This window comes from Herminiimonas sp. CN (assembly GCF_000622895.1).
In the GTDB taxonomy this organism is placed as follows: domain Bacteria; phylum Pseudomonadota; class Gammaproteobacteria; order Burkholderiales; family Burkholderiaceae_D; genus AVCC01.
Map to the genome: position 1 here is coordinate 1 of NZ_AVCC01000017.1, position 48,719 is coordinate 48,719.

The 48,719-nt window shown below is 58.6% G+C and carries 42 protein-coding genes; 29 read left to right on the plus strand and 13 right to left on the minus strand.

Annotated features, from left to right (window positions below; translation table 11 throughout):
* Positions 1 to 156 precede the first annotated feature (156 nt).
* From HMCN_RS0105740 to HMCN_RS0105765, 6 genes are all read left to right on the plus strand, one after another.
* Positions 157 to 1,785 (plus strand): GMC family oxidoreductase, encoded by a 1,629-nt coding sequence (locus HMCN_RS0105740; RefSeq protein ID WP_025916478.1) that lies wholly within the window; start codon positions 157 to 159, stop codon positions 1,783 to 1,785.
* Between the two features lie 110 nt (positions 1,786 to 1,895).
* Positions 1,896 to 2,666, plus strand: a complete 771-nt coding sequence (locus tag HMCN_RS0105745; protein ID WP_025916479.1) for an ABC transporter ATP-binding protein — start codon at positions 1,896 to 1,898, stop codon at positions 2,664 to 2,666.
* Positions 2,666 to 3,376, plus strand: coding sequence for an ABC transporter ATP-binding protein (locus HMCN_RS0105750; RefSeq protein WP_025916480.1), 711 nt, complete (start codon positions 2,666 to 2,668; stop codon positions 3,374 to 3,376). The genes HMCN_RS0105745 and HMCN_RS0105750 overlap by 1 nt, the downstream gene beginning before the upstream one ends.
* A 54-nt stretch (positions 3,377 to 3,430) precedes the next feature.
* On the plus strand, positions 3,431 to 4,639 hold the full coding sequence (locus HMCN_RS0105755) for an ABC transporter substrate-binding protein (protein WP_025916481.1): 1,209 nt from the start codon (positions 3,431 to 3,433) through the stop codon (positions 4,637 to 4,639).
* A gap of 120 nt (positions 4,640 to 4,759) precedes the next feature.
* The gene (locus HMCN_RS0105760; protein WP_025916482.1) at positions 4,760 to 5,644 is read left to right on the plus strand and encodes a branched-chain amino acid ABC transporter permease; all 885 of its coding nucleotides are present in this window, start codon (positions 4,760 to 4,762) and stop codon (positions 5,642 to 5,644) included.
* Position 5,645: 1 nt separating this feature from the next.
* Positions 5,646 to 6,620: a branched-chain amino acid ABC transporter permease gene (locus HMCN_RS0105765; RefSeq protein ID WP_025916483.1), complete on the plus strand. Its 975-nt coding sequence runs from the start codon at positions 5,646 to 5,648 to the stop codon at positions 6,618 to 6,620.
* A 207-nt stretch (positions 6,621 to 6,827) separates the two neighbouring features.
* Here the strand turns inward: HMCN_RS0105765 and HMCN_RS19980 are convergent, their stop codons facing one another.
* Positions 6,828 to 6,956, minus strand: a complete 129-nt coding sequence (locus HMCN_RS19980) for a hypothetical protein (protein ID WP_255342423.1) — start codon at positions 6,954 to 6,956, stop codon at positions 6,828 to 6,830.
* A 174-nt stretch (positions 6,957 to 7,130) separates the two neighbouring features.
* Between HMCN_RS19980 and mnmG the strand changes: the two genes are divergently transcribed.
* The 16 genes from mnmG to HMCN_RS0105845 all read left to right on the plus strand — a co-directional run bounded on the left by mnmG (position 7,131) and on the right by HMCN_RS0105845 (position 20,914).
* Entirely contained in the window at positions 7,131 to 9,077 is a 1,947-nt protein-coding gene (gene mnmG, locus HMCN_RS0105770; RefSeq protein WP_025916484.1) for a tRNA uridine-5-carboxymethylaminomethyl(34) synthesis enzyme MnmG, read from the plus strand.
* Positions 9,078 to 9,084: 7 nt separating this feature from the next.
* Complete coding sequence (gene rsmG, locus HMCN_RS0105775) at positions 9,085 to 9,735, plus strand: 16S rRNA (guanine(527)-N(7))-methyltransferase RsmG (protein ID WP_025916485.1); 651 nt, start codon at positions 9,085 to 9,087, stop codon at positions 9,733 to 9,735.
* A gap of 49 nt (positions 9,736 to 9,784) precedes the next feature.
* A complete protein-coding gene (locus HMCN_RS0105780; RefSeq protein ID WP_025916486.1) occupies positions 9,785 to 10,405 on the plus strand; it encodes a LysE family transporter in 621 nt (206 codons plus the stop codon).
* A gap of 9 nt (positions 10,406 to 10,414) precedes the next feature.
* A complete protein-coding gene (locus tag HMCN_RS0105785) occupies positions 10,415 to 11,185 on the plus strand; it encodes a ParA family protein (RefSeq protein ID WP_025916487.1) in 771 nt (256 codons plus the stop codon).
* Between the two features lie 9 nt (positions 11,186 to 11,194).
* The gene (locus tag HMCN_RS0105790; protein WP_025916488.1) at positions 11,195 to 12,085 is read left to right on the plus strand and encodes a ParB/RepB/Spo0J family partition protein; all 891 of its coding nucleotides are present in this window, start codon (positions 11,195 to 11,197) and stop codon (positions 12,083 to 12,085) included.
* A 446-nt stretch (positions 12,086 to 12,531) separates the two neighbouring features.
* Positions 12,532 to 12,876, plus strand: a complete 345-nt coding sequence (locus HMCN_RS0105795) for an ATP synthase subunit I (RefSeq protein WP_025916489.1) — start codon at positions 12,532 to 12,534, stop codon at positions 12,874 to 12,876.
* Entirely contained in the window at positions 12,873 to 13,703 is an 831-nt protein-coding gene (gene atpB / locus HMCN_RS0105800; RefSeq protein ID WP_025916490.1) for a F0F1 ATP synthase subunit A, read from the plus strand. The genes HMCN_RS0105795 and atpB overlap by 4 nt, the downstream gene beginning before the upstream one ends.
* Before the next feature lie 72 nt (positions 13,704 to 13,775).
* Entirely contained in the window at positions 13,776 to 14,018 is a 243-nt protein-coding gene (gene atpE / locus HMCN_RS0105805) for a F0F1 ATP synthase subunit C (RefSeq protein WP_025916491.1), read from the plus strand.
* 66 nt (positions 14,019 to 14,084) lie between these two features.
* The gene (locus HMCN_RS0105810; RefSeq protein WP_025916492.1) at positions 14,085 to 14,555 is read left to right on the plus strand and encodes a F0F1 ATP synthase subunit B; all 471 of its coding nucleotides are present in this window, start codon (positions 14,085 to 14,087) and stop codon (positions 14,553 to 14,555) included.
* A gap of 2 nt (positions 14,556 to 14,557) precedes the next feature.
* The gene (locus HMCN_RS0105815) at positions 14,558 to 15,091 is read left to right on the plus strand and encodes a F0F1 ATP synthase subunit delta (RefSeq protein ID WP_025916493.1); all 534 of its coding nucleotides are present in this window, start codon (positions 14,558 to 14,560) and stop codon (positions 15,089 to 15,091) included.
* Between the two features lie 50 nt (positions 15,092 to 15,141).
* On the plus strand, positions 15,142 to 16,683 hold the full coding sequence (gene atpA / locus HMCN_RS0105820; RefSeq protein WP_025916494.1) for a F0F1 ATP synthase subunit alpha: 1,542 nt from the start codon (positions 15,142 to 15,144) through the stop codon (positions 16,681 to 16,683).
* Between the two features lie 22 nt (positions 16,684 to 16,705).
* The gene (atpG, locus tag HMCN_RS0105825; RefSeq protein WP_025916495.1) at positions 16,706 to 17,575 is read left to right on the plus strand and encodes a F0F1 ATP synthase subunit gamma; all 870 of its coding nucleotides are present in this window, start codon (positions 16,706 to 16,708) and stop codon (positions 17,573 to 17,575) included.
* Positions 17,576 to 17,620: 45 nt separating this feature from the next.
* The gene (gene atpD, locus HMCN_RS0105830) at positions 17,621 to 19,021 is read left to right on the plus strand and encodes a F0F1 ATP synthase subunit beta (RefSeq protein ID WP_025916496.1); all 1,401 of its coding nucleotides are present in this window, start codon (positions 17,621 to 17,623) and stop codon (positions 19,019 to 19,021) included.
* A gap of 87 nt (positions 19,022 to 19,108) precedes the next feature.
* On the plus strand, positions 19,109 to 19,531 hold the full coding sequence (locus HMCN_RS0105835) for a F0F1 ATP synthase subunit epsilon (protein ID WP_025916497.1): 423 nt from the start codon (positions 19,109 to 19,111) through the stop codon (positions 19,529 to 19,531).
* A 106-nt stretch (positions 19,532 to 19,637) separates the two neighbouring features.
* Entirely contained in the window at positions 19,638 to 20,099 is a 462-nt protein-coding gene (locus tag HMCN_RS0105840; protein ID WP_025916498.1) for a CoA-binding protein, read from the plus strand.
* Positions 20,096 to 20,914, plus strand: a complete 819-nt coding sequence (locus HMCN_RS0105845) for a PPK2 family polyphosphate kinase (RefSeq protein WP_025916499.1) — start codon at positions 20,096 to 20,098, stop codon at positions 20,912 to 20,914. The genes HMCN_RS0105840 and HMCN_RS0105845 overlap by 4 nt, the downstream gene beginning before the upstream one ends.
* A 62-nt stretch (positions 20,915 to 20,976) precedes the next feature.
* Here HMCN_RS0105845 and HMCN_RS0105850 read toward each other — a convergent pair whose 3' ends face one another.
* Positions 20,977 to 23,586, minus strand: coding sequence for a bifunctional diguanylate cyclase/phosphodiesterase (locus HMCN_RS0105850; protein WP_202962649.1), 2,610 nt, complete (start codon positions 23,584 to 23,586; stop codon positions 20,977 to 20,979).
* A 578-nt stretch (positions 23,587 to 24,164) separates the two neighbouring features.
* Here HMCN_RS0105850 and HMCN_RS0105855 point away from each other — a divergent pair.
* The 3 genes from HMCN_RS0105855 (at position 24,165) to HMCN_RS0105870 (ending at position 28,488) form a co-directional block, all read left to right on the plus strand.
* Positions 24,165 to 24,452: a hypothetical protein gene (locus tag HMCN_RS0105855; protein WP_025916501.1), complete on the plus strand. Its 288-nt coding sequence runs from the start codon at positions 24,165 to 24,167 to the stop codon at positions 24,450 to 24,452.
* A gap of 572 nt (positions 24,453 to 25,024) precedes the next feature.
* Positions 25,025 to 26,104: a uroporphyrinogen decarboxylase gene (gene hemE / locus HMCN_RS0105860; protein WP_025916502.1), complete on the plus strand. Its 1,080-nt coding sequence runs from the start codon at positions 25,025 to 25,027 to the stop codon at positions 26,102 to 26,104.
* 362 nt (positions 26,105 to 26,466) lie between these two features.
* A complete protein-coding gene (locus tag HMCN_RS0105870) occupies positions 26,467 to 28,488 on the plus strand; it encodes a primosomal protein N' (RefSeq protein WP_025916503.1) in 2,022 nt (673 codons plus the stop codon).
* A 208-nt stretch (positions 28,489 to 28,696) separates the two neighbouring features.
* Here HMCN_RS0105870 and HMCN_RS0105875 read toward each other — a convergent pair whose 3' ends face one another.
* Positions 28,697 to 30,166, minus strand: coding sequence for a porin (locus HMCN_RS0105875; protein WP_025916504.1), 1,470 nt, complete (start codon positions 30,164 to 30,166; stop codon positions 28,697 to 28,699).
* 334 nt (positions 30,167 to 30,500) lie between these two features.
* Here HMCN_RS0105875 and HMCN_RS0105880 point away from each other — a divergent pair, with 334 nt between their 5' ends.
* Entirely contained in the window at positions 30,501 to 31,367 is an 867-nt protein-coding gene (locus HMCN_RS0105880) for a GGDEF domain-containing protein (RefSeq protein WP_025916505.1), read from the plus strand.
* Positions 31,368 to 31,654: 287 nt separating this feature from the next.
* On the plus strand, positions 31,655 to 32,494 hold the full coding sequence (locus HMCN_RS0105885; protein WP_025916506.1) for a mechanosensitive ion channel family protein: 840 nt from the start codon (positions 31,655 to 31,657) through the stop codon (positions 32,492 to 32,494).
* 126 nt (positions 32,495 to 32,620) lie between these two features.
* Here HMCN_RS0105885 and HMCN_RS0105890 read toward each other — a convergent pair whose 3' ends face one another.
* From HMCN_RS0105890 to HMCN_RS20030, 8 genes are all read right to left on the minus strand, one after another.
* Positions 32,621 to 33,103 carry an AtaL-like protein gene (locus tag HMCN_RS0105890; protein WP_025916507.1) on the minus strand — a complete coding sequence of 161 codons (483 nt, stop codon included), beginning with the start codon at positions 33,101 to 33,103 and terminating at the stop codon, positions 32,621 to 32,623.
* 165 nt (positions 33,104 to 33,268) lie between these two features.
* Positions 33,269 to 34,972: a methyl-accepting chemotaxis protein gene (locus tag HMCN_RS0105895; protein ID WP_025916508.1), complete on the minus strand. Its 1,704-nt coding sequence runs from the start codon at positions 34,970 to 34,972 to the stop codon at positions 33,269 to 33,271.
* Positions 34,973 to 35,096: 124 nt separating this feature from the next.
* The gene (locus HMCN_RS0105900) at positions 35,097 to 36,275 is read right to left on the minus strand and encodes an acetate/propionate family kinase (RefSeq protein ID WP_025916509.1); all 1,179 of its coding nucleotides are present in this window, start codon (positions 36,273 to 36,275) and stop codon (positions 35,097 to 35,099) included.
* Positions 36,276 to 36,285: 10 nt separating this feature from the next.
* The gene (locus HMCN_RS0105905; RefSeq protein ID WP_025916510.1) at positions 36,286 to 37,707 is read right to left on the minus strand and encodes a bifunctional enoyl-CoA hydratase/phosphate acetyltransferase; all 1,422 of its coding nucleotides are present in this window, start codon (positions 37,705 to 37,707) and stop codon (positions 36,286 to 36,288) included.
* Positions 37,708 to 37,748: 41 nt separating this feature from the next.
* The gene (fabI, locus tag HMCN_RS0105910; protein ID WP_025916511.1) at positions 37,749 to 38,528 is read right to left on the minus strand and encodes an enoyl-ACP reductase FabI; all 780 of its coding nucleotides are present in this window, start codon (positions 38,526 to 38,528) and stop codon (positions 37,749 to 37,751) included.
* Positions 38,529 to 38,588: 60 nt separating this feature from the next.
* Complete coding sequence (locus HMCN_RS0105915) at positions 38,589 to 38,990, minus strand: hypothetical protein (protein WP_025916512.1); 402 nt, start codon at positions 38,988 to 38,990, stop codon at positions 38,589 to 38,591.
* Entirely contained in the window at positions 38,980 to 40,791 is a 1,812-nt protein-coding gene (locus HMCN_RS0105920) for an alpha/beta hydrolase (protein WP_155837425.1), read from the minus strand. The genes HMCN_RS0105915 and HMCN_RS0105920 overlap by 11 nt, the downstream gene beginning before the upstream one ends.
* A gap of 561 nt (positions 40,792 to 41,352) precedes the next feature.
* The gene (locus HMCN_RS20030; protein ID WP_025916514.1) at positions 41,353 to 43,449 is read right to left on the minus strand and encodes a methyl-accepting chemotaxis protein; all 2,097 of its coding nucleotides are present in this window, start codon (positions 43,447 to 43,449) and stop codon (positions 41,353 to 41,355) included.
* 207 nt (positions 43,450 to 43,656) lie between these two features.
* Between HMCN_RS20030 and HMCN_RS0105930 the strand changes: the two genes are divergently transcribed.
* Positions 43,657 to 45,690: a UvrD-helicase domain-containing protein gene (locus tag HMCN_RS0105930; protein ID WP_025916515.1), complete on the plus strand. Its 2,034-nt coding sequence runs from the start codon at positions 43,657 to 43,659 to the stop codon at positions 45,688 to 45,690.
* Between the two features lie 226 nt (positions 45,691 to 45,916).
* Here HMCN_RS0105930 and HMCN_RS17365 read toward each other — a convergent pair whose 3' ends face one another.
* Both HMCN_RS17365 and HMCN_RS19165 read right to left on the minus strand, forming a co-directional pair.
* The gene (locus tag HMCN_RS17365; RefSeq protein WP_155837427.1) at positions 45,917 to 46,102 is read right to left on the minus strand and encodes a hypothetical protein; all 186 of its coding nucleotides are present in this window, start codon (positions 46,100 to 46,102) and stop codon (positions 45,917 to 45,919) included.
* 228 nt (positions 46,103 to 46,330) lie between these two features.
* Positions 46,331 to 46,720, minus strand: coding sequence for a hypothetical protein (locus tag HMCN_RS19165; RefSeq protein WP_155837429.1), 390 nt, complete (start codon positions 46,718 to 46,720; stop codon positions 46,331 to 46,333).
* A gap of 219 nt (positions 46,721 to 46,939) precedes the next feature.
* Between HMCN_RS19165 and argS the strand changes: the two genes are divergently transcribed.
* The gene (gene argS / locus HMCN_RS0105945; RefSeq protein WP_025916517.1) at positions 46,940 to 48,661 is read left to right on the plus strand and encodes an arginine--tRNA ligase; all 1,722 of its coding nucleotides are present in this window, start codon (positions 46,940 to 46,942) and stop codon (positions 48,659 to 48,661) included.
* The last annotated feature ends 58 nt before the right edge of the window (positions 48,662 to 48,719 follow it).

Below are 48,719 nucleotides of genomic sequence, written 5' to 3' on the forward strand. Positions count from 1 at the left end.
ATTTTTAAATTATTTCTATATGCATGACGTAAAGTAATGTATTTTTTAACATACTGCCTGTATTTAATGTTTTTACAGATCCTGTAGCGGGACAAAGACGGAAGCGGCGATGGCTTCCCTTGAAGTCGCATGTGGCACAGTGGGCGGGAGCATGATATGGAGTTTGCGGGCAAATACGATTACATCATCATCGGCGCCGGCTCGGCCGGCTGCGTGCTGGCTAACCGGCTGAGCGCCGACAGCCGGACTTCGGTATTGCTGATCGAGGCCGGCGGCAAGGACGATTATTTGTGGATACATATCCCGGTCGGCTATCTGTACTGCATCAACAATCCGCGCACCGACTGGATGTATCGCACCGAGCCGGATGCCGGCCTGAACGGACGCAGCCTGATTTATCCGCGCGGCAAGGTGTTGGGTGGCTGTTCCTCGATCAACGGCATGATTTACATGCGCGGGCAGGCGCGCGATTATGACCAGTGGGCCGATTTGACCAGCGACGACAGCTGGTGCTGGGACAATGTCTTGCCGTTCTTCAAGAAGAGCGAAGACCATTACAAGGGCGCCGATGCGATGCATGGCGCCGGCGGCGAATGGCGGGTCGAGCGCCAGCGTCTGTCGTGGGAAATCCTGGATGCATTCCGCGCTGCGGCCTTGCAGTGCGGGATTCCGAACACCGACGATTTCAACCGCGGCGACAATGAAGGTTGCGGTTATTTCGACGTCAACCAAAAGCGCGGCGTGCGCTGGAACACCTCGAAAGCCTTTCTGCGGCCGGCCGCCGGCCGCCCCAATCTGGAAATCATGACCGGCTGCCAGGTGCGCCGCTTGCGCACTGCGAGCGGGCCGCAAGGCGTGGTCTGCAACGGCGTGGAATTCGTCGGCGGCGGCAGCGAATGGTTTGCCGAATCGGCTTGCGAAACAATCTTGGCTGCCGGCGCCATCGGCAGTCCGCAGATCCTGCAACTGTCCGGCATCGGCCCGGCCGCCTTGCTGCGGCAGCACGATGTGCCGCTGGTGCTGGATGCGCCGGGCGTCGGAGAAAACCTGCAAGACCATCTGCAGATCCGCACCGCGTTCAAAATACAGGGCGCGAAAACGCTCAACATGATGGCCGGCAACTGGTTCGGCAAGATGAAGATCGGACTTGAATACGCGCTGTCGCAGAGCGGCCCGATGTCGATGGCGCCGTCGCAGCTGGGCGCGTTTACCAGGTCCGACCCGAGCCAGCCCAGCGCCAACCTGGAATACCATGTGCAGCCGCTGTCGCTGGAGAAATTCGGCGAACCGCTGCATCCGTTCCCGGCCTTTACCGCCAGCGTGTGCAATTTGCGCCCGACTTCGCGCGGCCACGTGCGGATCAAGTCCAGTTTGGCAATGGTTGCGCCGAAAATCACTCCGAATTACTTGAACACGCAGGAAGACCGCAGGATAGCCGCAAGTTCGCTGATGTTGACGCGCAATATCGTCGCCGCGCCGGCGCTGCAGAAGTACGCGCCGCAGGAATTGAAGCCCGGCGCGCAGTTTCGCAGCGAGGCAGAACTGGCGCGCGCGGCCGGCGACATCGGCACCACCATTTTCCATCCGGTCGGCACCTGCAAGATGGGGCGCGACGACGATCCGCTGGCGGTGCTCGACAGCAGGCTGCAGGTGCGGGGCGTGGCCGGCCTGCGGGTGGTGGATGCTTCAGCGATGCCGGCCATTACTTCCGGCAATACCAATGCGCCGACCATCATGATTGCGGAAAAAGCGGCCGTCTGGATACGCGAGAGCCGGAATTTCTGATTTATTCCGGTACGTGTTTCTACTGTATTACCGGGTATCAATTAATGTTGTATATTTAAAAAAAATAATATGCAAACGCCGTTGTAAGTTACCTGCAGCAAGGAGACAAGATGGGCGATGTTATTTTGGAGACGAAGAACCTGACCAAGGAGTTCAAGGGCTTTACCGCCGTTGATAATGTAAATCTGCAGGTGCAGCGCGGCCATATCCACGCGCTGATCGGGCCGAATGGCGCCGGCAAGACCACTTGTTTCAATCTGCTGACCAAATTTCTGACCCCGAGCGCCGGACAGATCCTGTTTAACGGGCACGATATCACCGCCGCCAAGCCGGCCCAGATCGCGCGCCAGGGCATTATCCGCTCGTTCCAGATTTCGGCAGTTTTCCCGCACCTGAGCGTACTGGAAAACGTCCGCATCGGCCTACAGCGCGCACTCGGCACTTCCTATTATTTCTGGAAAAGCGAAGCCAGTCTGGCGCAACTCAACGACCGGGCGATGGCCTTGCTGGCGCAGGTCGATCTGACCGAATTCGCTGCCAGTGTGACGGTCGACTTGCCTTACGGCCGCAAACGGGCGCTTGAAATCGCCACCACGCTGGCGATGGAACCGGAACTGATGCTGCTCGACGAGCCGACCCAAGGCATGGGACACGAGGATGTCAGCCGCGTTACCGACCTTATCAAGAAAGTTTCCAGCGGCCGCACCATTCTGATGGTCGAGCACAACATGAATGTGGTGTCCGGCATTTGCGACCGGATTTCGGTGCTGCAGCGCGGCGCGATTCTGGCCGAAGGAACGTATGCGCAAGTCTCCACGAATCCCAAAGTCATGGAGGCGTATATGGGTTCAGCCAGTGCCGAGTTGGCGGGAGCGCACTGATGGAGCAGAACGCACTGGAAATCACCGGCTTGCATGCCTGGTATGGCGAATCGCACATCCTGCACGACATTAACTTATCGGTCCGGCAGGGCGAAGTGGTCACGCTGCTGGGACGCAACGGCGCCGGCCGCAGCACCACCTTGCGCGCAATCATGGGTCTGACCGGAACCCGCAAGGGTTCGATCAAGGTCGGCGGGGTCGAAACCATAGGCATGCCGACCCACCGCATCGCCCATTGCGGCATCGGCTATTGCCCGGAGGAGCGCGGGATATTTTCCTCGCTGTCGGCGGAGGAAAACCTGCTGCTGCCGCCGTCGCTGTCGAAAACTGAGCAGGGCATGTCGGTGGCGGAAATCTACGCGATGTTCCCGAATCTGGAAGAGCGCAAGTCCAGCCAGGGAACCCGGCTCTCGGGCGGCGAGCAGCAGATGCTGGCGGTGGCGCGGATTTTGCGCACCGGCGCCCGCTTGCTGCTGCTCGACGAGATTTCCGAAGGTTTGGCACCGGTGATCGTGCAGGCTTTGGCGCGCATGATCACGACCCTGAAATCGAAGGGTTATACGATCGTGATGGTGGAGCAGAATTTTCGTTTTGCCGCGCCGCTGGCGGACCGGTTTTATGTGGTCGAGCATGGTCAGATTGTCGAGGCTTTTGCCGCCAGCGAATTAAGCGCAAAGATGCCGGTGCTGAATGCGCTGCTGGGAGTGTAGTTTGGCACGTTGCTGGTCGGGTAGTTGTTTTCAATCACGGGAGAAGACATGAAAATTAAAATCAAAACATTGGCGCTGGCAGTTTCAAGCATCATGAGCGTCGGCTTTGCTGCCAGCGCCAATGCGCAGGTGTCGGGCGATACGGTGAAGATCGGTTTCATTACCGATATTTCGGGTCTGTATTCCGACATCGACGGCAATGGCGGGGCGGAGGCGATCAAGATGGCGATTGCCGACTTCGGAGGCACCGTGCTCGGCAAGAAAATCGAACTGGTGACTGCCGATCATCAAAACAAGGCCGACATTGCGGCCAGCAAGGCGCGCGAATGGTTCGACCAGCAAGGCGTCGATGCGCTGATCGGTGGCACCAACTCCGGCACCAGCCTGGCGATGGCGAAGATCGCGCAGGAAAAGAAAAAGCCGTTCATGGCAATTGGCGCCGGCAGCGCCCGTTTGACCAATGAAGAGTGCTCGCCGTACACCATCCATTACGCTTACGACACCGTGGCGCTGGCCAAGGGCACCGGTTCGGCGGTGGTCAAGCAGGGCGGCAAGTCGTGGTTCTTCCTGACCGCCGATTACGCGTTCGGCCATTCGCTGGAAAGCGACACCGCGAATGTCGTCAAGGCCTCCGGTGGTACGGTATCGGGCGCGGTCCGGCATCCGCTGTCGGCTTCCGACTTCTCCTCGTTCTTGCTGCAGGCGCAAACCTCGAAAGCGCAGATTCTCGGTCTGGCCAACGCCGGCGGCGACACCATCAATGCGATCAAGGCCGCCAACGAGTTCGGCATCAACAAGACGATGAAGCTGGCCGGCTTGCTGATGTTCATCAACGATGTACATTCGCTGGGGCTGAACCTGACGCACGGCATGTATTTGACTGACAGCTGGTACTGGGATCAGAGCCCGGAGTCGCGTGCATGGGCTAAGCGCTACTTTGCAAAAATGAAGAAAATGCCGTCCAGCCTGCAAGCCGGCGACTATTCGGTAGCGATGCACTACCTGAATGCGGTCAAAGCCGCCGGCACCGACGATGCCGACAAGGTGATCGCCAAGATGAAGGCAACCAAGGTCAATGACATGTATGCCAAGAACGGCACCATCCGCCCGGATGGACGGATGGTGCACGACATGTTCCTGATGCAGGTCAAAACCTCGGCCGAATCGAAATACCCGTGGGATTATTACAAGGTGGCGCAAACCATTCCCGGCGACCAGGCTTTCACCACCAAGGCCGAATCGAAGTGCGTGCTCTGGAAATGACGCATGCGCCGTATGATGCAGCAGATGCGATGTAATCCAGCATGATCCGGCCGGCGCATTGGGGTCTGGTGCGCCGTTTTTCTTCTCTATCCCTCGGGATGATTTTTACTCTCTGTTGACATGGATATTTTCGGCATTCCCATGCAGGCGATGTTGAGCCAGCTGCTGTTAGGCCTGGTCAACGGTTCGTTTTACGCGATGCTGTCGCTCGGTCTGGCAGTCATTTTCGGTTTACTCAATGTAATCAATTTTGCCCACGGCGCGCTGTACATGATGGGTGCGTTTTTCGCCTGGATGGGGATGAATTACTTCGGCCTGAATTACTGGGTCATGCTATTGCTGTCGCCGTTGCTGGTGGGCGTGATCGGCATCGTGATCGAGCGCACCATGCTGCGCTGGCTGTACCAGCTCGACCATCTGTATGGACTGCTGCTGACGTTTGGCATCACGCTGCTGGCAGAAGGCATATTCCGTTCGTTTTACGGCGTCTCCGGCCAGTCCTACCCGGTGCCGGACGCGCTGGCCGGCGCCACCAACCTTGGCTTCATGTATTTGCCGAATTACCGGGCCTGGGTGGTGCTGGCTTCGCTGCTCGTATGCTTCGCGACCTGGTTCGTGATCGAGAAAACCAAACTCGGCTCTTATTTGCGCGCCGGCACTGAGAACCCCAAGCTGGTGGAGGCATTCGGCATCAACGTGCCGCTGATGGTCACGCTGACTTACGGCTTTGGCGTTGCGCTGGCGGCCTTTGCCGGGGTGCTGGCGGCACCGGTGATACAGGTATCGCCGCTGATGGGTTCGAACTTGATCATCGTCGTGTTTGCAGTGGTGGTGATCGGCGGCATGGGTTCGATCCTGGGCTCGATCCTGACCGGCCTGGGACTGGGGGTGATTGAAGGATTGACGCGGGTGTTTTACCCGGAGGCTTCCGCCACTGTGGTGTTTGTCATCATGGCGATCGTGCTCATGATTCGTCCTGCTGGCCTGTTCGGTAAAGAGAAATGATATGAACAAGCAGAAAATTGGCTATGGAATTGCGCTGATCCTGGCATGCATCGCACCGCTGGTGCTGTATCCGATCTTCCTGATGAAGGTGTTGTGCTTCGCGCTGTTTGCCTGCGCCTTTAATCTGCTGATCGGCTATACCGGATTGTTGTCGTTTGGCCATGCGGCATTTTTCGGCGGCGCCGGCTATGCTGCCGGCTATGCATTAAAGGTCTGGGGCTTGCCGACGGAACTCGGCGTGCTGTTCGGGGTGCTGGTGGCGGCGGCCATTGGCCTGCTGATGGGCGCGCTGGCGATTCGCCGCCAGGGCATTTACTTCACGATGATCACGCTGGCGCTGGCGCAGATGTTTTATTTTTTCTACCTGCAAGCACCGTTTACAGGCGGCGAAGATGGTTTGCAGGGCGTGCCGCGCGGTTCTTTGCTGGGCTTGCTGGACCTCGGTAACGACAGGATTCTGTATTACGTGGTTCTGGCGATTTCGGTCGCTGGTTTCGCGTTGATCGTCAGGATAGTGCATTCACCTTTCGGCCAGGTGTTGCGGGCCATCAAGGAGAATGAGCCGCGTGCGATCTCGCTCGGCTACGATGTCGATCGCTACAAGTTGCTGGCGTTCGTGCTGTCGGCCGCGCTGGCCGGTCTGGCCGGCGCCACCAAGACCATGGTGCTGGGCTTTGAAACCCTGACCAATGTCCACTGGACCATGTCCGGGCTGGTGGTCCTGATGACGCTGGTGGGCGGCCTGGGCACCGTTGTCGGGCCGATCATCGGCGCCATCATCATCATCGCGCTGGAAAACAAGCTCGGCAGCCTCGGTTACTTCCTGTCGTCAGTAACCGGGATCGAATGGTTTCAGTCGCTCGGTGACTCGGTGACGATTGTTACCGGACTGATTTTCATCATTTGCGTACTGGCATTCCGGCGCGGCATCGTGGGTGAAATATTGGCCCATTTCAAGCGTTCGCCGGCATCCTGATGCTTTTCATCGCCGGCAGCATTTCACAGCGCAGGTGAGTTCGCAGCATAGCCTCATCTGCCAGCCGATCGAGGTCATTGCTAGTTGATACCGGACCGCCGCCAACAGGTGCCGGTGCCGGCAGTAATCTGCTGCGTTGCAACAAACAAGCCTTGCGCGCGTTTCCCGTTCGCCAATAGGATCGGTCAGCCCATGTCCCGCGGCTACCTACGAATCGGCGAACGACTCTCTGGCCAGCATTGCGTCGGGCAGCATGTGTAGATGTGCTGCCAAGTCGTGCCGTTGGCGCAGGCGGTAATCCTGTTGTGTTGCAGTATTGCCGGCGCGTGTCAGCATATTTAGAAGATTTTTTCGAGTATCTGCGTGGCGTTAATCAGCGATTGGATGCAGAGAATCATTGTTTCACGTGAAACACATGCACCAATCTTCTTCGGGAATTCGAATGCGGCAAGGATGCTGGCTGAAAAAACCTTATAATTCTGCTTCGTTCACGTCGCCCTGAGGCGCACTATGTATTTTCCCAAAGAGTTTGATGTCCTTGTTATTGGTGGCGGTCATGCAGGCACCGAGGCTGCGCTTGCCTCGGCTCGCATGGGGCAAAAGACGTTATTGCTTACCCATAATATTGAAACCCTGGGCCAGATGTCTTGTAATCCATCGATTGGTGGCATTGGCAAAGGGCACCTGGTACGCGAGGTCGATGCAATGGGCGGTGCGATGGCGATCGCGACCGACGAGGCAGGTATTCAGTTCCGTATCCTGAACTCATCCAAAGGTCCGGCGGTTCGCGCTACCCGGGCCCAGGCCGACCGGATTCTGTACAAGCAGGCGATCCGTTCTCGGCTGGAGAATCAGCCCAACCTGTGGCTGTTCCAGCAGGCGGTCGACGACTTGCTGGTGGAAGGCGATCGGGTGGTTGGCGCGGTAACTCAGGTCGGTATCCGCTTTCGCAGCCGGGCGGTGGTGCTGACTGCCGGTACCTTCCTGGATGGAAAAATCCACGTTGGGCTGAATAATTATGCGGCCGGCCGCGCCGGCGACCCGCCGGCAATTTCGCTGTCGGCCCGCTTGAAGGAATTGAAGCTGCCGCAAGGGCGGCTGAAAACCGGCACACCGCCGCGCATCGATGGTCGCACCATTGATTTTTCCGTGATGCAGGAGCAGGGGGGCGATCTGGATCCGATTCCGGTTTTTTCCGTGATGGGCACAGCCGCCATGCATCCGGTCCAATTGTCGTGCTGGATTACGCACACCAACGCACGCACGCATGACATTATTCGCGCCGGACTGGATCGCAGCCCGATGTATACCGGCGTGATCGAAGGCGTCGGGCCGCGCTATTGTCCATCGATCGAAGACAAGATCCACCGTTTTGCCGACAAGGCGTCGCACCAAATCTTCCTGGAGCCGGAAGGCTTGACCACCAACGAGTTTTATCCGAACGGCATTTCGACCAGCCTGCCATTCGATGTGCAACTGTCGCTGGTGCAATCGATGCGCGGACTGGAAAATGCCCACATCCTGCGTCCCGGCTATGCGATCGAATATGACTATTTCGATCCGCGCGGGCTGAAAGCGTCGCTGGAAACCAAACTGATTCGGGGGCTATTCTTTGCCGGGCAGATCAATGGCACCACCGGCTACGAAGAGGCGGCAGCGCAGGGCATGCTGGCCGGCCTGAACGCCGCATTGCAGGTGCAGGAGCGGGCGGCCTGGACTCCGGGGCGCGATCAGGCCTATCTGGGGGTGCTGGTCGATGACCTGATCACCAAGGGCGTGCAGGAGCCGTACCGGATGTTTACCAGCCGTGCCGAATACCGGCTAAGTTTGCGCGAGGATAACGCCGACATGCGCCTGACAGAAATCGGTCGCACGCTGGGTTGCGTCAGCGATGCGCAGTGGATCCGCTTCGAGCAAAAGCGCGAAGCAATCGCGCTCGAACTGCAGCGTCTCAGGTCAACCTGGGTTAGCCCGCGCATGCTGGCCGACGCAGAAGCGGTGCGGGTCCTCGGCAAGGCGATCGAGCGCGAATATTCGCTGGCCGATCTGCTGCGCCGGCCGGACGTCAGTTACGACCGGCTGATGACTCTGGCCGGGCTGGAAGGGCAGGGCCTGGCTGCATTCGGGGCACTGCAGGAAGACCAAGCCGAGTTGAAGGAGCAAGTTGAGATCCAGCTCAAGTATGCCGGCTATATCGAACGCCAGGCCAAGGAAGTGACGCGCCATGCGCATTTCGAGCAATTGATCCTGCCGACCGAGTTCGATTATCTGGAAGTCAACGGGCTGTCGATGGAAGTCAGGCAGAAACTCAACTTGCAGCGCCCGGAAACACTGGGCCAAGCTTCGCGTATTTCCGGTATCACCCCGGCTGCGATATCGCTGCTGCTGGTGCATCTGAAAAAGCGCGGATACAACCAGTTCGTCGCGCCGGCGACAGACAACCAGCCAGAGGCTTGAGGATTTCATGCAAGGATTCGATCGTATTGCGCTGACAGGCACGCTGGTCCAAGGTGCGATTGCTCTGCAACTTGACTTGAGCGAGCGGAAAATCGCGTTGCTGATGGATTATCTGGCCCTATTAATCAAGTGGAATGCGGTCTACAACCTGACTGCGGTGCGCGACCCGGGCCAGATGGTGACCCAGCATGTGCTGGATTCGTTGGCTGTGGTGAGCGCCTTCGACGGCGTGAAAAATGTGCTGGATGTCGGTGCCGGCGGCGGCCTGCCTGGCATGGTGCTGGCAATTGCGCGGCCTGAGATGCAAGTTGCCATGATCGATACCGTGCACAAGAAAACCGCTTTCTTGACTCAGGTCAAGGTGGAGCTCGGCTTGTCGAATGTAACCGTGCATACCGCGCGGGTCGAGCAACTGCAGGTGGCGCACCCGTTCGAGGCCATCACTTCGCGCGCGTTTGCCGAGTTGGCTGACTTCGTCAACTGGTCGGGCCATTTGCTGGCCGCGGGCGGCCGTTTCATCGCCATGAAGGGCGTCTATCCGCAGCAGGAGTTGGCGCGCCTGCCTGCCGGCTGGCTAGTGCGGGAAGTACGGACGTTGACGGTGCCGGGGCTGCAGGCCGAGCGGCATCTGATTTTTATCGGGCGCAGTGCAAATTGAGCCGGGATTGCCGGCTCTGGGCCACGAAAATACTGGATGAAGGAAGTCTATGTTCGGCATAACGAATTACCCCGGTTTTATCCTGGCGGTGTTGGTGTTTCTGGCGATTCCCGGTCCCGGCTTGCTGGCCATTCTTGCCGCGACCGGGAAGAATGGAATGCGGGCCGGATTTGCCAGCACGCTGGGAACCATGGTGGGCGATTGGCTGCATATGCTGCTGGCCGGGATTGGCGTGGCGGCCTTGTTGCAAGCCAATCCGGCTATCTTCAAGGCAATACAATATGCCGGTGCTGCCTATCTGATGTTTATCGGAACCGGCTTGCTGGGAGCCAGACAGGTTGGATCGAGCTCGGTCAGTGAGAGCGTGAATCCTGGCGAACACTATTTCAGGCGCAGCTTTCTGATAACGCTGCTGAACCCGAAAGCGATCGTTTTTTACATGGCGTTTTTTCCGCTTTTTATCGATCCGGCCCGACATCATGGCGCATTGACCTTGCTGGTGATGGCTGCAACGGTCAGCCTGATCACTATCCTGTTCTGTTTTTCCTGCGTTGCAGCGGTCCATGCAATGGCAGGAAAGCTGAAGCGAAATCCGCGCATCTCCAAAATGGCGCATCGTGCTGCCGGTCTGTTTTTGATCGGTTTCGGTATCAAGTTGACGATTAACTAAAGCGATTCCATGGCAAAAATCTTCTGCATCGCCAATCAAAAGGGCGGGGTCGGTAAAACCACCACTACCGTGAATCTATCTGCCGGCCTGGCAAAAATCGGTCAGCGCGTACTGCTGGTCGACCTCGACCCGCAGGGTAATGCAACCATGGGCGCCGGCATCAACAAAGCCAAGCTGCGCGCGTCGGTCTATGAAGTGCTGCTGGGCATGTCGGATGTGGCGGCGGCGCGGCTGGCTTCCGAAGCCGGCAAGTTCGACGTGCTGCCGGCCAATCGGGAGCTGGCCGGGGCCGAAGTTGAAATGGTCGAGTTGGAAAACCGGGAAAAGCGTCTGAAGGATGCATTGGCGCTAGTGGCGGCAGAATACGATTTCATCCTGATCGATTGCCCGCCGGCGCTGTCGATGCTGACCCTGAATGGCTTGTGCGCCGCGCACGGCGTGATCATCCCGATGCAGTGCGAATATTATGCGCTGGAGGGGTTGTCGGACTTGGTCAATACCATTAAGAAAGTCCATGCCAACCTCAACCCTGAACTCAGCATCATTGGCCTGCTGCGGGTGATGTTCGATCCGCGCATGACCTTGTCGCAGCAGGTCTCGACCCAACTAGAACAGCATTTCGGCGACAAGGTTTTCAAGAGTATCATTCCGCGCAATGTGCGCCTGGCGGAGGCACCTTCCTACGGTATGCCCGGGGTCAACTTCGATGTTGCTTCAAAAGGGGCGCAAGCCTACATCGCCTTTGGCACTGAGCTGGTTGAACGCATCAAATCAATGTAAAGAGCAATTATGGCGACGAAAAAACAAAAAGGACTGGGACGCGGTCTTGATGCCTTGCTGGGCGGCTTGAATGACCCGGATGCGCAATCCTCTGCGGCCGGAGTTCCTTCCTCGCTATCGGTTTCGCAATTACAGGCTGGAAAATATCAGCCGCGCACCCGCATGGACGAGGGTGCGCTGGACGAATTGGCCGCCTCGATCCGGGAGCAGGGCTTGTTGCAGCCAATTCTGGTGCGGCCGATCGGGCGTGAAAACGGTGCCGAAAAATTCGAAATCATTGCCGGTGAGCGGCGTTTCCGGGCGGTGCAGCTGGCCGGACTCGACACCATTCCGGTACTGATCAAGGAAGTTGACGATCAGGCTGCAGCCGCCATGGCCCTGATCGAGAACATGCAGCGCGAAGATCTGAACCCTCTGGAAGAAGCGCAAGGGATTCATCGCCTGATTACAGAATTCGATTTCACCCACGAACAGGCGGCCGTTGCGGTCGGACGTTCACGCAGTGCGGTTTCAAACCTGCTGCGTCTGATCAATCTCGCGCAACCAACGCAAACCATGCTGATGGCCGGCGATATCGACATGGGCCATGCGCGCGCCTTGCTGGCAGTCGACGCCGCAACCCAGATCACGTTGGCCAATGCCATCGTGGCCAAGCGCATGTCGGTGCGGGAGGCGGAAAAGCTGGTGCAGCGCACGCTATCGGAGCAATCCGAAACGCCGCACGGAAATGGAAAAAGCCGGGAAAAATCGCGCGACATTATCCGGCTGGAGGAGGAATTATCCGATTTGCTGGCGATGGCGGTGAGCATCAAGAGTAGCGTCAAAAACCGCGGCCAGCTGATTATCGATTTTGCCAGCCTTGATGCGCTTGATGGTTTGCTGGCCCGTTTGCGCAACTGAGTTCGCAGGCCTGAATTGTTCGCGGATTATCCATGCATATTTTTAACATTGTGCAGTGTATTTTAAATATGCAATGAATATCAGCGGAATTCCAGTTATTTCTCAATATACCCATCGCATAATAGTTAACATAAGAAATCGCACAGACCCGCAGTGGCTGCGCTCCGGATTGCCATTTGAATATAAATGGTAATCCGAGGCCAAGAATTGAAACCATTGCAAATTGGAAATTCATTGAATATTACTTCTGCGAATAATGGTTTATTCACAGAAGTAATATTTCATTTAATCGCCATAACATTGCCATCAAAGTTTGACGCGATACGTAGTTGCACTTATAATTCCGTGGCTTTGGAAGGTCCGACCTTGCAAGCGATTGCGCCCAACCGTTTTACTGCCTCGGCATTGCGGCAAATGCAAAGTGTGAAGGCGGGATTGAGGTAAGTATGGCGCGCATCGTGATGTTGCAAATGGCAGCAACAGCCTTGGTCGCATTGGTTGCGGGTTTGCTGGCGGGTGCTGCAGCAGCTTTTTCCGCATTGTTGGGTGGCGTTTGTTGTGTGGTTCCCAATGCCTTGTTCGCGGTGCGCTTGTTCATGGCGGCACGCAGACCTGGCGGAACAGATCCGATGGCATTCTTTTTCGGTGAATTTATCAAGATTGCTTCAACGATGGCGCTGTTTGGCGTTGTCGTCTGGTTGTACCGTGATGTCAATTGGCCCGCTTTTGTAGGCGGCTTCATCGTGGTGCTTAAAAGTTACTTTATCCTACTATTTAGACATCGACCATGAGCGTAGCAGAACAAGCAGGGCATGCGCCTACCGCATCAGAATACATCGTTCACCATCTGGGTCACTTCTCCACACACCATCAGGACAAGATCGTTGACTTCTCGATCCTCAACATGGATACCATTTTCTGGTCCGTGTTTGCTGGCGTAGTTGGCAGTTTGTTCATGTATCTGGCAGCGCGTAAGGCGCATTCCGGCGTGCCGGGACGATTTCAGGCTTTTGTCGAAATGGTGGTCGAAATGGTCGACGATCAAGCCAAGGGCATCGTCCATGGTGACCGCACCTTCATTGCGCCGCTGGCCTTGACGGTATTCGTCTGGGTCGCGCTGATGAACTCGCTCGATTTCCTGCCGGTTGATCTGTTTGCCAGTTTGTTCAAATTGATTGGCCTCGATAGCGTCATTTCCCATCACCGGGTGGTTCCTACGGCCGATCTGAACGGCACTTTGGGCATTGCTCTGGGTGTGCTGGCATTGATGATTTTTTACAATGTGAAAATCAAGGGTCTGGGCGGTTTCATTCATGAGCTGTTTTCTGCGCCGTTCGGCATCTGGCTGGCACCGTTCAATCTATTGCTGAATCTAATCGAATTCGCAGCCAAAACCGTATCGCTGGGCATGCGGTTGTTCGGCAACATGTATGCGGGCGAATTGCTGTTCCTGTTGATTGCGCTGCTGGGTTCTATGGCGACCGTATTTGGTTTCGTCGGACATGTGATCGCCGGATCGATGTGGGCGATCTTCCATATCCTGATCGTTCTGCTGCAGGCTTTCATTTTCATGATGCTGACGTTGGTGTATATCGGTCAGGCGCATGAGGGGCACTAAGATTTTTGTAATGGGTAGTTTCGTTTTTTCGCTTTAAAATTTTGAATTAACTTTAACTTTGAAGGAATTGTCATGACTGACGTCGCTTTCGTTGCACTGGCTTGCGGTTTGATCATTGGTTTGGGTGCTATCGGCGCCTGTATCGGTATTGCCATCATGGGTGGTAAATATCTGGAAGCATCTGCTCGCCAACCTGAGCTGATGAATACCTTGCAAACTAAAATGTTCCTGCTGGCCGGTCTGATCGATGCTGCGTTCCTGATCGGTGTTGGTATCGCCATGTTGTTCGCTTTCGCAAATCCATTCGTTAAATAATCGACGTCCTTTTCCTGCCGACAGCGCCATGCTGTCGGAGAGAATCATTTAGATAAGGGATTAACCGTGAACATTAATGCAACATTGTTTGCTCAGTTCGTGGTTTTCTTCATCCTGTCGTTCTTCACGATGAAATTCGTGTGGCCGCCACTGATGAAAGCGCTCGATGAGCGCGCAAAGAAAATCGCGGACGGCTTGGCAGCCGCCGAGCGCGGCAAAGCTGAGATGCAAGCGGCAGAAAAGCATGCGCAAGTGGAGCTTTCCGCCGCGCGTGACGAAGGCCAAAAACGCATTTCCGAAGCTGAAAAACGCGCCCAACTGATCATCGAAGAAGCCAAGAAGATCGCCTCTGACGAAGCTGCACGGATTATCGCAGCGGCTAAGGCAGATGCCGATCAGCAAGCTACAAAAGCACGCGAAGAATTGCGCGGCCAGGTTGCGACCCTTGCGGTCCATGGCGCCGAGCAGATCCTCAAGCGCGAGGTAAATGCGTCAGCGCACGCTGATCTGTTGAATCAATTGAAAACCGAGCTGTAATCATGGCCGAACTCGCAACCATCGCTCGTCCTTATGCAGTGGCGCTGTTTCGCGTCGCGAAAGACGGCAACCTGTCGACCTGGTCGGAACTCGTTTCCGAGATGGCGCAAGTTGCTGCTCTCGCGGATGTGCAGGCTCTTGCGCACAACCCGAATGTGTCGGCAAAACAAATCGCCGCAACATTTTTGTCCGTGCTGAAATCTCCCGTCAACCAGGAAGCGACCAATTTTATCGGTGCATTGACCGATAACGGCCGCCTGACCCTGTTGCCGGAAATCGCAGCCCAGTTCCACGATCTCAAGAATGCCAATGATGGCACGGCTGATGTCGAAATCACCAGTGCATTTGAGATGACCGATGCCCAGGTGCAGGAATTGACCGCGACCCTGGAGAAGAAATTCGGCCGCAAGCTGCATCCGACTGTCACGGTGGATTCATCGTTGATCGGCGGCGTGCGGGTGATGGTCGGAGATGAAGTGCTGGACACCTCGGTACGCGCAAAGCTGCAGAAGATGCAAGTCGCCTTGACCGCCTGATCGCGGCTTGAGCCAGAGTGTAAGCAGCAAGAACATAATTAGGAGTTAGTATGCAACTCAACCCGTCTGAAATCAGCGAACTGATCAAGAGCCGCATTCAAGGGCTTGGCGACAGCGCTGAGATTCGCAATCAAGGTACGGTCATTTCCGTTAGCGACGGTATTTGCCGCATCCACGGTCTGTCCGATGCAATGCAAGGCGAGATGCTGGAATTCCCGGGCAATACCTTCGGCCTGGCGCTCAATCTCGAGCGCGACTCGGTAGGCTCAGTGATCCTGGGCGACTTCGAGCACATCTCCGAAGGTGATACGGTCAAGTGTACCGGCCGCATCCTGGAAGTGCCGATCGGTCCTGAACTCAAAGGCCGTGTGGTCAACGCACTCGGTCAACCGATCGACGGCAAGGGCCCGGTCAATGCCAAGCTTACTGCGCCGATCGAAAAGATCGCGCCTGGCGTTATCGCACGCCAATCGGTTTCCGAGCCGATGCAAACCGGCCTGAAGTCGATTGATTCGATGGTGCCGATCGGCCGCGGCCAGCGCGAACTGATCATCGGCGATCGCCAAACCGGTAAAACGGCAGTGGCAATTGATGCCATCATCAATCAAAAAGGCCAGGGCGTTACCTGCATCTACGTGGCGATTGGCCAAAAAGCCTCTTCGATCAAGAATATCGTGCGCTCGCTGGAAGAGCACGGCGCGATGGAATACACGATCGTGGTTGCTGCTTCCGCCTCCGAATCGGCTGCAATGCAATACGTGTCGGCTTACTCCGGTTGCGCGATGGGCGAATATTTCCGTGATCGCGGCGAAGATGCGCTGATCGTCTATGATGATTTGTCCAAACAGGCAGTGGCATACCGTCAGGTATCCTTGCTGTTGCGCCGTCCGCCAGGCCGTGAAGCGTATCCCGGCGACGTGTTCTACCTGCATTCCCGTTTGCTCGAGCGGGCAGCGCGCGTCAATACCGATTACGTCGAGAAGTTCACCAACGGCGCAGTCACCGGCAAAACCGGTTCGCTGACAGCCTTGCCGATCATCGAAACTCAGGCTGGCGACGTTTCCGCCTTCGTGCCGACCAACGTGATTTCGATTACCGACGGTCAGATCTTCCTGGAAACTTCGCTGTTCAACGCCGGTATCCGTCCTGCGATCAACGCCGGTATTTCGGTGTCCCGCGTTGGCGGTGCAGCGCAGACCAAGGTCATCAAGAATCTGTCCGGCGGTATCCGTACCGATCTGGCGCAGTATCGTGAGCTGGCTGCGTTTGCGCAGTTCGCATCCGACCTCGATGAAACCACGCGCAAGCAACTCGATCGCGGTGCACGCGTGACCGAGCTGTTGAAGCAAGCGCAGTATTCGCCGCAGCCGATTTCGCTGATGGCGGTGACTCTGTTTGCAGTCAACAAGGGCTACCTCGACGATATCGATGTCAAGAAGGTATTGTCATTCGAATCCGGCCTGCATAACTTCATGAAGACCAGCCATGCAGCGCTGCTCGCCAAGATTGAAGAAACCAAGCAACTCGACAAAGACGGCGAAGCTGCGCTGTCAGCCGCAGTTGCTGATTTCAAAAAATCCGGCGCGTACTGATCCTAACTGGAGCTGAATACTCATGGCCTCAGGTAAAGAGATACGTGGCAAGATCAAAAGCGTAGAGAATACGAAGAAGATCACCAAGGCGATGGAAATGGTCGCCGCTTCCAAAATGCGCAAAGCGCAGGATCGGATGCGGTCGGCCCGTCCCTACAGTGACAAGATTCGGAATATCGCAGCTAATTTGTCGCAAGCCAATCCGGAATACACGCACCCGTTCCTGGTCAAGACCAATGCCGCCCGCAAGGTCGGCTTTATCGTGGTCAGCACCGACAAGGGTTTGTGTGGCGGCCTGAACACCAACGTGCTGCGCGCGGTTACCACCAAGCTCAAGGAGTTTGAGGCGCAGGGTGTCGGTATCGAGGCCACGGCGATCGGCAACAAGGGTTTTGGCTTTCTCAACCGCATCGGCACCAAGGTGGTGTCGCACGCGGTGCAGCTCGGCGATACGCCGCATCTGGAAAAGCTGATCGGTCCGGTCAAGGTGCTGCTGGATGCATATCAGGACGGCAAGCTGGATGCGGTCTACCTGTGCTACACCAAGTTCATCAATACGATGAAGCAGGAGCCGACGATCGAACAATTGCTGCCGTTGGCGGCCGAAAAGCTCGAAGGCGACAAGGATACCCATTCGTGGGATTACATCTACGAGCCGGAAGCCAAGACGGTGATCGATGAATTGCTGGTGCGTTATGTCGAAGCGCTGATTTATCAGGCAGTGGCTGAAAACATCGCTTCCGAGCAATCGGCCCGGATGGTGGCGATGAAGTCGGCCAGCGACAACGCAGGTAATGTGATTGGCGAGCTGAAGTTGGTCTACAACAAGACCCGTCAGGCTGCAATTACCAAAGAACTCTCCGAGATCGTCGCCGGTGCGGCTGCGGTTTAATGGCGCGCAAGCGTGAAATGAATTTAACTATTTGAAGGAACGAAAATGGCTGATGGCAAAATCGTTCAGTGTATCGGCGCGGTGGTAGACGTAGAGTTTGCACGCAACGCGATGCCCAAGATTTATGACGCCCTGACTATGGAAGGCTCTGCGCTGACTCTGGAAGTGCAGCAGCAGCTTGGCGACGGCATCGTCCGTACCATTGCGCTGGGAACTTCCGACGGTCTGCGTCGCGGCATGATGGTGCAAAACACCGGCAAACCGATTACGGTACCGGTTGGCACTGCGACTCTGGGCCGCATTATGGACGTGCTGGGCAACCCGATCGACGAATGCGGTCCGGTGAGTCGTGAAAAGACGGCATCGATCCATCGCAAGGCACCTGCTTACGACGAATTGTCGCCGTCGCAGGACTTACTCGAAACCGGCATCAAGGTGATCGATCTGGTCTGTCCGTTTGCAAAAGGCGGTAAAGTCGGCCTGTTCGGCGGCGCCGGCGTGGGCAAGACCGTCAACATGATGGAACTGATCAACAACATCGCAAAAGCGCATAGCGGCCTGTCGGTGTTCGCCGGCGTCGGTGAGCGTACTCGCGAGGGTAACGACTTCTACCACGAGATGGCTGATGCCAAGGTGGTTGATCTGGAGCATCCAGAACAATCCAAAGTGGCAATGGTGTATGGTCAGATGAACGAACCGCCGGGCAACCGTCTGCGCGTGGCGTTGACGGGTTTGACGATTGCCGAAGGCTTCCGCGACGAAGGCAAGGACGTATTGTTTTTCGTCGATAACATCTATCGCTACACGCTGGCCGGTACTGAGGTATCCGCGCTGCTGGGTCGTATGCCTTCCGCCGTGGGTTATCAGCCGACACTGGCTGAAGAAATGGGCCGTCTGCAGGAGCGTATTACATCAACGAAAATTGGCTCGATCACCTCGATCCAGGCCGTGTATGTACCAGCCGATGACTTGACCGATCCGTCTCCGGCAACCACTTTTGCCCACTTGGATTCGACCGTGGTGCTGTCGCGCGACATCGCATCGCTGGGGATTTATCCGGCGGTCGATCCGCTCGATTCGACCTCGCGTCAGCTGTCGCCGCTGGTTGTTGGCCAAGAGCACTATGATACCGCCCGCGCAGTACAAGGCACCTTGCAGCGCTACAAGGAATTGCGCGACATTATCGCGATTCTGGGCATGGACGAACTGGCGCCGGAGGATAAGCAACTGGTGGCGCGTGCACGTAAGATGCAGCGTTTCCTGTCGCAGCCGTTCCACGTTGCCGAAGTGTTTACCGGCTCTCCAGGCAAGTATGTTTCGCTGAAAGACACGATCAAGGGCTTCAAGATGATTGCATCGGGCGAACTGGATCACCTGCCGGAACAAGCGTTCTACATGGTTGGCACAATCGAAGAAGCGATCGAAAAAGCGAAAAAGATGAACTAATCGCCTGGCAGTGCAGCCTCTGTGACGGAAGTAGCGTTGCAGGCCGCCTGCCATCTATCGGTCTTTGATGAATGAGAAGGTTCAAACATGGCACACACAATTCACGTTGACGTTGTTTCCGCCGAAGAGTTAATTTTCTCCGGCGAAGCAGAGTTCGTCGCGTTGCCGGGTGAGGCGGGTGAGTTGGGCATTTATCCCAAGCATACTCCGCTAATTACCCGCATCAAACCAGGTGCGGTGCGCATCAAGGTGGCTGACCGGGCAGAAGAGGAATTCGTCTTCGTGGCGGGCGGCATTCTGGAAGTGCAGCCCAACACGGTCACGGTACTGGCTGACACCGCGATTCGCGGCGCCGACCTGGATGAAGCCAAGGCAGCGGAAGCGAAGAAGCTGGCAGAAGAAGCATTGGTCAATCGGGAATCCAAGATTGACTATGCCAGAGCCCAGTCGGAACTCGCGACGGCGATTGCGCAGTTGGCCGCAATCCAGAAATTGCGTCAAAAACGCTAATCGTCACTGGTAGCGCTAGCAGTACAATGAAAGGCAGCCAAGGCTGCCTTTTGTTTTGTCCGCAAGGTTTTTTACATCAGGTTTGTACTGAACAGGAGCCGTCACCATGCATGCTTCCAAAAAGCCGGCAACAGAGGTCGATTTTCAACGTCTGTTTGCCCAGAATCGCACCATCGCGGTGGTCGGGCTGTCTGCCAAAACCTACCGCCCCAGCCATGAAGTGGCTCGCGCGATGCAGGCTTATGGCTACCGGATAATTCCGGTCAATCCGATGCTTGCGGGTACTTACCTACTGGATGAGTATTGTTATGCGACGCTGACAGAAGCTGCGGCCGCCCTGCAAGCAGAAGGAATCGGCATCGATATCGTCGACTGTTTCCGCAAATCGGCCGATATTGCCCCGATTGCGGACCAAGCCATCGCCATCGGCGCCCGCGTGCTGTGGCTGCAGATCGGCATCGTCGACGAGGCGGCAGCAGTCAAGGCGCGTGCCGCCGGCCTGCAAGTGGTGATGGATCGCTGCATCAAGGTCGATGCCGCAATTTACCCGCATCGGAGCTCGAAATGAACGTTTCCGAGTTGTTTCGTGCCAAGAAAAAACTGGACTTGCATGATGACGATGCCGCCAGCAAGCCGTTGATGCCGGCGGGGAAAAAGGATGACAAGGCCGAGGACAAGCTGCAAGTAGGCAAGCTGGCTGAACGTATCGCCGGCTATCAAGACGTGTTTTATGCGGCCCGGCAGCACAAATTGCTGGTGGTGCTGCAAGGAATGGATACCGCCGGCAAGGATGGCACGATACGCGGGGTGTTCGGGCAAATCGATCCGCTCGGAATCCGCAGCGTCGCATTCAAGGCGCCGACCCAGAACGAGCGCGAACACGATTACCTATGGCGAGTCCACCCGCAGGTGCCGGGGCAGGGCGAAATCGTGATTTTCAATCGCAGCCATTATGAGGATGTGCTGATTACCCGTGTGCACGGCTGGATTGACGAAAAGGAATGCCAACGCCGCTTTGCCCAGATCAGGGATTTTGAACGGATGCTGGTCGAGAATGGAACGGTGCTGCTGAAATTCTTTTTGCACATTTCGAAAGATGAGCAGAAGCAGCGGCTGCAGGCACGCATCGATGATCCTGAGAAACACTGGAAGTTCGATCCGCAGGACTTGGCGGAACGGAAATATTGGACCGAATACCAGCAAGCCTACCAGCAGGCGATCCAGGAAACCGACACCGATCATGCGCCCTGGTATGTGATCCCTGCCGACAGCAAAACGCATCGCAATCTGGCAATCGCCAGCATATTGGTGGAAGTGCTGGAAAAAATGCGGCTGGCCTATCCGCCGGGCAATCCGGACTATGCGAAGCTGCAGGTGGAGTGAAGCGGCTGCGCACTTTCTGGCGCCGCGCCAATCACCATTCCGAAGGCCCGCTGCCGAAAAAATTATATTTCCAGCAGCATTTCCCGCTCAGGCGCCGCAGTGCCGCCAACCACGTGTATTGCAGCTGAAGGGCGGCTGATATGGTAGCCTTGCGCGTAATCGATGCCCAGGGCGCTGACGGCCGCCAGAATTTCTGCGTCCTCGACAAACTCGGCGATGGTCTTGATTTTCAGTTCCTTGGCCAGGGTCACGATACTCTTGACGAAAGCCAGATAGACCTCGTCTTGCAACATGTTGCGGATGAATTCGCCTTCGATCTTGATGTAATCGACCGGGAAGCGCTTGATGTACTGGAACGATGAATAGCCGGAGCCGAAATCGTCGATTGCGAAGCTGAATCCCTGCAGCTTGACGTCGAGTACGAATTTTTCCAGCAGACTCAGGTTGCTGACGGTTTCGCGCTCGGTAATTTCAAATACGATGCGGTTCGGTGCGATGCCGAATTCCTTGGCAAGATGACTCACCCGCGCTACGAATTCGCCGACGATCAGCGCCTTCGGAGATAGGTTGACGAACAGCATGCCGGCATAGCCTTGTTCCCGGATCTGAATGAAAGCCTTCTCGATCAGTTGATAATCCATCTTATGGGCGATGCCCATGCTCTCGGCTTGCTCGATGAAGTCGTTGGCGGCCACGATCTGGTCGCCGAGCTGGATCCGCATCAGCAGCTCATGGATCACGATCTGGCCGCTGGCGGCGCTGCAAATGGGCTGGAAGTAAGGCACGATGTTGCCCTGGTCCAGCGCATTCTGGATCATGATGCTTTTCTCGCCGGCCTGCCGGAACACTTCCGCCATTTCATCCGCGCTCGGAATGGCGATTGCGTTCTTGCCGGCTTTCTTGGCTTTGTACATCATATTGTCGGCGACCAGGAACAGATCCTTCGGGTTGTCGCCGTGATTCGGACTGATCGCGATGCCGATCGAGGTGGTGGCCTTGATCTTGTAGCCATCCGGCGCTTCCATCGAGAAGCTCTCCAGCAGTTCGGTGATCCGTTGCGCGACCATGTGCGCTTGCGTGTCGGCCGCCTCCGGCAGGATGATGCAGAATTCATCGCCGCCGTAGCGCGCCAGCAAATCGCCATCCCTGACCGCGCTATGCAGTACCTTGGCGAAGGCCTGCAAGAATGCATCGCCGACATGATGGCCGAAACGGTCATTGATGGTCTTGAAGTTGTCCAGATCCAGCATCAGCACCGCAAACTGCTGCTTGTGCCGTTTTGCGCGGCCCACCTCGTAACCCAGCAATTCCCAGAACATGCGTTGGTTATACAGATCGGTCAACGGGTCGCGGGTCGCGTAGTGCTCCAGGTCCTTGGTGTATTTGTAGATCGCCTTGACCGATCCCACCAGATTGAGCAGCGTAGTCAGGATGCTGCCGATGACCATGTGGCGCACGTTATCCTGCGCCATCATCGATTGCACGCCGATGCCGACGATGCCGCCGATTCGCGGGGTTTCCAGCAGCAAGGTTTTGGTCTGCAGCTCGATGTCCTCGATGCTCAGCTCGGGCAGCGCGCCGCCCTCGTCGGCGATGTTGTGGACAATCTGCACCAGCGTCGCGCCATGAAAAAACGGGTGATCATGCAATTGCCTGCGCAGGATTTTCTCGAATAACTGGGTGGTTTTCCCAGACGGTGAATTACGCCAGAAAATCTCGCATTCATACGCTTCTTCTTCGACGCGGAAAATCGTTACCAGCGCGTAGGCATCGATGATCTGGTTGATATCGAGCAGCAGCGTTTTGATGAACTGGCGCCAGTCCCGCACCACGTTCGAAGTGATGATGAATTTCTCCAGCAGCCTGATCTCGAATTCGAGCACGCCCTTGTCGACTGCAACGCCCTTTATTTTCTCTACCAGCCGCGCGACATTGTCGAAGGTCTGGTTGAATTCCTCGAAACCGAAATCGACCTTGCTGATATCGAGCTGGTCGAAATCCTTGATGCTATTGAATGAATCGACCTTGCTGCGGAACAGGCCGAGCGAGCGATTGAGTTTTTTGGTCACGAAGGTGGTCAGTGCTGCAGCCACCAGCAGTACCAGCAGGCCCAGGATCAGGAACAGCGCGACATAATAGATGCGTACGGTGGCAGCGACTGTTTGCAACTTGTGCTGGATTGCGATGACGCCCAGTACGTCTCCGGTTTTTGCCTCGGCATGGCACCGCAGGCAGGCCGGTTGTGCGGCAACCGGGTACAGGTAGCGCAGATGGCTGCCGGTCTTCTGCACGGCCGGCTTGCCATCAGCCATCGCCTGCTGTGCGTCGGCGGGCAGCCGCGCTTGCTGCCACTGGCCGTAGCGGCCTGTCTCTGTCTTGCCGGGATAGACGTCGATCCGATCCAGCGTGCTGGAAAAGGCGCGGATGCTGTCGGCCGCCAGTTCGTCGATCTGCTGGCGCGAGCCGCCTTGGCGCAAGGCCTGGTAAATGGTATTGAAGTTTTGCTGCGCGATTTCGCTCGAAGTCTCCAGACTGCGCTGTTCCAGCAGTTTTTCATACAGCAAGGAAGAGGTCAGGGTCGCACCGAGAAAGACTAGCGCAGCGACACCGACAGTGGCAATAAATACAAATCCCCTGAGCGTCTTGAGTAAACCGAAAGTGTATTTGTACATACTGCGCATGTCCAGAGAGTCGGGCTAATAGTTGCAAAAATAAGCACGAACCACGGTTATCTCGTTTCTGCATCAAGCGCAGCTGCATGGCGCATGCTTGAGCCAGAAATGGAATCGCATGGATTGCGTGACCGGTACCGGGTTCATAAACCGGAATGCTGAGAATTTCTCAAGATAACTGTATAGAAAATTTCTTACAAAAAACTTATTTTACCGAAAGTTTGCGCTGCGCAGTAACTCAATGAACGGGAGCGTGGCGACAAAGGCGGTTCAAGGGCGCCGGCGCGCGCGGATCCCGGCAGGCGGTGCCGCAAGCGGTGTTGCATCAATTTATACTGGATAGTGTATTTATATCATGGCAGGCAATATGCGAATAAGAAGCATATTTATTGCAATACCCCGATAATCTCTGCTTTCGACGGAGTGTTTCGAAGGTGTTTGCGCGATTTCAAAGATGACTGATGCTTATCAATACACTGTTTGCCGCAGCAGGCAAAATCCGCGTAACCGTACCTCTGCGGGTTTGCCATGCGGAGTGGCGAAAAATCCTCCGTTTAACGGTGCTGAAGGAGAAAATGATGAATAACCGCCAAGAATTTATCCAAAAAATGAAAGCGCAACTGGATCAATGGAGCATTGAAATCGATAAGCTCTCGGTTCGGGCCGAGGCGGCACAGGAGGAAGCAAAACTCAAATATCAGGCGCAAATCGATGCGCTCAAGCAGCAGCGCGAAGCGGCCAAACTGAAGTTGCACGAGCTGCAGTCCTCCAGCGAGGATGCCTGGGATTCGGTGCGCGAAGGCATGGAGTCCGCTTGGGAGTCGATGACCAAGGCCATCAAGGATGCGATTTCGCATTTTAAGTAATGTCATTGCAAAGCCAGTTGCACGCTTTGCCGGAACATTCCTTGAGACAGGGGCGGTAAAGTGCGCACATTTCGCCACGGCAAGCACCCCGGCGCTTTAGCGGCGAAACTGGCTGGGCGGTGCCTGAATGCATCGATTTTACGGTTTCAGAGCAGGCACTTATGCACAATTCGCAGCACCAACGCCGGTGTTGCGCTACGGAATGCACAATTGGCTAAGTCCTTGATTGCAATTGATTAAAAGTATGCGCAAGCATCGCAACGCCGCACCGACTGGCGCCGGAGGCATCGGCAAGCAATTTTCCCGGCAGCATATCCACAAAGTTATCCACAGTCTTTGTGGATAAGCAAAAAAAACTTTATGAAACTGGCGTTTAGCTGCGCTTTTGAGAAATTGCTTGAAGTTGTTGCTTCATTGAAAAAATCATGGTTTTCTCCTGTGAGCATGTCATGCCGCTTCTTTGAGCGGGTTCCTGTCTTTGCTTCTTGCCTGGATCGATAGATGCCGGATTGTTCGACAGCGCGTCGTTATCGGCGATAATGTCGGATTGTTTTTGCTACCAGACGCATGCCATGACTCAATTCGCCCCGCTCCAGAATGACACCTTCCTGCGCGCACTGTTGCGTCAACCGACCGAATACACGCCGCTCTGGCTGATGCGCCAGGCCGGCCGTTATTTGCCGGAGTATCGTGCCACCCGCGCCCGCGCCGGCTCCTTCCTGGGCTTGGCGAAGAATCCGGATTACGCTACCGAAGTCACGTTGCAGCCGCTCGACCGTTATGCGCTGGATGCGGCGATCCTGTTTTCCGATATTCTGACGGTGCCGGATGCGATGGGGCTGGGCCTGTATTTCGTCGAAGGCGAGGGACCGAAGTTCGAGCGCCCGCTGCGCGATGAGAAAGAGGTGATGGCGCTGCAGGTGCCGGACCTGGGTTCGCTGCAATACGTGTTCGATGCGGTGACCCAAATCCGCACCGAACTGGGCGGCCGGGTGCCGCTGATCGGCTTCTCCGGCAGCCCGTGGACGCTGGCCTGCTACATGGTCGAAGGCGGCGGCTCGGACGATTTCCGGCGCGTCAAGGCGATGCTGTACGACCGCCCGGACCTGATGCACCACATCCTGAAGATCAACGCTGCCACCGTGGCCGGGTACCTGAACGCGCAGATCGATGCCGGCGCGCAGGCGGTGATGATGTTCGACACCTGGGGCGGCGCGCTGGCCGATGGCGTCTACCAGCAATTCTCGCTGTCGTACATGCGCGAAGTGATGCGCTTGCTGAAGCGCGACAAGGATGGCGTGCGCATTCCGGCCATCGTGTTTACCAAGGGCGGCGGCTTGTGGCTGGATCAGATCGCCGACATCGGCGCCGACGCGGTCGGGCTGGACTGGACCGTCAACCTGACCAAGGCGCGCGCGCTGGTCGGCGACAAGGTGGCGCTGCAAGGCAATCTCGATCCGAATGTGCTGTTCGCCAAGCCGGAACAGATCCGCGCCGAAGTGATCAAGGTGCTCGACGCGTTCGGCACGCCCTGCGCCGGCAACGGCCATGTGTTCAACCTCGGCCATGGCATTTCGCAATTCACGCCGCCGGAAGCGGTGACGGTGATGGTCGAAACCGTGCATGATTACAGCCGGCAACAAAGAGCCTGATTGCGCTTGCTGCGCCGGCCTGTTGCCGGCTGCGGCTTGCAGCTGCATATTGCCCGCAAGAGCGCATCCAGCCAGCGCTTCATGCCGGAAAACGGCTTCAGAACTGCTCACTTATGCACAAAAATAATAACGGTAGGCGGATTTCGCCTGATGCAATGAACGTCTGGAAGATGACTTTTCAAGTTATTGATTTTAAAGCGATTATTGCATATGCCCGGAGTCGGTTGCATGCTTTCACAAGGTTTCGCCGTGCTATTGCAGCAACTTGACAAATATCTGTCCACAAAGTTATCCACAGGCTGTGCGGGCAAGCAGAAAAACCGCTCGGCGGCAGCGGATCCCACCCGGATAGGCCTTATTTCGTGACAATCATCCGGGTTGCGCTCGACACCCCGCTCGACTTTTGCTTCGATTACCGCTGGGCGGCGACGGCTGGTGATGCTGCGCCGCCCCGGATCGGCCAACTGGCGCTGGTGCCGTTCGGCCGGCGCGAAGTGGTCGGGCTGATTGTCGCGGTGGATGTCGCGACCGAGGTGCCGGCCGACAAGCTCAAGGATGCGCTGGCGATCCGCAGCCAACTGGCACCTTTGTCCGAACAATGGCGCGCATTGTGTGCTTTTGCCGCCGATTACTACCAGCGCCCGCTGGGCGAGGTCGCGCTGCCCGGCCTGCCAAAAAACCTGCGCGCGCTGAAAACTACCGCGCTCGACCGCGCGCTGAAGAAGCTGGCGAAAACCGCTGCCGCGCATGACGCGACGCCGGCTGCGGCGCCGCTGCTCAATCCGGCGCAGCAAGCAGCGGCCGATGCGATTGCCGGGGCGCAGGGTTTCGCGCCGCATCTGCTGTATGGCGTCACCGGCAGCGGCAAAACCGAGGTCTATCTGCAGGCGGCGGCGCAGATCCTGACGCGCCATGACGATGCGCAAATCCTGATCCTGGTGCCGGAAATTAACCTCACGCCTCAGCTCGAAGGCAATATCCGCGTCCGTTTTCCCGCGGTTATGGTGGCCACCCTGCACAGCAGTCTGGCCGAAGGCGAGCGCATGACGCACTGGCTGGCCGCGCATCTGGGCCGCGCCCGCATCGTGCTCGGCACCCGGCTGGCAATCCTGGCCTCGCTGCCGCAGCTGAAACTGATCGTCATCGACGAAGAGCACGACCCGTCCTACAAACAGCAGGAAGGATTGCGTTATTCGGCGCGCGACCTGGCAGTGTGGCGTGCCCATCAGCTCGAAATTCCCATCGTGCTGGGCTCCGCCACACCGTCGCTGGAGAGCTGGCAGCATGCGCAAACCGGCCGCTACCGCAAGCTGGAACTGCGCGAGCGGGCGGTAGCGGCGGCTGTCCTGCCGGCCGTACATCTGATCGACATGGAGCGCAACAAGCCGCTCGATGGCCTGACGCCGATGCTGATTGCTGCACTGAAGCTGCGTTTGCAGCGCGGTGAGCAATCACTACTGTTCCTGAATCGGCGCGGCTATGCGCCGGTAATCGCCTGCGACGCCTGCGGCTGGATCAGCAATTGCAGCCGCTGTACTGCCTTCATGGTGCTGCACAAACCGGAACACCGGCTGCGCTGCCACCACTGCAGCCTGGAGCTGCGCATCCCGCGCTCGTGCCCGACTTGCGGCAACGTCGACCTGCAACCGCTGGGGCGCGGCACGCAGCGGGTGGAGGAGGGCTTGCAGGCGATTTTCCCCGAGGCCAGAATCACCCGCATCGACGCCGACTCGACCCGCAGGAAGGGCAGCGCGCAAGCCGCGTTCGATACCGTGCACCGGGGCGAGGTCGATATCCTGATCGGCACCCAGATGGTGGCTAAGGGGCATGACTTCAAAAATCTGACCCTGGTCGGCATCCTGAATCCCGACACCGCGCTGTTTTCGCAGGATTACCGCGCCAGTGAACGGCTGTTTGCGCAGCTGATGCAGGTCGCCGGCCGCGCCGGGCGCGCCGCGCAGAAGGAAGGCGGCAGCGCCAGCGAAGTGCTGATTCAGACCCGCTATCCGCAGCATCCGCTGTATGCGGCGGTGGTCAATCACGATTACGATCATTTCGCCACCGAATTGCTGGCAGAGCGGCAACAGGCGCACCTGCCGCCTTACCTGTATCAGGCACTGCTGCGGGCCGAAGCGCGCGAACTGGTAACCGCCATCGATTTCCTGACGCAGGCCGCAACTGCAGTGGAATTTCCCGGCGTCACCATCAACGACCCGATCCCGATGACGATGACGCGCGTGGCCAACGTCGATCGCGCCCAGTTGCTGATCGAATGCCCGTCGCGCCCGGCGCTGCAAGCCTTCCTCAAAGTCTGGCTGGCCGCGCTGCGCGCCATCAAGACCCGCGCCAAATGGTCGCTGGAAGTTGATCCGGTCGATATCTGAGCTTGCTTCTGCCAGCTTGGTTTGATAAATTACGCAGGGTATGTATTAAAACTATGCTTCTGTATATTAATTTATAAGCGGTAATTAAAAATACACTGGTATGTATATGTCTGCGTCGGGCATGCGAAACAAGGTGCCGGTCGGCACCCTGTTTCGCATGCATCCGGTCAGCTACAACCGGATTGCTACCGCCAACCGCATTGCCGCCTTAGAAGCGGTGGCGCATGCCGATTTGGAACGCTTTGCCGGAAACGCCGCCGGCGCTGGTGAACCCGCCGGATGCGCTGGCGGCACCCGGTGCGTATTGGGCGGCGTTGTCATTCTTGATATACGCCAACACGGTATAGACGTCGGTGCGCTTGGACAGGTTGTGGTCGTAGCCGATCGCGTATTGGGTGGCATCGTTGTTGAACGCAGTCTTGTCGTTCTGACGGCTGACCGAGCCCATGATGCGGCCATTGCCTACCATGTAATGCATGCCGACGCTGTAGCTGTCGGCATCGAGCTTGAAGTTTGTCTTCAAGGTGTCCACATAGGATTGGCGCAATGCCGCTTGCAACGCCGCTGGCTGTGCTGTCAGCGTAGGGGCAATGCCTGCATCCCAGGTCAGGCTGGTCAACAGCGGTACCACCACCGAGTTCTCGTTCTTCTGCTTCAGATAGCCACCGAAGAACTTGAACGGGCCGGTCTCGTACGAGCCGCCGATAACAGTCGAGATCAGGCCGCTATTGCCGTCTTGATCCTGGCCGTTGTTGTAGCCGGCGCCGACCTTGAAGCCGTTGGCCTTGTACATCACATTGGCACCATAGAAACGCTTGTCCAGGTCGATGTAGCCGGAATTCTTGAAGCCGTACATCAGTGCCGCGGAGATACCGTTCGGCAATTCAATCCGGTATTGCAGCGCCTTGGAGGAACGGATTGCAATCCCTGCCGTCAACAAGCCGCCGGAACCGCTGGTGATGCCGCCCCAGCTGCCGGCGGTGCCGGTTTCAAACGTGTCGGCTCCAGCGAGTACTTCATAACCCGGCGTGTACATGCGCCCGGCCAACACCGCGCCGACCGGCGTGATCATGCCGACCATCGAAGTCCGGTCGAACAGCGCGCCGTTAAAGTTGACAATCTTTATTGCACCCGCTTGTCTCAGAGCTGCTTGCGAGCCGGCCAGAAGCGCTGCTCCCGGTGCTGCAACGGCAGCAGCGGTACGATTGGCGACGTCGGCAATGCCGGCGGGACTGGCGACATACGCGGCACCGATTGCGGCGGCTTGGGCCGCGGTGGCACCGCCAGCTTGCGCTTGCGCTGCCACCGCGGCTGCAACGCCGGCTCTTACTGCAGGCAGATTGGCAGCCGTCAAGACGGGAATGAAATTCATGCCGCGCGGCAGCGCAAACCCTTCGTTGTCGCTGATATTGCCGGCCTGATTGGTGCCGTTGTCGAGTTCCACCCGCGCTTCAAGGTTGAATAGCGCCTTATAACCGCCGCCCATATCTTCGGTACCCTTGAAGCCCAGGCGCGAACCGTCGGCGATGCCGCTGACCAGTTTGGTCTTGGTTCCTTCGCCGTTGCTCGATACGTGAATGCCGGCGTCCGCGAGGCCGTAGATGGTGATGCTCGATTGCGCCAATGCCGGCGCGGCAAAGCAGGCGGCAACCAGACCTGCGAGTAATTTTGTTGTCATTTTATGTTGTCTCCTGTTGGGGGGGGTGCAAAAGAACGGTCGTTCTATTAATCTTTGATTAATATGCCAGCAATCGGTGGGTTTGCATAGATGTCGTCAATTGATTATCGGCAATATCGACATGGTGTTGCATGAAAAATACAGTTTTTGACGTGCATAAATGCTTGGCGAGACCATAAACCCGCAGCGCTGGAATTCTGTCATTCCATGACGTGAATCAACCGGGGGACTTTCAGCTGTGGTGTGATCACAAAACAGCATCAGATCTGATGCTGAAGCCGGGATTTGCACTGAACCACAACATCGGGCAACAAGCTTATTCAGCGAGGGCGGCATGCTTCTTAAGCAACGTGCAAAAGCGTTTGACTTCCTGTTCGATGCGGTGGTGGTGGTGGGCATGGACGGCAACGTGCTCGACTGGAACGTCGGGGCGGAAAAGCTGTATGGCTGGTCGCGCCGGGAGATCGTCGGCAAGCCGGCCAGTACGCTGTATCTGCCGGAAGACGTGGCCAGCTTCAAGCAGGATGTGATGGAAGCGGTGCTGCTGCAGGGCCACTGGACCGGCGAGGTGCGATTGCGGCGCAAGGACGGGCGCATCGGGTATGCCGAATCGGCGGTGGTGCCGCTGGAGGATCGCAAGCACAACATCGTCGGCGTCATCAGCATCAATCGCGATATCACCGCGCGCATCGATTCCGAGCGGCGCCTGAAATACCTGGCTTTCAATGATCCGCTGACCGGGGTCGGCAATCGCGAGCTGGCGCTGGAGCGGCTCAAGCACGCGATGCTGCAGGTGCCGCGGCGCGGCACCCATCTGGCGCTGATCTTTGTCGATCTGGATAATTTCAAGGAAGTCAACGACGTATTCGGCCACGCCGCCGGCGACGCGGTGTTGTGCGAGGTGGCCAGCCGCCTGAAGGAGACCTTGCGCGCCGCCGATACCGTGGCCCGTCTCGGTGGCGATGAATTCCTGCTGATTGCGGAGGACCTGTGCGGTCGCGAGGAAGCGCAGGAAGCCATCGAGCGCATTACGCAGGCGCTGTTGCGGCCGCATCTGATCAACGGCATGGACCTGATCGTCGATGCCAGCATCGGCCTGGCGCTATTTCCAGACGACGCCGGCGACGCCGGCGCGCTGATGCACTTTGCCGACGAAGCGATGTACCGCACCAAGCGGGCCCACCACAAGACCGGCCTTTAAGGCCAGCAGGCTTGATGCACCATCCAGATGGCGGCGAAACCAGGCCGCCACGGCCGGCAGCGGCATTTCCTGCCGCGTTGTTACAATCGATCCCTGGCGCGGCGGCGATTTCCGCCCGCGCCAAACACGTAGGAACGGAAGGCGTGTGCATTACGTGCTGTTCCTGGCCTTCATCGTTGCCATGCAGATCACAACATGGGAGCCAACCGGCGGCGCGCCAGCATGCCAGTGCGTCCGCTGGAGCCGGGCTCCTGATGCCCTTCTGTTCTTTTTAAAAGGAAACCTTGATGTTTGAAAAAAACCTGTTTGAAACTATCCACTTCCAGAAACTGGTATCGAGCTACGTCATTCCATGGAGCATCAATATCCTGTTTGCGCTGGCGATTTTTTTCATCGGCCGCATGCTGGCCAGAGTCCTGGTGCGGCTGCTGGGCAAGTTGCTGCACAAATCCGGCACCGATCTGATGCTGGTCGAGTTTTTCAAGGCGATTGCGAATGCGGCATTGCTGCTGCTGGTCATCGTCGCCGCGCTGGATCGGCTGGGCGTCAACACCACCTCGCTGGTGGCGATGCTGGGCGCTGCCGGCCTCGCCGTCGGGCTGGCGCTGCAGGGCTCGCTGCAGAATTTTGCCGCCGGCGTGATGCTGCTGCTGTTTCGCCCGTTCAAGGCCGGCGACTACGTGGAGGCGGCCGATTGTGCCGGCGTGATCGAGAGCATCGGCATCTTCACCACCACCTTGCGCAGCGCCGACAACAAGGAAATCATCATTCCCAACGGTTCGATCTACAAGGGCAACATCATCAATTATTCGGCGCGCAGCACGCGCCGCGTCGACCTCAGCATCGGGGTCGGCTACCAGGACGATCTGCGCAAGGTCAAGCAGGTGCTGACCGACACCATCCAGGCCGACGCGCGCGTGCTGAAGGATCCCGAACTACTGGTCGCGGTCGACGAACTGGCCGCCAGCAGCGTGCGGCTGGTGGCGCGCGCCTGGGTCAGATCGGACGATTACTGGCCGGTCAAGTTTGCGCTGACCGAAAACATCAAGCTGGCTTTCGACGCCAACGGCATCAGCCTGCCCTATCCGCAAATGGCGATTCATCTGGATAAGAATGCGCTTGGCTGAAGTTGCCGTACCGCGCGCGGGTTTGCCGTCATTTTCGCCATATCAATGGAGTATGCATAAAAATGCAATGATACAGCATATAAAACATGCGATTTTTAAATATACAGATATATGTATATATTGGCGTCAGGGGTTCGGCCGAACCAGTGCGCCTTGTGCGGCCAGTTCCCGGATCAGCGCGACGGTGTCGGTGTCGGCAGCGTGATAGGTCGCGCGACGGTATTCGTTGTACATTTCATTGGCGGCGTCGGTGGCGGCGTCACAGCCGTCGTCATATTCGAAGCGCACCGACAATGCGCCGGGCTGCGCTTCCTCGATGCGCATCACCAGGCTGGATGCGGCAATCTCGCCTTGCGCCGGCACCTCGAAGCGCACCTGCTGCAACGCATCAAAAATGACGCGGTCGCGGATCACCAGGTTGCCGTAATGCAGTGCGCGCGCCACCGTGGTGTCGGTCGGATCGGACAGGAAGCACTGGTCCAGCTGCGGCATGAACAGCTGTGGCGCTTCCGCCCGCAACACCAGGCCCAGCCATAATTGCTGGCGTGTCAGCGGCGCGAGGTGCGGATTGTGCGGATCATTGATTTCGATGCTGTGGCTAAATTTCATCAGAGTTTCAGGCAAAAGACGGCGAGCCGGCGCGGCCGCAATAGCAGTATGGTAAATCAGTCCCGGCATTTCGGCTTGGAAGCGGTGGCCCGGATGCGCGGCATCAAGCATGCGCGGCCCCCCTCAATGGTAAGGTGGCTGCGCATCCAATGGCGCGATCCCGATTTAAAACTCTTCCCAGTCGTCATCCGTGTCCGCTGCCGGTTTGGCCAGCGCGACTGCGTCTGACTTGGCTGGCGGATTGGCCCGCCGGGTCGCCGCCGGCCGGCCAGCGGCCAGTGCGGCAGTTTGCCGGATGGTCCTGGCGGGACCGGCGGCCGGCAGGTCGGCCAGCTTGAACACGCTGACCACCTGCGCCAGCTGGGTCGCCTGATCCTGCAGCGATTGTGAGGCCGCCGCTGCCTGTTCCACCAGCGCCGCATTCTGCTGGGTGGCGTCGTCCATCTGGGAAACCGCCTGATTGACCTGGGCAATGCCCTGGCTTTGCTCGTGGCTGGCGGCGGTGATCTCGCTCATGATGTCGGCCACGCGTCTGACGCTGGCGACGATCTCATCCATGGTGGCGCCGGCCTGTCCGACCAGCTTGCTGCCGGCATCGACCTTGCTGACCGAATCGCCGATCAGGGCCTTGATTTCCTTCGCGGCACTGGCTGAGCGCTGCGCCAGATTGCGCACCTCGGTGGCGACCACGGCAAAGCCGCGCCCCTGTTCGCCGGCCCGGGCCGCCTCCACCGCCGCGTTCAGTGCCAGGATGTTGGTCTGGAACGCGATGCCGTCGATGACGCCGATGATGTCGTTGATCTTGCCGGATGAGGCATTGATGTCGTGCATGGTATCGACCACCTGCGCCACCACTGCGCCGCCTTTGGCTGCAACGTCCGAGGCCGAGGCCGCCAGCTGGTTGGCCTGGCGCGCATTGTCGGCATTTTGCCTGACGGTCGAGGTCAGTTCTTCCATCGAGGCGGCGGTTTCTTCCAGCGAACTGGCTTGGGCTTCGGTGCGCGAGGACAGGTCCATGTTGCCGGCGGCGATCTGGCCGGAGGCGGTGGCGATGGTGTCGGTGCCGCTGCGCACCTGGCCGACGGTTTTGACCAGATTGGCGTTCATGTCCTGCATGGCCTGCATCAGCGCGCCGGTTTCATTCGTCGATGTGACTTCAATCCGGCTGGTCAGGTCGCCGGCGGCAACCGTCTGGGCCACCCTGAGCGCTTCGCTCAAGGGGTGGGTGATGCTGCGGGTAGTCAGAATTGCTGCCAACACGCTGATGATGCCGGCGCTCAGCGTCAGCACAAATATCCACAATTCTGCGCTTTCGGCTTGCCGGATCGATTGCTTGCCGGCCTGCGCCATCAGGCTGTCCTGGAAGTGCAGGAAGGCTTCAAGTTCTGCCGCGTATTTTGTTTCCATCGGACGCACTTCGGCCAGCAGGAATGCGGCCGCTTCGTCTCTTTTTCCAGCGCTGGCAAGCTCGATGAAATGGGTTTTCAGCAGCAGGTATTGCTGCCGGAACCCGGTCAGCGTCTTGATGAACTCCCGGCTTTTTTCCAGCGTGACCATGGTGTCGAGCTTGTCGAACGCAAGGCCGGCGGCTTTGCCGCTGTCGTTGACGCCGGCAAGTTCTTTCCTGACCAGCTCCGGGTCCGTCATCAGCAGCGCATTGCGCATGTGGCGCGCCTGGGCATTGATTTCATGGATGATCTGATTGGCCAGTACCGTCATCGGGTAACGGTTATCGGCTGTCAGCACGATGTCGTTTTTAAGGCTTTCAACCCGGTTCCAGCTGAGCATCGACAACACGACCAATAGCGCAATCACGCCGCCAAAAGAAAGGGCCAGCCGTTGGCCGATCTTCATATTTTTGAAATGCATTTCAGATATCCTTATATTGGTTTTTTGGCAATTATATTGGCTGCAGCATTGCTCTTGGTGCAGTCGAACCGCTGCCAAATTAGTGTCAAGTCAGAAATGTTCTGATGGTTCCTTGAAATCCGGATCAGATCAGGCGCGCCGCCTCCTGCGCGGCCACGCGGCCTTCGTCGGTCGGCACCACCCACACCTGGACCCGGCTGTCGGGCTGGTGAATGGCGACTACCTGGTCGCCGATAGCCTGGCGGTTCAGCGCTGGGTCCAGCGCCACCCCCATCCAGGCCAGCCGCTCGCATACCTGGGCGCGGAGCATCACATCATGCTCGCCGATGCCGCCGCTAAAGGCCAGCACGTCCAGTCCGCCCATGCAGGCCACCAGCGCACCGGATTCGCGCACTACCCGATAGGTAAACAGGTCGATGGCCCGTTGCGCTACTGCGCTGCCGTCGGCGCGCAAGCGGCGCATGTCGGCCGAGATGCCGGACACGCCCAGCAGGCCGCTTTGCTTGTACAGCAGCGTTTGCAGCTGGGCATGATCCCAATTCTGCTCCAGCAGGTACAGCAGCACCCCGGCGTCCAAAGAGCCGCTGCGGGTGCCCATCATCAGGCCGTCCAGTGCGGAAAATCCCATGGTGGTGGCGCAGCTGCGCCCTTCGCGCGCGGCGCACAGGCTGGCGCCATTGCCCAAGTGCGCCATCAGTACGCGGCCGTTGGCCTGGGCGCTGCACTGTTGCAGGACACCCATGATGTACTGGTAAGACAGGCCATGAAAGCCATACCGGCGCACGCCCTGCCCGGCCAGCGACTGCGGCAGCGCGAAGCTGTAATCCACTTCGCTCAGGGTAGCGTGGAAGGCGGTGTCAAAGCACGCCACTTGCGGCGTGGCCGGAAATGCCTTTTGAAAGGCCCGGATGCCCTGCAGGTTGTGCGGCTGGTGCAGCGGCGCCAGCGAATTGAGCCGGGCCAGCCGGCTCAGTACCTCCTCGGTGACCAGTACGCTGGCAGAGAAATCCTGTCCGCCGTGCACCACGCGGTGGGCAATCGCTTGAATCGCAGGAGCATTGACTTCGCCGGCCAGCAGCTGGTTCAGGCTATGCAGGGCCTGATCAAATGGATCGCCTGCAGTGGCCGGCAGTTGGCGGGTTTGCTGCTGACCCTGAAAGCTCCAGCCCAACACCGGAGCACCATTGGGCTCGAGCCCCTGGATGCTGCCGGTGAGCACACTCGGCTGCACCTGCTGCCCCTGCAGCGGGTGAATCGAAAATTTCAGCGTCGAAGAGCCCGCATTGACGGCAAGAATGGCCATGATCCGTCCCTTACCAGGTTTGGCGCGTATGGTCGCGGCGGGCATTGTAGGCCGCCAGCTGGGCCAGCAGCGCCGAAGCGACACGGGCCATCGGACCGTCGGCACGGCTGGTCAGGGCAATCGGTACCCGCGCGCCCAGCACCAGGCCGGCGCCGCTGGCTCCCGCCAGGTATTCCAGCTGCTTGGCCAGCATGTTGCCCGATTCCAGGTCGGGCACGGCCAGGATGTCGGCATCGCCAGCCACCGCCGATTGGATGTGTTTGACCTGCGCTGCATGGGCCGAAATGGCATTGTCGAAAGCCAGCGGGCCATCGAGTATGGCACCCGTGATCTGGCCCCGCTCGGCCATCTTGCATAGCGCGGCAGCATCCAGCGTGGACGGGATGTTGGGGCTCACGGTTTCCACCGCCGACAGGATGGCGACCTTGGGCGTCTGCACGCCCAGGATGCGGGCAAAGTCAATTGCGTTCTGGATGATGTCGACCTTTTCCTGCAGGCTGGGACGGATGTTGAGCGCGGCGTCGGTGATCAGCAGCGGTTTGCTGTACAGCGGCACGTCGAAGCGGAATACATGCGACATGCGGCGCCCGGTGCGCAGCGTCGGCTGTGCCAGCACCGCGTGAATTAATTCGTCGGTGTGCAGGCTGCCTTTCATCAGAATCTCGACCTCGCCCTTGGCGGCCATTTCGGCCGCCTTCTCCGCTGCCGCATGACTGTGCGGCACCGAGATGATTTCGGTGTTTTCCAGATCGATACCGGCTTCCCGGGCAAGGTGGCGAATGCGCACCTCGGGGCCGATCAGCACCGGCACGATCAGGCCGTGGCGGGCTGAGTCGATGGCGCCGCTGAGCGACTCGATATCGCACGGGTGTACCACCGCACAACGCACCGCAGGCATGCCGTCGCTCAGCGCCAGCAGTTCCTTGAAGCGGGCTTCCGGGTCGAACAACTGGATTAGCGGCGCATTGATGCGCGGCACGCGCACTTTTTCCGTGGGAGCCAGCACCTTGGCGGTGCCGTGCAGCACGCGGTCGCCCTTCTGGTTGACTACCTGACAATCCAGTTCGACCCGCTTTTTGGCATCGTCCTTGCTCGCCACGGTGGCCGTCACGGTGAGCGTGTCGCCGATCCGGACCGGTTTGGTGAAATGCAGGACTTGCTCCAGATAAATGGTGCCGGGGCCGGGAAACTGCGTGCCCAGCAAGGCTGAAATCAGCGCGCCGCCCCACATGCCGTGGGCAATCACGCCGTGAAACAAGGTGTCGTTGGCGTATTCGGCATTCATGTGCGCCGGGTTGACGTCGCCCGATACTGCGGCAAAGGCCTGGATGTCGGCCAGGGTCAGGGTGCGCAGCAGGCGTGCGCTTTGGCCCAGGGTGATTTCATCGTAGGTGACGTTTTCAATCAGGTCAGCGGTCAGGGTCGAATTCATGGCGGTTTTTTTACTCGGAAAAGGTGCGTGGAGGATATCGATCAGGCGACGGCGTGACAGCCGGCATCGACATAAATGGTCTGTCCGGTCATGCCAGACGAGGCATCGGCGCAGAGGAAGGTGCAGAGTTGGGCAATTTCTTCCAGGGACACCAGCCGGCCCAGCGGCGCCTTGCGCACGGCGCTTTCCATCAGATCATCGAACGACGCAATACCCGAAGAGGCACGGGTCAGGATCGGCCCGGGCGAGACCGCATGCACCCGGATCCGTTTCGGACCCAGTTCCGTAGCCATGTAGCGCACCAGCGACTCCAGCGCCGCTTTCACCGGGCCCATCAATCCATAGTGGGGGACGGCTTCATTGGCGCCGAGATAGGTCATGGTCAGCAGGCTGCCGCCTTCGGACATGTGCGGGGCGCAGAGCTTGGCCAGCGTGGCGAACGAATGGCACGACACCTCCATGGCGCGGGCAAAACCGGTGCTGGTGCTGTCGATCACCTGGCCGTGCAGGTCTTCCAGCGGCGCCCAGGCAATCGAGTGCACCACGAAATCCAGCCGGCCCAACCGGGCTACCGCGTATTCCACCAGTGCTTGCAGATCGCCCGGCTGCTCGACGTTGCAAGGCTTGAGATCGATGCCGGCCGCAGCGGTCAGCGGTTCGATGAAAGGCCGGGCCTTTTCGTTCAGGCACGAGGCCACCACTTCGGCTCCTTGCTGGCGCGCCAACTGGGCGCAGCCCCAGGCGATGCTGTGTTCGTTGGCCAGGCCCAGAACGAGCCCTTTTTTTCCGGCCAGGGTGAAGGATTGGGTATGGGTAGTCATGGGATCATTTCAAAAAATATCAGTGGATGCGGGTAAAGCAAGCCGCTTGGCAGGGGAGTGTCAGAATGCGTGATACATCCGATCCAGATCAACCCCATCGTCGCCGGGATTGAACCCTTTGCGCACCATGCGCTCTTCGGCCTCGATCAATATCTGGCGGGTAGCGGTAACACCGACCTGGCCGACATAGCGCGTCTCGACGCCGTAACGCAGCACCAGCAGGCCGCGCAGTTCTTCCAGTTTGTGGGCCTTGAGAAGGTCTGCGGTAACCTGGCGCTTGCGCGGTGCGCCGGGCGCTTGCTGCCGGCTCATCGCCTGGACTATCTCGCTATCGTTCTGAAGCGACACGTCGAGGGCAATTGCCAGGCGAACAATGCGGGCGTTGATCGCCTCGATGGACGAGCGCATGCGGTGCAGGCGCTGGACTTCCGGATCAGAACCGGGCGGCTGGCTAGTCTGCATAGCGCACCATCACGTAGTCGCCGGGGGCATCGCCCAGCACGCTGGCCGGATCGATGGTCGGGGGGGGCACAGGGGTGCCCGAGCGTTCATGCAGCCAGGCGTGCATGGCTTCCCACCACGAGCCTTCATGGATCGGAGCTTTGGCCGCCCATGCGTCGGGATCGATCCAGCCGGCACCTTTTTCGCTGCTGTCGATTTGGTAGCTGCGGTGAGGGTGCCCCGGCTCGGACACGATGCCCGCGTTGTGCCCGCCGGCCGCCAGAATGAACGTGACGTGGGTGTCGGTGAGCAAATGTATCTTGTAGACCGAATGCCAGGGTGAGACATGGTCGCGCACGGTGCCTACCACCAGCATCGGCGCCTTGATGTCTTTGAGAGCGACGCCGATGCCGGCAACGCGGTAATGGCCGGAGGCCAGTGCGTTGTTGAGGAACAGCGACGACAGGTATTCCGAGTGCATGCGTTCCGGCAGGCGCGTCAGATCGGCGTTCCAGCTCATCATGTCGTTGCCCACCTCGTCCTGGCCCAGCAGGTAACGGCGCGTGTTGCGGGACCAGACCAGATCGCGCGAATTCAGGAACTGGAACGAACCGGCCATTTGCCGGCCCGACAGGTAGCCGGTGCGCGCCATTGCCTCGCGCAGCGTCTTGAGCTGGTCGTCGTCGATGAACACGCCCAGTTCGCCGGGTTCGCTGAATTCGGTCTGTGCTGCCAGCAGCGTCACGCTGGCCAGTTCAGGCAGGTTGTCCAGGCTGGCTGCATCCTCGTGCCGGCGGCGGGTCGAGCGTGCCTTGCCGGCAGACTGCGACCTGGAGCGTTCCAGCGCTGCGGCCACGATCGACAGGAAAGTGCCGCCCAGACAGTAGCCCAAGGCATGAATGCGGGGAGCGCCGGTGTGCAATTTCACCGCAGCCATGGCTTCCATCACGCCCGTTTGCAGGTAGTCTTGCATGCCCAGATCGCGATCGGAAGCATCCGGGTTGCGCCACGAAATGATGAACGCCGTGTGTCCTTGGCCGACCAGATAGCGCACCATCGAATTGCTGGGCGATAAGTCCAGAATGTAGTACTTCATGATGCACGAAGGCACGATCAGCAGCGGCTCCGGATACACCGTTTCAGTGGTGGGGGTATATTGGATCAGCTCGATCAGGTGGTTGCGAAACACCACCTTGCCCGGAGTCACGGCCACGTCCTTGCCCACCGCGAAATCCAGCGGCCGGAGCGTGCCGGGGTCGGCTGCGGCACGGGAACTCTGATTCTCCATCAGATCCTTGGCATAGCTCTGACAGCCCTTGATCCAGCTCTGGCCCATCGATTCATGCCCCTTCTTGAGCACTTCGGGGTTGGTGACGGCCCAGTTGGATGGTGATAAAGCATCCAATCCCTGACGCGTGAAGAAATTCACCATGTGATGGTGGTGTTTGGATACGCCGTCCACCTTGGTGGATTCGCGCCACCAGGCATCGCTGGCCTTGAAGCTCTCCTTCATGACGCTGAAGGGCCACTGGCTCCAGCCCGGATCGCTGAAGCGATGGTCCTTGTCCTGCACCTGCTTGTCATCGGCATCGGTGGCGGGCTGGTGCTGCCATTGGCTGGTCAGGGCCTGTTGCGATAGCGCCATTGCATGCTGCGCCAACAGCATCTGCCGGCCAGGCGATGCGGCCAAGTGCAGGGCCCAGTCCGTATAGGCCAGAGCCAGTGAAATTGGCGACAAGCCGAGGCTGGTCTTGGCCATTTGCGTATGAAATGCTGCGTCGAGCGATTTGGCAAACTCGCGTTGCCGTTCGGATGGCAACATGGGTGAAATTTGATTGTCCATTAAGCCTTCTGTGCTCCCTACCTGAGTGAAAGTAACAATTTTCAGTGCGTTATCAGGCGTCAAGAGTGTTCCTGACGCCGGGCTCGGAACGGTATTTTCTGTAAACACTTTCGTAACGCGGTTCTCGGGACATCGGCTTGTACTTTTCAGGAAACTGATTGCCAGACGAAGCGTCCTGCCGATTGCCTTGCAAAATATCAATGTTTTATTAAAACAACATTGATATATATCATTATTGATAAAAAGCAATGAAATCTTGCTAAGATTTTGTGGGGTTGAGCGGAGATGGCCGCATGGTGTTTTTCAACATGCGGCAGGTTGCTTCTCTTGGAGGGAGCCGATGCCGTTGTTGGATCGGCAGACCAGAAGCCGGCAATCGCGTTGGCCGCAACAATCGGCAAAGCTTGCGGCTCCTTGGCAGCATTGAAGTAGCCCTGAATGAGGGCATTCGAGGCGGCAAGGGTTTGTCTGGCCCGGCGCGATCATGGGTTGCCGGCACCTTTGCGGTGCCGGCGTAATCCGGCCGCCGGGTCGTCCGGCTTAGAACTCTTCCCAGTCGCTGTCCGCATGCGACGCTGTTTTGGGCGAAGCAATTGCGTTTCGCTTGGCCGGTGCACTGGCCGGTCTGGCTGCTGCCGAACGCTTGGCGGGCAGTGCGGATGCTTGCAAGCTGCGCCTGGCCGGAGCCGCGGCTGGCATCCCGGCCAGTTTGAATACGCTGACCACCTGTGACAGATGGGTGGCCTGATCCTGTAGCGCTTCGGATGCCGCCGCAGCCTCCTCCACTAATGCGGCGTTTTGCTGCGTGACTTGATCCATTTGCGCCACCGCCTGGTTGACTTGCTCGATGCCCTGGCTTTGTTCCTGGCTGGCGCTGGTGATCTCGGACATGATGTCGGCCACTTTCTGGACGCTGGTGACAATGTCATCCATGGTGGCGCCCGCTTGTCCGACCAGCGTGCTGCCGGCATCCACCTTGCGCACCGAGTCGTCGATCAGAACCTTGATTTCCTTGGCGGCGCTGGCGCTGCGCTGCGCCAGGCTGCGCACTTCGGTCGCCACCACCGCAAAGCCGCGGCCCTGCTCGCCGGCACGGGCCGCTTCCACTGCCGCGTTCAGCGCCAGGATGTTGGTCTGGAACGCGATGCCGTCAATGACGCCGATGATGTCGGCGATCTTGCCGGACGAGACATTGATCGCGTCCATGGTGTCGACCACTTGCGCCACCACCGCCCCGCCCTTGATCGCCACCGCCGAAGCCGAGGCCACTAACTGGTTAGCCTGGCGCGCATTGCCGGCATTTTGCCGGACGGTCGAGGTCAGTTCCTCCATCGAGGCGGCGGTCTGTTCCAGCGTGCTGGCCTGCTGCTCGGTGCGCGAAGACAGATCGAGGTTGCCGGCCGAGATCTGGCCGGAGGCGGTGGCGATCGAGTCGGTGCCGGTGCGTACATTGCCGACAATGGCAGCCAGATGATCGCGCATGCTGCGCATCGCAAACAGCAGGCTGGACTGGTCGCCCGGGTGCAGCTTGACTTCCACTGCCAGATCGCCGGCAGAGATTTTTTCGACTATCGACGCTGCATATGCCGGCTCGCCGCCGAGCTGGCGCACCAGGCCGCGGGTGATGAGCAGATTGATGAAGGCCGCCAGCAAGCTGAATAATACGATGGCGCCGCTGAGCAGGATGCGGGTGTCGATCAGGCTTGCGGCGCGGGCGGTGAGGATCGCTTCCAGCTCCACCAGCGCGACTTCATTGAACTTGAACTGGGTATCGATGGCGCTGGTGAACTGGTCAAAGTAGTCGGAGGCGGAAAATTGCGGTTGCTCCGCCTTGATGATTTCGGTCTGCGCCAGCTGGATTGCCTGATTGGCGGTGGCGATCGCGGCCTGCCCGGGCGCGGCCAGTTTATCCTTGAGTTGCGGGTTGCGCGAAGTCGCGCTGTCGAGCGAATCGTTCAGACCCTGATAACGGTCGTTGGCCTTGTCTATCAGGGCGATGATTTTCATCCGGTCTTCCACCGCGGTGCTGTGCGCAGCCAGCAAGCTGGCGCCTTTGGCGCGGGTCTGGCCAAAAATTTCAGCCAGCATCGGCGCTTGCATCAGCGCGGCATCTATCAGGTAGTTGCTTTGCGCTTCGGGGTCGAAGCTGAGTCCGTAATGTTCCATCAGCAGCGCCTTGACCCGGAACAGCTGGACAATCATCGCGGTATGCGCGGCGAAGCTGTCCGGCGCGGTAATCGCGCCCTGCCCGACCTTGCCCTTGAGCGTACTCCAGGCATCCTTGGTTTGCAGCCAAGCGCTCGAAATCGCAGCAGCCTTGATGTTTTTTTGCAGCTCGGTATCAAGTGCGGCAAAGGCTTGATCGGTTTCTTCCACCTTGGCGGACCGCTTCGGCTGGGCCGCGGTATTGCCACTTAGAACCATTGCCGACAGGCCGCGATGCTGCTGCGTCAGTTGCAGCGTTTTCAAAACCAGGCGCAGCGGGGCCAGCCCCTGGGTTTCCAGTCGGGCGGCGCTGATGACCTTGCCGGATTCATTGATATACAGAATGAATGGTGCTGCTACCAGGATTACGCCGAATAGTGCCAGAACGGCAAATTTTTGCCATAGATGGAGGCGGTTTAAGAGCGCATTCATTATGTTGAAATTCTTTCGCAAAATGTGATGGGGATGAATTGCATGCTGCGATGCAAAATGTTTCGCCGAGACTATATCCTGTGACGCCGCTAAATAAAATGCTTTATGTTAAGCAAGATGGATATGCGCAGGTAAACCGACCCGCGGAGTCGGGCGCGGTGCGCTGCTACAATGGCCGGCCCCGTCGTCCATAATGTCTGCATTCCCATGTCCCACGGTCTGAATACTCCGCAACGCGACGCCGTCCACTATCTGGACGGCCCTTGTCTGGTGCTGGCCGGTGCCGGCTCCGGCAAGACTCGTGTGATCACGCAGAAAATCGCCCATCTGATCGAGGCATGCGGTTACGACGCCAAAAACGTCGCTGCGCTGACTTTTACCAACAAGGCCGCGCTGGAGATGCAGGAGCGCATCGCCAAACTGCTGCAGGAGCCGCGCCAGGCCAGGCAGTTGACGGTATCGACCTTCCACTCGCTGGGCGTGAAGATCCTGCGCCAGGAAGCCAAGTCGCTCGGGCTGAAAGACCGTTTTTCGATCATGGACAGCGACGACTGCTTCTCGCTGGTGCAGGATCTGGCGATCACTACCGACAAGCAGCTGATCCGCCGCATCCAGAGCGCGATGTCGCTGTGGAAAAACGGCCTGATCGAGCCCGACGCCGCACTGCATCAGGCCAGGGATGAAGACGAGGCGCAGGCTGCGCGCATCTATCGCAATTATGTGGCGACCCTGTCGGCTTACCAGGCGGTCGATTTCGACGACCTGATCCGGCTGCCGGTCGAGCTGTTCCGCAATGACGACGCGGTGCGCGACAAATGGCAGCGCCGGCTGCGCTACCTGCTGGTCGATGAATACCAGGACACCAATACCTGCCAGTACGAACTGGTCAAGCTGCTGGTGTCCGGGCCCGGCAAGAAGCCGATGTTTACCGCGGTGGGCGACGACGATCAGGCGATTTATGCGTGGCGCGGCGCCACCACCGAAAACCTGAAAACCCTGCAGGTCGATTTTCCCGACCTGAAGATCATCAAGCTGGAGCAGAATTACCGTTCCACCACCCGCATCCTGCAGGCGGCTAACGCGGTGATTTCCAACAACCCGAAGCTGTTCGAGAAGGAGCTCTGGTCCGAGCACGGCCTGGGCGAGCCGATCAAGGTGCTCGGCATGCAGGATGACGAGCAGGAGGCCGAGCAGATCGCCATCATGCTGTCGGCGCACCGTTTTGAGCGCCGCACCCAGTATTCCGATTACGCGATCCTGTACCGCGGCAACCATCAGGCGCGCGTGATCGAGCAGGCGCTGCGCAAGGAGCGCATTCCGTACACGATCTCCGGCGGCCAGAGCTTCTTCGACAAGGCCGAGATCAAGGATATCGTCAGCTACCTGCGGCTGGTCGCCAACCAGGACGACGATCCGGCCTTCATCCGCGCGGTCACCACGCCCAAGCGCGGGGTCGGCCAGTCGACGCTGGAAACCTTGGGGAAGGTCGCCGGCCAGTGGCAGTGCTCGCTGTTCGAAGCGGTGTTCAAGGGCGGCATCGAGGCCCAGCTGGCAGAGCGTCAGCTGCATCCGCTGCGCGCCTTCTGCACCTTCATCAACCAGCTTGAAGCGCACGCCCACCGCGAAGGCCATGCGGCCGGCCTGCTGGACGACATGATGAAAGAGATCAATTACGAAGGCTATCTGTACGACAACTTCGATGACCGCCAGGCCCAAGGCAAATGGCAGAACGTGATCGACTTCACCGCCTGGTTGAAGGAAAAGGGCAGCGGTGGCAAGGACGGCAGTGATGCGGAGAAAAGCCTGCTCGACCTGACCCAGATGGTGGCGCTGATGACGATGCTGGAAGGGCGCGACGAAGAACCGGACGCGGTGCGGATGTCGACCCTGCACGCATCGAAAGGGCTGGAATTCCCGCACGTGTTCCTGGTCGGCGTCGAGGAAGGCATCCTGCCGCACAAGGGCGACCCGGATGCGCCGGTAGAAACCCTGGGCGCCCGGATCGAAGAGGAGCGCCGCCTGATGTACGTCGGCATCACCCGCGCCCAGCGTACGCTGCAGATCACCTGGTGCAAGAAGCGCAAGCGCGCGCGCGAAAGCGTGCATTGCGACATTTCGCGCTTCATCAAGGAAATGAAGCTCGACGAAGGCGATGCGGCGCCGACCGAAGCAGAAATCATTACGCCGCAAGAGCGGCTGGCGCGCTTGAAGGGATTGCTGGCCAAGCCCAGGGCCGGCTAAAAAGACAGGCTGTGCTCAGTCAGGCGGCGCAGCGGCGAGGTTGGATGCGATGGCGCAAAGACCGGGCTGGATTGCAAAGAGCATCCCGGCACTTCCTGCGCTACGTCAATTCGATGGAGTATGACAATAAAAACATGTTTGCCGCACTATAATAAGGCGACAAAATTTATACCGGATGCAGTATAAATGCGCGATCCAGTCCGTCAGAGCGGCCGGTGCTGACGGTTTAGCTGGAAAATTCCCAATCCGCCCTATTTTGCAAGTGGCTTTCCTTTGCATCTTCGATCATCCTGCGATGCGCAATCCGTTTGCGCATCAGCTGGGTGTGCTGCTCTGCGGTCATCGGCGGCGCAGTCATCAATTCCTTTAACTGCGCAGTGCTGGTGTAATTGTTCTTAATGATACGGTCCACAACAATATCCTTCGCCATCAACAGTAAGTCGAAACCCTCAGCATCGATCCGGCAGCGTGTGCCGGACGATGCAATAGCGTTGCCGCGTTACAAAAGCCTTCTGGCGCATTTTCGCCTGGATAAATTTGCAACCATGCAAACTTGCAACGAGTCAACCGTTTGATACTAGCATAGCCGGATCATGCACGCCGTTTCTGTCGCAGATAAGTCTGATGCGGATCGATCCGGCTAAAAAAGATGGGTCTGAATCGGGATCGGGCGCGCTTCCCACTCTGCCAGATAGCCGGAAAACGGCAACGCATGGTGCGCCTGGCACCATGCGTTGAATTGCGCAAAGGAGGCAAAGCCTTCTGCCAGCGCGAAATCTTCCGCCGCCGCGGCCGACAGGTCGTGCCCATCCACCGCCATCAGGTCGCCCCACAGCAGTACCGGCCGGACTGCGCAGATGCGGCCTTGGGCGATCAGCACCCGGTCCTTCTTGCCGCTGCCGCAATACAGTTGCACCCGGCTGCCGGGCGATGGGATCAGGCCGCTGGCCGGCAGCGCCGCAACGATCCGGTTCTTGCGTCCGCTGGTGATTTCGGGCACCAATTCGGCAGGAAAATAATAGTCAAGCATTAACACTCCAAAGGCTTCATGCATCGGCTTTGCAAACAGCCGCAGCCGAATATGCGGCATTTTGGCGCGGGACGCAATCGATGTATCCTGTCCGGCCGGCCGGATGCCCAAATGCGCGTTCGCGCTGGGCCGGTCGCTGGGCCGGTGATGCATGCCAGTATAATTGCGCCCATCGATTAATTTATTGCGGGCGGCTATGCCGCCGCGCCCCATTCGCCCATGCTTGCCGACCAAAAACAACAGATTCTCGACCTTTTCAACGCGGCGCTGGCGCCTTTGCTGGCCGGCACCGAGGTGCCAGCGAATGTCACGCTGGAGCGTCCGCGCGACCCGGCGCATGGCGATGTCGCCTGCAATATCGCGATGCAGCTGTCACGCCAATTAAAGAAGAATCCGCGTGAGCTGGCGCAGGCGATCGTGGCCGCCTTGATGGCGCAAGCCGCCGACGGGAACTTGATCGCAGCGGCCGAGATCGCCGGCCCCGGCTTCATCAACCTGCGGCTGTCGGCCGCCGCGCGGCAGTCGGTGGTCAGGACCGTGCTGACCGAGGCCGCGCAGTACGGCAAGAGCACGCTCGGCGCCGGCCAGAAGGTGGTGGTCGAATTCGTCTCCGCCAATCCGACCGGCCCCTTGCACGTCGGCCACGGCCGCCAGGGCGCGCTGGGCGATGCGCTGGCGGCGCTACTCGATGCGCAGGGTTACGCTGTCACGCGCGAGTTCTATTACAACGATGCCGGGGTCCAGATCGGCAACCTGGCGCTGTCGGTGCAGGCCCGCGCGATGGGCCTGACGCCGCTCGACGACGCCTGGCCGGCAGCGGCCTACAACGGCGATTACATCGACGACATCGCCCAGGATTTCCTGGCCGGCAAGACCGTGGCCGCCAGCGACGGCGCGCCGGTGACCGCCAGCGGCGTGGTCGACGACATCGACTCGATCCGCCAGTTTGCGGTCACTTACTTGCGCCGCGAGCAAGACCTGGACTTGCTGGCCTTCGGCGTCAAGTTCGATAATTACTATCTGGAATCGTCGCTGTACAGCGACAGCAAGGTCACCGCCACCGTCGAGACGCTGGTGCAAGCCGGCAAGACCTACGAGCAGGATGGCGCGCTGTGGCTGCGCACCACCGACTACGGCGACGACAAGGACCGCGTGATGAAAAAGTCCGACGGCACCTATACCTACTTCGTGCCGGACGTCGCCTACCACATCACCAAGTGGCAGCGCGGCTACGCCAAGGCGATCAATATCCAGGGCTCCGACCACCACGGCACCATCGCCCGCGTGCGCGCCGGCCTGCAGGCGGTCGACATGGGCATCCCGCAGGGTTATCCGGATTACGTGCTGCACAAGATGGTGACCGTGATGAAGAACGGCGAAGAGGTGAAAATCTCCAAGCGCGCCGGCTCCTATGTCACGGTGCGCGACCTGATCGAATGGTCGGCCGGCGAGAACAACGCCGGCGACCTGACGCGCGGGCGCGACGCAGTGCGCTTCTTCCTGATCTCACGCAAGGCCGATACCGAATTCGTGTTCGATGTCGATGTCGCGCTGGCGCAATCGGATGAAAATCCGGTGTATTACGTGCAGTACGCGCATGCGCGGATCTGCCGCATGCTGGAGCTGTGGGGCGGCGACACGGCCACCCTGGCAGCAGTCGACCTGGTGCCGCTGACGGCCCCGCGCGAAGCGGCGCTGCTGGCCAAGCTGGCCGAATATCCGGACGCGCTGCAGCATGCGCTGGAAGAACTGGGCCCGCACCAGGTGGCGTTTTACCTGCGCGATCTGGCGGGCGAATTGCATAGCTACTACAATGCGGAACGGGTGCTGGTCGATGATGCGGCACTGAAGATGGCGCGGCTGGCACTGGTGTGCGCCACCCGGCAAGTTTTGCAGAACGGCCTGGCGCTGATCGGCGTCTCGGCTCCAGAGAAGATGTAATCGGAAAAAGCATGGCAACTCATCAAAAACAGAGCAGCACTGCACACGCCAGTGCAGG

Excerpts from the sequence above, each read along its gene's own strand:
- HMCN_RS0105740 (WP_025916478.1), top strand. The coding sequence starts at position 157 with ATGGAGTTTGCGGGCAAATACGATTACATCATCATCGGCGCCGGCTCG.
- HMCN_RS0105745 (WP_025916479.1), top strand. The coding sequence starts at position 1,896 with ATGGGCGATGTTATTTTGGAGACGAAGAACCTGACCAAGGAGTTCAAG.
- HMCN_RS0105750 (WP_025916480.1), top strand. The coding sequence starts at position 2,666 with ATGGAGCAGAACGCACTGGAAATCACCGGCTTGCATGCCTGGTATGGC.
- HMCN_RS0105760 (WP_025916482.1), top strand. The coding sequence starts at position 4,760 with ATGGATATTTTCGGCATTCCCATGCAGGCGATGTTGAGCCAGCTGCTG.
- HMCN_RS0105765 (WP_025916483.1), top strand. The coding sequence starts at position 5,646 with ATGAACAAGCAGAAAATTGGCTATGGAATTGCGCTGATCCTGGCATGC.
- HMCN_RS19980 (WP_255342423.1), bottom strand. The coding sequence starts at position 6,956 with ATGCTGACACGCGCCGGCAATACTGCAACACAACAGGATTACCGCCTG.
- mnmG (WP_025916484.1), top strand. The coding sequence starts at position 7,131 with ATGTATTTTCCCAAAGAGTTTGATGTCCTTGTTATTGGTGGCGGTCAT.
- rsmG (WP_025916485.1), top strand. The coding sequence starts at position 9,085 with ATGCAAGGATTCGATCGTATTGCGCTGACAGGCACGCTGGTCCAAGGT.
- HMCN_RS0105780 (WP_025916486.1), top strand. The coding sequence starts at position 9,785 with ATGTTCGGCATAACGAATTACCCCGGTTTTATCCTGGCGGTGTTGGTG.
- HMCN_RS0105785 (WP_025916487.1), top strand. The coding sequence starts at position 10,415 with ATGGCAAAAATCTTCTGCATCGCCAATCAAAAGGGCGGGGTCGGTAAA.
- HMCN_RS0105790 (WP_025916488.1), top strand. The coding sequence starts at position 11,195 with ATGGCGACGAAAAAACAAAAAGGACTGGGACGCGGTCTTGATGCCTTG.
- HMCN_RS0105795 (WP_025916489.1), top strand. The coding sequence starts at position 12,532 with ATGGCGCGCATCGTGATGTTGCAAATGGCAGCAACAGCCTTGGTCGCA.
- atpB (WP_025916490.1), top strand. The coding sequence starts at position 12,873 with ATGAGCGTAGCAGAACAAGCAGGGCATGCGCCTACCGCATCAGAATAC.
- atpE (WP_025916491.1), top strand. The coding sequence starts at position 13,776 with ATGACTGACGTCGCTTTCGTTGCACTGGCTTGCGGTTTGATCATTGGT.
- HMCN_RS0105815 (WP_025916493.1), top strand. The coding sequence starts at position 14,558 with ATGGCCGAACTCGCAACCATCGCTCGTCCTTATGCAGTGGCGCTGTTT.
- atpA (WP_025916494.1), top strand. The coding sequence starts at position 15,142 with ATGCAACTCAACCCGTCTGAAATCAGCGAACTGATCAAGAGCCGCATT.
- atpG (WP_025916495.1), top strand. The coding sequence starts at position 16,706 with ATGGCCTCAGGTAAAGAGATACGTGGCAAGATCAAAAGCGTAGAGAAT.
- atpD (WP_025916496.1), top strand. The coding sequence starts at position 17,621 with ATGGCTGATGGCAAAATCGTTCAGTGTATCGGCGCGGTGGTAGACGTA.
- HMCN_RS0105835 (WP_025916497.1), top strand. The coding sequence starts at position 19,109 with ATGGCACACACAATTCACGTTGACGTTGTTTCCGCCGAAGAGTTAATT.
- HMCN_RS0105840 (WP_025916498.1), top strand. The coding sequence starts at position 19,638 with ATGCATGCTTCCAAAAAGCCGGCAACAGAGGTCGATTTTCAACGTCTG.
- HMCN_RS0105845 (WP_025916499.1), top strand. The coding sequence starts at position 20,096 with ATGAACGTTTCCGAGTTGTTTCGTGCCAAGAAAAAACTGGACTTGCAT.
- HMCN_RS0105850 (WP_202962649.1), bottom strand. The coding sequence starts at position 23,586 with ATGTACAAATACACTTTCGGTTTACTCAAGACGCTCAGGGGATTTGTA.
- HMCN_RS0105855 (WP_025916501.1), top strand. The coding sequence starts at position 24,165 with ATGAATAACCGCCAAGAATTTATCCAAAAAATGAAAGCGCAACTGGAT.
- hemE (WP_025916502.1), top strand. The coding sequence starts at position 25,025 with ATGACTCAATTCGCCCCGCTCCAGAATGACACCTTCCTGCGCGCACTG.
- HMCN_RS0105875 (WP_025916504.1), bottom strand. The coding sequence starts at position 30,166 with ATGACAACAAAATTACTCGCAGGTCTGGTTGCCGCCTGCTTTGCCGCG.
- HMCN_RS0105880 (WP_025916505.1), top strand. The coding sequence starts at position 30,501 with ATGCTTCTTAAGCAACGTGCAAAAGCGTTTGACTTCCTGTTCGATGCG.
- HMCN_RS0105885 (WP_025916506.1), top strand. The coding sequence starts at position 31,655 with ATGTTTGAAAAAAACCTGTTTGAAACTATCCACTTCCAGAAACTGGTA.
- HMCN_RS0105890 (WP_025916507.1), bottom strand. The coding sequence starts at position 33,103 with ATGAAATTTAGCCACAGCATCGAAATCAATGATCCGCACAATCCGCAC.
- HMCN_RS0105895 (WP_025916508.1), bottom strand. The coding sequence starts at position 34,972 with ATGCATTTCAAAAATATGAAGATCGGCCAACGGCTGGCCCTTTCTTTT.
- HMCN_RS0105900 (WP_025916509.1), bottom strand. The coding sequence starts at position 36,275 with ATGGCCATTCTTGCCGTCAATGCGGGCTCTTCGACGCTGAAATTTTCG.
- HMCN_RS0105905 (WP_025916510.1), bottom strand. The coding sequence starts at position 37,707 with ATGAATTCGACCCTGACCGCTGACCTGATTGAAAACGTCACCTACGAT.
- fabI (WP_025916511.1), bottom strand. The coding sequence starts at position 38,528 with ATGACTACCCATACCCAATCCTTCACCCTGGCCGGAAAAAAAGGGCTC.
- HMCN_RS0105915 (WP_025916512.1), bottom strand. The coding sequence starts at position 38,990 with ATGCAGACTAGCCAGCCGCCCGGTTCTGATCCGGAAGTCCAGCGCCTG.
- HMCN_RS0105920 (WP_155837425.1), bottom strand. The coding sequence starts at position 40,791 with ATGTTGCCATCCGAACGGCAACGCGAGTTTGCCAAATCGCTCGACGCA.
- HMCN_RS20030 (WP_025916514.1), bottom strand. The coding sequence starts at position 43,449 with ATGAATGCGCTCTTAAACCGCCTCCATCTATGGCAAAAATTTGCCGTT.
- HMCN_RS0105930 (WP_025916515.1), top strand. The coding sequence starts at position 43,657 with ATGTCCCACGGTCTGAATACTCCGCAACGCGACGCCGTCCACTATCTG.
- HMCN_RS19165 (WP_155837429.1), bottom strand. The coding sequence starts at position 46,720 with ATGCTTGACTATTATTTTCCTGCCGAATTGGTGCCCGAAATCACCAGC.
- argS (WP_025916517.1), top strand. The coding sequence starts at position 46,940 with ATGCTTGCCGACCAAAAACAACAGATTCTCGACCTTTTCAACGCGGCG.